The sequence below is a fragment of the Candidatus Accumulibacter sp. ACC005 genome (genome assembly GCF_907163215.1).
In the GTDB taxonomy this organism is placed as follows: domain Bacteria; phylum Pseudomonadota; class Gammaproteobacteria; order Burkholderiales; family Rhodocyclaceae; genus Accumulibacter; species Accumulibacter regalis.
The window spans coordinates 1-56961 of sequence record NZ_CAJQUB010000011.1; the positions used below are offsets into that span (position 1 = coordinate 1).

The window sequence follows — 56961 nt, forward strand, 5'->3', positions numbered from 1 at the left end:
TGCCGCGGCCGACGCAGTCGGCGAGAGGCGTGCCGGTGAAGCTGATGCGTGAGCAGCGCCGCGGCGGCGGTGTTGCCAATTCCCATTTCGCCGAAAGCGATCACCCCGGCAGCCCGGTCGGCAATGCTGGCGGGCGATCGCTGCGCCACGCGTCATCGCCGCCTGGCAGTCGTCGTCGCTCATTGCCGCCTGCTCGATGAGGTTGTTCGTGCCGAAGGCGATCTTGGCGTCGACCAGACCGGCGCGGACGCCGAAGTCGTGGGCGACACCGGCATCGATCACCTGCAGCTGCAAGCCGTTCTGGCGAGCGAAGACATTGATTCGCCTGCGCCGCCGGCGAGGAAGTTTTCGACCATTTGCCAGGTCACTTCCTGCGGGTACGCCGAAACGCCGGCACGGGCTGCGCCATGGTCGCCGGCGAAGACGAGCAGATGCGCCTGCCCGAGGGTCGGCGCCAGCGATCGCTGCACCTGGCCGATCTGCAGCGCCAGGCGCTCGAGTTGGCCGAGCGAGCCTGCTGGTTTGGTCTTGCCGTCGATGCGCGCTTGCAGTGCGGGGAAGGGGGCTGTCGGCGGGATGGAGAATTGCATGGTCGGGCGAGCCTCGGCAAAGGGCCGAGTATAGCCGCTACCTGGCCATGCTAATCTTGGCGGCATGCGAGAACTGATCATTGGCGGTGCCCGTTCGGGCAAGAGTGCCCTGGCCGAGCGTCGGGCAAGCGAGGGCGGCCGGCAGGTGGTCTACCTGGCGACAGCGCAAGCGCTCGACGGCGAAATGGCACGGCGCATCGCTCACCATCGCCAGCGCCGCAGTGCCGACTGGGGCCTGGTCGAGGAGCCCATCGACCTGGCGGGCGCCCTGCGCAGACACGCTGCGCCCGGCGTCTGCCTGCTCGTCGATTGCCTGACGCTGTGGCTGTCGAACCTGCTCTTTGCCGGCGCCGCCGCGCGCCAGGTCGAGGCCGGTGCGAGCGTTGACTGCCCGCTTCCTCGCTGGCGCGACGGCGGCCTTGATCGAGACGCTGCCGCAACTGCCGGGGCAGATCATTCTGGTCAGCAACGAGGTCGGCTGGGGGGGCGTGCCGATGGCGGCGCTGGCGCGACTGTTTGCCGACGAGCAGGGTCGGCTGAACCAGCGGGTGGCGGCGGTGTGTGATCGGGTGACGCTGGTGGTTGCCGGTTTGCCGCTGACCCTGCGCTGATCGGTGCTGCCCTGCGCGGCGCTTGGTGTCGCGCGCGGCGTACGTTCGCGCTGTTCTCGACCAGGGTGATGAGTGGTATTCTTGCAGTTGTCAGACAACTTGTCTGGCGCGTCTTCCAAGTGAGGAGCAGCGAGCAATGTACAAACGAATCATGGTCGCCCTGGACCAGAGTTTCATGACCGACAGGGTGCTGGAAACGGCGATCGAACTGGCCAAGAGCGTTGGCGCGCAGGTGGCGATCTGCCACGCGATTGACGAAACCGTGCTCGCCCAACGTGACGTGGCGATGATGCTGCCGAACAGTGTCGGCAAGACCGAAGCGCGCCTGCGCATGGGCGCGGAAGGCTTTCTCGGCAAGGCTGCCGAAAAGGTGCGCGCGGCCGGAGTCGACGTCGAGATCAAGGTCGTCGAATCGGAGAAGATGCACGTTTCCGACATGCTCATCGAAGCGGCCGCCGAATGGCACGCCGATTTGCTGATCGTCGGAACGCACGGCCGTCGCGGCATCGAGCGCTTCTTCGTCGGCAGCGTCGCCGAGCGCCTGGTACGCAAGGGGCGCCGGTCGCTGCTCCTGGTGCGCGGCGAAGACCCGGACGACTAGGATCGAGCGCCGCCAGGGACGGCGGGCTGGCCCGTGCGCGGCAGGGGAACGACCGCTTGCGCGGGCAGCCACTCCGCCAGCTGGCGCAGGTCGAGATGCGCTTCGACGGCGTCGGCGAGACGATCGATGTCGGCTTCCCGGCGCTGCCGGGAATCGAATTCGTGTCTGGGCCGGTGGCCTGCCCAGGTGAGCAGCGCGGTCAGTGCGGATGGCGAGTCGAACAGGCCATGGCAGTAGGTGGCCAGAATCTGGCCATCGGCCGACAGCGCGCCGTCCGGCTGGCCGGCGAGCCGCAGCGCCGGCGTCGCCAGCGCTGCGCCCTGCGTGACCCCCATGTGGATACGGTAACCGCTGACGCTCGCCGCCCCCGGGAGCAGCAGTTCGCCGCTGACGTTGAGCAGCGTTTTTTCGCTCGCCAGCCGCGTTTCGTAGTCCAGCCAGCCAAGTCCCGGCGTGCTCCCTGGACGGCCTTCGAGCCCGAGCGGATCGTGCAATTGGCGGCCGAGCATCTGCAGGCCGCCGCAGATGCCGACCACCTTGCCGCCGTAGCGCAGATGACGCCGGATCGCTTCCTCCCAACCCTGCGCGCGCAGCCAGGCGAGGTCGGACTGGACTGCCTTCGACCCGGGCAGGACGATCAGGTCGCAGGCTGGCGCCGTCTCGTTGGGGCCGACGAAGCGAAAATCGACTTCCGGGTGGAAGCGCAGCGGGTCGAGGTCGTTGTGGTTCGCAATGCGCGGGTACACCGGCGCGACGACGCGCAGCGCCGCATCCTCCTTGCGCAGGGCCTCGCGTGGCAGCGCGTCTTCGGCGTCGAGATAGAGGCCGTGCAGATACGGCAGGACGCCGAGGACCGGCTTGCCGGTGCGTTCCTCGAGCCAGCGCAGGCCGCTTTCGAGCAGGCCGATGTCGCCGCGAAAGCGGTTGATGACGAAGCCCTTGACGCGCGCCTGTTCGGATGGCGAGAGCAGGTCGAGGGTGCCACACAGATGCGCGAAGACGCCGCCGCGATCGATGTCGGCGATCAGGATCACCGGACAATCGACGGCTTCGGCGAAACCCATGTTGGCGATGTCGCGGTCACGCAGGTTGATCTCTGCCGGGCTGCCCGCGCCCTCGACGAGCAGGCACTCGTATTGCGCAGCGAGACGCTGCCACGAGGCGAGCACGGCCTGCATCGCGCGCGGCTTGTAGGCGTGGTAGTCGCGCGCATCGAGGTCGGTCAGGGCCTTGCCGTGGATGATCACCTGCGCCTTGGTGTCGGTCGCCGGCTTGAGCAGTACGGGGTTGAAGTCGGAGTGCGTCGGCACGCCTGCCGCCTGCGCTTGCAGCGCCTGCGCGCGTCCGATCTCGCCGCCATCGACGGTGACCGCCGAGTTGAGGGCCATGTTCTGCGGCTTGAAGGGCGCGACACGGACCCCGCGGCGGTGCAGGATGCGGCACAGGGCAGCGACCAGCGTCGTCTTGCCGGAGTCGGAAGTGCAGCCCTGCACCATCAGGCTGGGGGTGCGGCGGTCGTTCATCGTAGAATCCGGGGTTTCGTTGCCGCGATTCTCTCATGCCGACCGTGTCCTCCTCAGCATTCCTCGCCGATCAGGTGCCGGCCGCGCTCTTTCTGCCGCTCGCTGCGCTCGCCGCTGCCGGGCTCGATCGACTGCTCGGCGAGCCGCGGTGCTGGCATCCGCTGGTCGGCTTCGGCGCCGTGGCCAACGCGCTCGAGCGCGCCGCGAACCGGGGTGGCGGGCGCCGCCTGCGCGGTCTGCTGGCCTGGTCCCTGCTGGTCCTGCCGCTGTTCGTTCTGGCGCTGGGGCTGATTCCGGAGGACCTGTCGGGCTGGCTCCTGCACGTGCTGCTGCTCACCCTGGCGCTAGGCGGTCGCAGTCTCGGCGAGCACGCCAGCCGCGTTGCCGACGATCTGGCGAGCGGCCATCTGGCGCAGGCACGCGAGCACGTCGGCTGGCTGGTTTCGCGACAAACCGAAGACCTCGATGCTGCCGGTGTGGCCAGCGCTTGCGTCGAGTCGACGCTGGAAAACGGCAACGACGCCATTTTCGGGGCGCTGTTCTGGTTTGCCCTGCTCGGGGGCCCGGGCGCCTTGCTTTTTCGTCTGGCCAACACGCTGGACGCCATGTGGGGTTACCGCAGCCCGCGCTTTGCCGATTTCGGCTGGGCGGCGGCACGTCTCGACGACCTGCTCAACTACGTCCCCGCGCGCCTGACCGCGCTCTCGTACGCGCTCTGTGGCCGTACGCGCAGCGCGCTGCGCTGCTGGCACGCGCAGGCGGCGAGCTGGAAAAGTCCCAACGCCGGCCCGGTGATGGCCGCCGGCGCGGGCAGCCTGGGTCTCGCGCTCGGCGGGCCGGCCTGCTATTACGGCCGGATCGAGCAGCGCCCGCCGCTTGGCGAAGGCCGGCGGCCGGCCGCCGAGGATATTGCCCAGGCGCTGACACTGTTGCGTCGCAGCCTCGTGCTGTGGTTGACGCTGCTCGTTTGCTGGGGCCTGGTCCGTGCTTGAGCACGGTGGCCGGCTGCGCGCCGCGGCAGGGCGGTATGCGGAATTTGGTCACTGGACGCTGGCTGACTGGCTCGACCTGTCGACGGGAATCAACCCGCGTGCCTACCCGGTACCGGCGATCGAGGCGCGCTGCTGGCAACGCCTGCCCGAGGACGACGACGGCCTGGACGTCGTCGCCGCCGCGTACTATGGCAGCGCACGACTGCTCGCGCTGCCCGGCTCGCAGCTGGCCATCCAGCTTCTGCCGGCGCTGTTCGCCCCCCTGGCCGTGGCCTGCATGACGCCGATCTACGAAGAACATCCGCAGGCCTGGCAACGCGCCGGCCACAGGTTGCGCCGCCTGGAGAACGTTTCGCTGGCCCGCGCTCTCGCTGTCGCAACGCCGATGATCGTCCTCTGCAACCCCAACAATCCGAACGGCCGGCGTTTGCCGGCCGCCGATCTGCTCGCCGCGGCACGGCAACTGCAACGGCGCGGCGGCTGGCTGGTCGTCGACGAAGCCTTCGGCGATGCCGAACCGGAGAACTGCCTGGCCGCGGTGGCGGGTGGCGCCGAGGCGCCGAATCTGATCGTCCTGCGCTCGCTTGGCAAGTTCTTCGGCCTGGCCGGGGCGCGCGTCGGCTTTGTCTTCGCTGCCGACGACAAGCTGGCGCTGCTGCGTGAAGCGATCGGTCCCTGGCCGCTGTCCGGGCCGGCCCGCGCCGTGGCCAGCCAGGCTCTGGCCGATCGTCGCTGGCAGATGCACACCCGCGATGAGCTGACCGCTGCTGCGGCACGCTTGCAGGCGCTGCTGCAGCCGTTTGGCGAGGTCAGCGGCACGGCCCTGTTCGTCAGCCTGGCGACACCGCACGCGGCCTCGCTTTTCGAACACCTGGCGCGGCAGGCCATTCTGACCCGGGTTTTTCCGGCGCACGCGCTGCTGCGCTGCGGTTTGCCTGGGTGCGAGAGCGAATGGCTGCGTCTGGCCGCCGCCCTGTCCGCCTGGAGTCCTTGATATGTATGCTGCGCTGTTCCGCTTCTCCCTTGCCGCCTTTCTGCTCGGTGCGGTGGGTCTCGTGCACGCCGAGGGGCTGGCGGTGGAAGTGGTCGACGATGCCGGCAGCAGGCTGCGCCTGGCCCAGCCGGCCAGGCGAATCATCAGCCTGGCGCCGCATCTGACCGAAACGCTGTTTGCCGCCGGTGCCGGCGAGCGTGTCGTCGGCAGCGTCGAGTACAGCAACTATCCGCCGGCGGCGGCGACGATTGCCGGCGTTGGCAGTTACGCGCAGATCGACCTCGAACGCGTCATCGCGTTGCGCCCGGACCTGATCATCGGCTGGCAGAGCGGTAACGCTGCTGCCCATCTCGACCGCTTGCGGGCGCTCGGTTTCCCGGTCTATGTCTCGCAGCCGGATCGTATCGACGACGTGGCCAGCGAGATCGAGCGCCTTGGCGTTCTGGCCGGCAGCAGCGCGGTCGCCGACCGGGCCGCCGCCAGCTTTCGCCAGCGCCTGGCGGCGCTGCAGAAACGCTATGGCCAGCGGCCGCCGGTGCCCACCTTCTATCAGATCTGGAAGCAGCCCTTGATGACCGTCGGCCGCCGCCAGATCATCTCCGACGTCATCCGCCTTTGTGGCGGCGACAACGTTTTTGCCAGCCTCGAGACGATGGCCCCGACGGTGACCGTCGAAGCGATCATTGCCGCCAATCCGGAAGCGATCGTCGCCAGCGGCATGGGTGACTCGCGCCCCGAATGGCTCGACGACTGGCGGCGCTGGACATCGATCGAGGCGGTTGCGCGCGACAATCTGTTCTTCGTCCCGCCCGACCTCATCCAGCGTCACACGCCGCGTCTGCTGGATGGCGCCGAACTGCTCTGCCAGCATCTCGAAACGGCGCGTCGCCGGCGGCCGAAAAAGTGAGCGCCTGCCACCTTGCCCTGCACATTCGATGCCCTGCCGCGCTGGCCGGGTGTCCTCCCTTTAGCGAGTATAAATGAAGCGTTTTCTTTCCGCCGTTGCCGCCCGCCTCCTCGAAACGCGCAGCACGCTGCTCGTGCTTCTCGTCTGCGCCGCCTGGTTGGCGATGCTGGCCGGGGCCAGATCGCTGATGTTGCCCGACGAGGGGCGCTACATCGGCGTCGCCTGGGCGATGCTCAGGAGTGGTGACTGGCTGACGCCGACGCTCGACGGACTGCCGTATTTCCACAAACCGCCGCTGTTCTACTGGCTGACCGGACTGGCCCTGCAGCTTTTCGGGGTCAACGAATGGGCGGGCCGCCTGGCGTCCGTCTTCGGCGCCCTGCTGGCCGTCGGCGGGCTGTTTTTCTTCGTCAGGCGCTACGCCGGGGAGCGCCCGGCGACGCTGGCTGCGGCGGTGCTGGTGACCCAGCCGATGTTCTTCGCCGGCGCCCAGTACGCCAACCTCGACATGCTCGTCGCGGGGATGATTTCGGCGACCATCGTTTGCGCGGCGCACGCCATTCTGCGCCTGGACAGCGGCCGCTCGTATCGACCCGCACTGGCCGCGGCCTACGTTTTTGCGGCCCTGGGTGTCCTCGCCAAGGGCTTGATCGGTATTGTCCTTCCCGGCGCGATCGTGCTCGCCTGGCTGCTGTTGCGCGGGCGTTACCGACTGATCCCGGCGCTGCTGGCGCTACCGATGATCGGCCTGTTCGTCGCCGTCGCCGCACCCTGGTTCGTCTGGATGCAGATTTCGTACCACGGTTTCTGGGACTACTTCTTTGTCTACCATCATTTTCAGCGCTTTGCGCACACCGGCTTCAGCAACGCGCAACCGTTCTGGTTCTACCTTCCCGTTCTTTTTCTCGGCACGCTGCCGTGGGCGCCGTGGATCTGGCGCGCCTGCGCGTGGAAATACCTGGTGGACCCGGAGAAAGTCGAGATTCGCAGCCTGATGCTGGTGTGGATGCTGGGAATTCTCGTCTTCTTCTCGCTGCCGAATTCGAAACTCGTCGGCTACATCCTCCCGGCGCTGCCGCCGCTGGCCTTCCTGATCGCCGACGGGTTTCTCGACTGGCGGCAAAAGCGGCAGGCGGAGAGAGCGGCGAAGCCGGAGCTGCGCGAGCAAGGCGCCGACGCTTCGCTCTATCTCGGCGCCAGTCTGGTCGGCGGCGGCGTCCTGTGCGTCGTGTTCATTACTCTGGTGGCGGTCTTCGATTCGACCTCGACGCGCAGCCTGAGCAGGCAGGTGGCTCCCCTGTACAGCCCCGACGAGCAGATGGTGATGATCGACGAGTACGAGTACGACCTGCCGTTCTACCTGCGCCCGGAAAAAGACGTCTGGGTGGTCAGCGACTGGCAGGATACGGCGGCCATTGCGGCCCGCGACAACTGGCGCAAGGAGCTCTACGACGCCGGCCAGTTCGACAGCGCGAAAATGCGCGAAGTGCTGCTTCTGCCCGGCGAGTTCGTGGCGCGATTGTGCGCCTACACGGGAGCTTCATTGTGGCTGTGGGGGAAAACGGCGCAGGCGCAGCGCTACTCTTTCCTCCCCGCGGAGGCAATCGCCTTTGCCAATGCCAGACGGACCGTCTGGCGGCTCGACGCCGAACAGCGTCGGCGGCTCAAGGATTGCCAGCCGACGCCGCCCGCTGGCTGACGGCGAGAGCGCTGCGCAGCAATCGACGGGCAGGATCAGCCGGCGCAGAAGCCGCGCCACGGGCGGAACCGTTTGTGGCCTGCCGCCGCGCGGCTACGACTGCGCGTCGATCCAGTCGGCGATTTTCGCGGCTGCTGCCTGCCAATGGGCGTCGAGCATCAGGGTATGGCCGGCGCCGGGAATGACGCTCTCGTCGGCACGCCAGCGGCTGGCGGTGAAGTTCAGCAGGCTGGGTTGGAAAACGGCATCGGCTTCGCCGCCGACGACGAGAACGGGCAACTTCGGCCGCCGTCCGCCGATGCGCATCGCCAACAGCGTCAGATCGAGGATTGCGCGCCTGGACTCGGACTGGAACAGGCGGCCGAAGCGGATCAGATCCTCGCTCTTCGTTTCGCGTGAGTAGTAGACGTCGCGGATCGTGCGCAACGTCTTCTCGCTGTACTCGCCCTGCGTGGCACGCGCCTGTTCGCTGAAGAACGCCGGTTGGGCGAAGGCGATGTTCATCGTCGCGCCGAGAATGCCGCCGGGCGGCACAGGCGCCATCAGGACCGCAGCCTGTGCCGGCTGCCGTTCGAGGGCGCGTTCGACGACGACGCTGCCCATCGAATGGCCGATCAGGATGAGCGGCTGGTCGATGCCCTGAGCGACCTGTACGACGTCGTCGACGTAGTCGTCGAGTCCGAACGTGTCGAGCCGCTCGCGACCGTCGCTGGCGCCATGGCCAGCCAGGTCGAGTGCTCGGCAATCGAAACCGCGACGGCTGAAATAGGGCAGAAAGTACGCGTCCCAGCAGCCCGCCGTGGCGTAACCGCCATGGACGAAAAGGAGGCGCGGCGAACGCGCCGGGCCGACCGCCGGTCGGTGCAGGGTATGAATTCGTCTGGTTTTCATGGTTGCCAAGGCTTTGAGAGGGGGTTGCCGCCGCGCTGCCGGATCATCGGCCCGTAGCTGGTGCGCCGCGCGGGCTGTGCCAGTGGCGCCAGGCGAGCACGATCAAGGTGATCGCCGTGAGCGGCAGGGCGAAGCTGCTCATTACCAGCGAGAAGCCGCTTTGTGCGGCGTGGTCGGCGGCGTCGAGCACCAGGTAGGTCGTATAGGCCGCGTAGTAAGCGAGGAACAGCGCTCCCTCCCAGCGTGCGATCAGGTGGCCGGTAAAGAAAATGGGCAGGCAGGCGACCGCGACGGCAACCATGACGGGCAGGTCGAAGGCGAGCAGCGACGCCGGGACGAGGAGGTCGCCCGGCGCGACGCTCGCCGAGATGCCGAGTACGGCGAGGATATTGAAGGTGTTGCTGCCGACGACGTTGCCGACGGCAATGTCGCGCTCGCCGCGCACTGCCGCCATGATCGATGTCGCCACTTCCGGCAGTGAAGTGCCGGCGGCGACGATGGTCAGTCCGACGACCACCTCACTCATTCCCAGCCGGCGCGCCAGGGTCACCGCCGCCTCGACGAGCCAGTTGGAGCCCAGCACGAGCAGCCCCATGCCGACGGCAACGAGCAGTGCCTGCGCCAGCCAGTGAGCATCCCAGGCCCGGTCGTCGGCCGGCTTGGTCCCGGAATCGGGCTCGGGCTCGGGCTCGGGCTCGGCGAGCGCGACGTTCTCCCGGCGGCTCTGGCGGATGATCAGGAAGGTATAGGCGAGCAGCAGTCCGACCAGCAGCAGGCCATCGCCACGGCTGATGCCGCCGTCGGCGACGAGCATCCAGAGCAGCAGCGAGACGGCGACCATCATCGGTACTTCCTGCCGGATCAGCTGGCGATGCACGAGCAGTGGCGTGATCAGGGCCGAAAGGCCGAGGATGAACAGCACGTTGAAGATGTTGCTGCCGACCACGTTACCGAGCGCGATGTCGACCTGGCCAGACCACGCCGACTGTACCGAGACGGCGAGTTCGGGCGAACTGGTGCCGAAGGCGACGACCGTCAGGCCGACGACGAGCGGCGAGATGCCGAACGACAGGGCAAGCTTCGAAGCGCCACGTACCAGCAGTTCTGCGCCGAGAATAAGGGCGATGAGACCGGGGATGAACCAGAGCATGTGCTGTCGTCCGTACAGTTGATCGGTGCGGCCCCAGGCCTGCGCGTCGCCCGCCACCTCGGCCCGGCAGCTGGCGGGGCCCGGGCCGGCGGCGCGGCGATCATCGCACGGCCGCCATTTCGACTCAAGCTCGCGCCGTGACGCCGTATTTGCCGACAGAAAGGGCACAATGACAGCTTCCCTCGTCTACGGAAGTCCTCCATGCCGTTCCAGCCACGCATTCTCGTCTGCCTGGCTTCCGAGCAGATCATGCAGAACAGCCTGCCGGCGCTCCGCTTGCGGCCGGCCCGCGTGATCATCGCCGCCAGCGATGCCGAGCCTGCGTGTCGGGGCGCGTTGCAGGTGAGTCGTGTCCTGCACGAAGCGGGCTGGGCGGACGATGCGGTGCGTATCGTCCGTCACACGCCCGACCACGACCTTGGGCGAATCACCCGCTACGCCCGCGAACTGGCGGCGTCGCTGGGCAGCGAGTTTCCCGGCTGGCCGATCGATCTCAACGCCAGCGGCGGGACAAAGGTGATGTCCTTCGGCTTCCTCGGCGCCTTTGCCGGCCTGGGTGACGCCTGGTACTGCGATACCCACCACGATCTGCTCGAGCCTCTGGGCGGTGGCGCGCCGCTGGAGCTGCCGCCGGACATGTTGCGGCTGACCGACCTGCTGCAGATGCAGGGTTACCGTGTCGTCGCCGATCCGACCTGGAGCGCCGACCTTGCCCGAGCTACCGCCGCGCGCGCTTTTCTGACCGAGCACCTGGCGTGCTCGGCTCCGCAACTGGGTGGTTTCTTTGGCTACGTCAACCGGCTGACCCGCGAAGTCCTGCCAAAGAGGCGTCCGGACGGGGTGGTCGTGCGTCCGTTTCAGGGCGCAATCGTCGCCGAACGGCCGCTCTTCGCCAATCACCACCAACTCGCCTGGGCCTTCGAGCAGGCCGGCATCTGGCAATGGGACGGCGATTGCCGCTTTGCTTTCCCGAGCGAGACGGTGGCTCGCTACGCCGGTGGTGGCTGGCTCGAGGAATGGGTCTGGCTGACGCTCGCCGGCATGCAGGCGGACGGCCTGATCCCCGATGGCCACTGGGGAACCAATGTCCGTATCGACGCCGAGGGCGCCCAGGAAGGCGCCGGCAACGAACTCGACGCCGCGCTGGTGTGGCGCAACCAGCTCCTGGTGCTCGAATGCAAGACCGGCGTGCAGATCACCACCGAAGGCGGCAGCCAGGCCATTCTCAACCGTCTCGACAGCCTGCGCCGGCACGTCGGAGGGGCGATGGGCGAAACCTGGTTGCTTACCGCAAGGCGGCTGCATCCGGGAACCGGCTCGGCGGCACGCGAGCGCGCCCGCGCCTACCTTATCCGTCTGATCGAACCCGAGCAACTGGCGGACCTGCGCAGCGATATCGAGCACTGGATGCACCTCGACAGCGCTTCCCGTGGCCTGGCGTGACGGGGCGCTGCGCCGCCTCGCCTTTTCGCACCCGGCGCAGCATCGCCTTCGCTGTCGCGTGCGCGGCTTTTCGCAGCCGCTGGCCGCTGTGCTAGAATCCTGCCCTCGCGGATTCTGCCGCTGGCCCCGCCTGGCCGTTTCGCTTGGCCTGGCTGCCGAAGTGTCGACCGCTGGCGCCTGCGCTGTCGTGGTGAGGGCCGCGTTTGAGCTTGCCGCTGCCGAATGCTGAGGGTCTTGGAGCCAGAGCGGACCTCTGGCTTTTCCATTTTCTTGCTGGGGTTGCCTTATGCCGGTTGTCACACTGCCTGACGGTTCGCAAAGAGAGTTCGCACAGCCGGTGACGGTTGCCGAGGTCGCACAGAGCATTGGTGCTGGCCTGGCGCGCGCTGCACTTGCCGGCAAGGTCGATGGCCGTCTGGTCGACACTTCGTTCTCGATCACCAGCGACGTGCAGCTCGGCATCGTCACCGAGAAGGATCCCGAGGGTCTGGAGGTGATCCGGCATTCGGCCGCGCATCTGATGGCGCATGCCGTGAAGGAACTCTTTCCGGAGGCGCAGGTGACGATCGGGCCGGTTATCGAAAGCGGTTTCTACTACGATTTCGCCTATCAGCGTCCGTTTACCAACGAGGATCTGGCGGCTATCGAAGAGCGCATGGGCGAACTCGCCAAACGCGATCTCCCGGTGCAGCGAGAAGTCAGCGAGCGCGCCGCGGCCGTGGCTTTCTTCCAGTCGCTCGGCGAGCGCTACAAGGCCGAGCTGATCGAGGCCATTCCGGAAGGGCAGGAGGTGTCGCTTTATCGCCAGGGCGATTTCGTCGATCTTTGCCGCGGACCGCACGTGCCGTCTACCGGCAAGCTGAAGGTGTTCAAGCTGATGAAGCTGGCCGGTGCCTACTGGCGTGGCGATCATCGCAACGAACAGTTGCAGCGCATCTACGGGACGGCGTGGGCCAGGAAAGAGGATCAGCAGGCGTACCTGCACATGCTCGAGGAAGCCGAGAAGCGCGATCACCGCAAGCTCGGTCGGCAACTGGATCTTTTCCATCTGCAGGAAGAATCGCCGGGGATGGTTTTCTGGCACCCCAAGGGATGGACGATCTGGCAGGAGGTCGAGCAGTACATGCGCCGTCTGCTCGATCGTCACGGCTACCGTGAAGTGAAGACGCCGATGATCATGGATCGCTCGCTGTGGGAGCGCTCGGGGCATTGGGAGAACTACGCCGAGCACATGTTCACCACCGCCTCCGAGAACCGTGATTATGCGGTCAAGCCGATGAATTGCCCTGGGCATATCCAGATCTTCAATCAGGGTTTGCGCAGCTACCGCGACTTGCCTCTGCGTCTGGCCGAGTTCGGCTCGTGTCACCGCAACGAGCCGTCGGGGGCTTTGCACGGAATCATGCGCGTACGCGCCTTCGTCCAGGATGACGCGCACATCTTCTGCACGGAAGCGCAGGTGTTGCCGGAGACCGAGGCCTTCATCGACCTTTTGGAGAAGGTCTATGCCGATTTCGGGTTCACCGACATCATCGTCAAGCTGTCGACCCGCCCGGAAAAGCGTATCGGCACCGACGCGCAATGGGACAGGGCCGAAGCCGCTCTCGCCGAGGCGCTGAAGGCCAAGGGCCTGAGCTACGAGGTGCAGCCCGGAGAGGGCGCTTTCTACGGGCCGAAGATCGAGTTCTCGCTCAAGGATTGCCTCGGCCGCGTCTGGCAATGCGGCACGCTGCAGCTTGATTTTGCCTTGCCCGAGCGTCTTGACGCACACTACGTCGGCGAGGACAACGATCGGCATGTCCCGGTGATGCTGCACCGGGCGATCCTCGGTTCGCTGGAACGCTTCATCGGCATTCTCGTCGAGCATTATGCTGGCGCAATGCCGCTGTGGCTGTCGCCGACGCAGGCGGTGGTGATCAATATTTCAGAGAAGCAGGGCGAGTACGCCGAGCAGGTGGCGGCGACGCTGCGCACTGCCGGCCTGAGGGTCGAGGCGGATTTGCGCAACGAAAAAATTACCTATAAGATACGAGAACATAGCTTGAACAAGCTGCCCTACCAGATCGTCGTTGGCGACAAGGAAGTGGCAGCGAACCTGGTGGCCGTGCGCACACGCGGAGGTCGGGATCTCGGACAAATGTCGATCGAGGCTCTGACCAGGCAACTTCTCGATGAAGTTGCCGCGCGAAGTGGTACGGCTTAACTTTTGTCGACACAAGGAGCGGAACCATCGCACTGCAAAAGGCGCAACGCGTTAACCAAGAGATCAATGCACCAGAAATCCGGCTGATCGGGGAGGATGGCGAGGCATTGGGGGTCATGAGTTCCAGGGAGGCGCTTTCACTGGCCGAGGAAGCGGGGCTTGATCTGGTCGAGATCGCCCCGATGGCACGACCGCCGGTTTGCCGAATCGTCGATTTCGGCAAGTTCAAGTACCAGGAGCAGAAGCGCCAGCACGAGCAGCGACAGAAGCAGAAACAGGTGCAGGTCAAGGAGGTCAAGTTTCGCCCCGGTACCGACGAGAACGACTACCAGATCAAATTGCGCAACATGACGCGCTTCCTCGAGGAAGAGGACAAGGTCAAGGTCACTTTGCGCTTTCGTGGTCGGGAAATGGCGCATCAGGATATCGGCATGCGCCAGATCGAGCGTATCAGGGCCGATCTTCAGGAAATGGCGGTGGTCGAGCAGATGCCGAAGATGGAAGGGCGGCAGATGGTCATGGTACTGACGCCGAGCAAGAAGAAGTAAGAGTGGGAAAACAGTTGTCGATGTAGAAGCAGCCCCTGTTGCCGATCCTGGCAGCAAAAAACAAGTGTGGTCGGGTTGAAAGCGCTCCCGTCGGGAGACACCTGGCAGCATGTCTATAAATGGAGCATGAAATGCCCAAGATGAAGACCAAGAGTGGAGCGAAAAAGCGCTTCACGGTCAGTGCCAGCGGCCGCATCAAGCGCTCGCAGGCGTTCAAGCGACACATCCTGACCAAGAAGGACACCAAGACCAAGCGCCAGTTGCGCGGGATGACGGAAGTCCATGCATCTGACAAGGCCATGGTTCGTTCCATGCTGCCTTACGCTTGAGGAGATAAGAGATGCCCCGAGTAAAACGTGGTGTAACGGCGCACGCGCGTCACAAGAAAATCCTCGCCCTGGCCAAGGGTTATCGCGGCCGGCGCAAGAACGTCTACCGCGTTGCCAAGCAGGCGGTGATGAAGGCCGGTCAGTATGCCTATCGTGACCGCCGCCAGCGCAAGCGTCAGTTTCGCAGTCTCTGGATCGCGCGCATCAACGCCGCGGCGAGAGAGCTGGGCATGAAGTACAGTACCTTCATGAATGGCCTCAAGAAGGCGCAGATCGAAGTGGATCGCAAGGTGCTCGCCGATCTGGCTGTTTTCGACAAGCCGGCTTTCGCTGCTCTGGCCGTGCAGGCCAAGGCCCAGCTCGACGCCTGAGCTAGACCCGTGTCAAAAAAGGAGGCGTCAGCCTCCTTTTTTTCGGTGAACCATGCATAACTTCGATGAAATAGTCCACGCCGCGTCGGCCGCCTTTGCGGCGACCGACGATCCCGACGCGCTGGAGCAAATCAAAGCCACCTATCTCGGCAAGAGCGGCCAGATTACAGCCTTGCTGAAGGGCTTGGCCACGCTTCCGGCAGACCAGCGCAAGAGCGTGGGGGTGAGCATCAATCGCGCCAAGGACGCTGTCGAAGCGGCCCTCAACGCGCGCCGCGAAGCGCTGCGCCAGTTGGCGCTGGCAGCGCGACTGGCTGAAGAGGCGCTGGACGTCACGCTCCCCGGACGCGGCCAGTCGCGTGGCGGCCTGCACCCGGTGACGCGGACGCTGGAGCGCATCGAGGCGCTCTTTGCCTCGATCGGTTTCGAGGTCGCCGACGGCCCGGAGATCGAGGCCGATTTTCAGAACTTCACGGCGCTCAATACGCCGGAGGATCACCCCGCACGTTCGATGCACGATACCTTCTATCTGCAGGATTCGTCCGGGGGGGTCGCCGAAAACGTCCTCCTGCGTACGCATACCAGCCCGATCCAGGTCCGTTACATGCAGGCGCATGTCGCCAGGCATGCCGGCGCGGAAACGATGCCGGAGATCCGCGTGATCGCCCCGGGACGTGTGTATCGCGTCGATTCCGATGCCACCCATTCGCCGATGTTCCATCAGGTCGAGGGCCTGTGGGTCGGCGAGCGGGTCAGCTTTGCCGACCTGAAGGGCGTCATCGGCGACTTCCTGCGCCGCTTTTTCGAGAGCGACGACCTGCGGGTTCGCTTCCGTCCGTCGTTCTTCCCGTTTACCGAGCCGTCGGCAGAGATCGACATGGCTTTCATGAGCGGCGCGCTCAAGGGACGCTGGCTGGAGATCGCCGGTTGCGGCATGGTCCATCCCAATGTCTTGCGCCACGTCGGTATCGATCCCGAGAAGTACATCGGATTTGCTTTTGGCATGGGGCCTGATCGGCTGACGATGTTGCGTTATGGCGTCAATGACCTGCGCCTGTTCTACGATGGCGACCTGCGCTTCCTGCGCCAGTTCGCCTGAGCGCCCGTCTGACCCCCTCCTGATCGCCCGGATCGCCAATGCCTTCTCCTGAGTTCGCCCGTCCATGAAATTTTCAGAATCCTGGCTTCGCAGCTTCGTCGACCCCGCTTGTTCGGGCGGCGAATTTTCGCATCTGTTGACCATGGCCGGTCTCGAAGTGGAGGAGGAGGAAACCGTCGCTCCGGCCTTCGACAAGGTGCTCGTCGCCGAGGTGCTCGCAGTCGAAAAGCACCCGGACGCGGAGCGCCTCAATGTCTGCCGCGTCGACGTCGGATCGGGCGAGACGCTGCAGATCGTCTGCGGAGCGCCCAACGCGGCGGCCGGGATCAAGGTGCCCTGCGCCCTTCCCGGCGCCGAACTTCCGGGAGGCTTCGCGATCAAGGTCGCCAAGGTGCGTGGCGTGGCCTCGTCAGGGATGCTCTGCTCGGCCAAGGAACTCGGCATCGCCGAAGACGCTGCCGGCCTCCTGCTGCTGAGCGACGAGGCGCTGGTGGGTGAGGATATCCGCCGCCATCTCGATCTCGACGATCGCCTGTTGACCCTCAAGCTGACACCGAATCGGGCGGATTGCCTGTCGCTGGAAGGTGTCGCCCGCGAGGTCGCCGCGCTGACCGGAACGCCGGCCCGCCTGACGCAGGTCGACGCAGTCGAGGCCACCATCAGCCGCGCGCGCGACCTCGTTCTCGACGCGCCGGAAGCCTGCCCGCGCTACTGTGGGCGGGTGATCGCCGGCGTCGATGCCGCGGCGCCGACGCCGACCTGGATGAGCCGTCGCCTCGAACGCAGCGGGATACGGCCGATCTCCGCCTTGGTCGATATCACCAACTACGTCATGCTCGAAGTCGGCCAGCCGCTGCACGCCTTTGACGACAGCCGCCTGCACGGCGCCATTCATGCGCGCATGGCGCGTGCGGGCGAGAAAATCACTCTGCTCAACGAACAGACCGTGGAGCTGCAGGACGACGTGCTGCTGATCGCCGACGAGCAGCGGCCGTTGGCGATGGCCGGGGTGATGGGCGGCGAGGAGAGCGGCATCAGTCTGGACACCCGCGAGCTGTTCCTCGAAGCGGCCTTTTTTGCCCCGACGGCGATTGCCGGTCGCGCCCGTCGCTACGGCTTTGTGTCCGACGCCGCGCATCGTTTCGAGCGGGGTGTCGATTTCGGCGGCACGCGGCGCGCGCTCGAGCGTGCCACGCGCCTGGTTCTCGATATCTGCGGCGGCCAGGCGGGGCCGGTGAGCGAGGCTCTGGCGATCCTGCCCGAGCGCCCCGAGGTTCGCCTGCGTCCGGAGCGAGTGGCCAAGGTGCTCGGCATCGCACTGGGCGACGAGCGCATTGGTGAACTCTTTGCGCGTCTCGCCCTGCCTTTTCGCCGGGACGCTGACGACTTCGTCGTCACCCCGCCGAGCTACCGCTTCGACGTGGAGATCGAGGAAGACCTGATCGAGGAACTCGCCCGCCTGCACGGCTACGAGAACATCCCGGCAGTCGTGCCAACGGGCTTTCTGGCGATGTTGCCGCAGACCGAGCAGACGCGGCCGTTGGCGCGTGTGCGCCAGATCGTCGCTGACTGCGGCTATCAGGAAGTGGTCAACTTCGCCTTCGTCGACGAGGCCTGGGAGCGTGATTTTGCCGGCAACGGCGAACCGATTCGCCTCGCCAATCCGATTGCCAGTCAGCTGAGCGTCATGCGTTCGACGCTGATCGGCGGCCTGCTCGCCAACCTGGCCGGCAACCTCAAACGCCGGCAGGCGCGCGCGCGCCTGTTCGAGACCGGGCGATGTTTCTTCCGCGATGCAGCGGGCGAACCCGTCGCCGGCTTCCGTCAGCCGTGGAAACTCACTGCGCTGGCATATGGCACGGCGTTTCCCGAGCAGTGGGGCTGTGCGGCGCGCCCGGTCGATTTCTTCGACATCAAGGGCGATCTCGAGCGCTTGCTCGCCCCGCGGGTGGCGAGCTTCGAGAAAACCGCTCATCCGGCCCTGCACCCCGGACGTAGCGCCCTTGTGCTGGTCGCCGGCAAGGCCATCGGCGTCATCGGCGAGCTGCATCCGCAGTGGCAGCAGAAATACGAACTGCCGCAGGCACCGGTCATTTTCGAAGTCGATCTCGATGCTGTGGTCATGGCCGGAAGGGCGCAACACGTCGAGGTTTCGCGGCAACCAGTGGTCATACGCGACATGGCTATTGTCGTCGATCAAAGACTCGATCTGCAGCCTCTGATCGACGGCATGAGCGCCACGCGTCCAGAAATCGTCCGCGAAATCAATCTCTTCGACGTCTATGTCGGGCGCGGAGTCGAGGCTGGCAAGAAAAGCCTTGCCTTCCGTATAACGATGCAAGATACTCGAAAAACCTTGCAGGAAGTCGAAGTTGACGCCGCCATGCAGCACCTGATGGCCTATCTGCAAGAGACATTCGCGGCGCAGCTGCGCGTCTGAGAAAGGGAGGGTATGACGCTTACCAAGGCAGAACTCGCCGATTTTCTGTTCGAGAAGGTCGGCCTCAACAAACGCGAGGCCAAGGACATGGTCGAGGCTTTTTTCGAAGAGATTCGCAATGCGTTGGAGCGCGGAGACGGCGTGAAACTCTCCGGATTCGGCAATTTTCAGCTGCGCGACAAACCGCAGCGGCCGGGCCGCAATCCAAAAACTGGCGAAGAAATCCCGATCACCGCCCGACGCGTGGTCACTTTTCATGCCAGCCAGAAACTGAAGGCCGAGGTGGAGCACGCTTATGATGGAAGCCAGTCCTAGAGACAACGGCAATGAGCCATTGCCGCCCATACCGGCCAAGCGTTACTTCACGATTGGCGAGGTCAGCGAGCTGTGCGGCGTCAAGCCGCATGTGTTGCGCTATTGGGAGCAGGAATTTTCGCAGCTCAAACCCGTCAAGCGGCGGGGCAACCGCCGCTACTATCAGCATCATGAAGTTCTCCTGGTGCGCCGCATCCGGGAGCTTCTCTATAGCCAGGGGTTCACGATCAGTGGCGCCCGCAATCGTCTCGAAGATGCCGATCCCCAGGCTCCCGGCGGCGGCACGGCAATGAGCAATGAGGTGCTGCGCAGCGAGCTGCTGAGCATTGCAGAAATGCTGCGCGTTCAAGAGCGCTGACGACGATTTCGGTTATAATGCGCAGCTTGTCGGGGCGTGGCGCAGCCTGGTAGCGCACTTGCATGGGGTGCAAGGGGTCCCGAGTTCGAATCCCGGCGCCCCGACCAAAAGAATCAAGTAGTTGCAGAAAACGAAGAACCGGCCCTGGGCCGGTTTTTTATTGGCCGCCGAGCAGCGGAAGCTCGATACGGAAACGAGTGCCGCGCTCCAGCTGGCTGCTGACGTCGATTTTCCCGGCGTGCTTTTCGACGATGATCTCCCAGGAAATCGAGAGCCCAAGGCCGGTACCCTGGCCGACCGGTTTGGTGGTGTAGAAGGGCTCGAAGATCCGCCGTTGAACCTCCTCGCTCATGCCCCTGCCGGTATCGCTGATCTCGATCCACACGAAACCCTCGCCGCTACCCGTGGACAGCGTAATCGTGCCGTGGACGTCAATTGACTGCGCGGCGTTGACCAGCAGATTGAGAAAGACCTGGTTGAGCTGCGCCGGGAGGCAGTGCACCCGCGGCAAGTGGCCGTAGCTCCTGATCACCGTGGCCTTGTACTTGAGCTCGTTCCAGGCGACGTTGATGGTGGACTCGAGGCCGGCGTTGATGTCGGCAGATTGCCACTCGGCGGCGTCGACGTGCGAGAAGTCCTTCAGGTTCTCGACGATCTTCTTGACCCGGCTCAGGCCCTGCGCCGATTCGTCGATCAAGTCGCCGATGTCCTGCCGCAGATACTCGAGGTCGGCCTGCGCGCAAGCCGTGTCTATTCTCTGCCGACGCACATCGCTCTCGGGGGTCGCCTGGCGCAGCTCGTCGAAGGCCGCGATCAGCGCGAGCAGCTGGCGCACGTGCACCCGGAGCGAACCGAGGTTGGAATTGACGAAGCCGATCGGGTTGTTGATTTCGTGCGCGACGCCAGCGGCCAGTTGGCCCACCGCAGCCATCTTTTCGGACTGCAGCAGTTGTCCCTTCGTCCGCTCCATTTGCGCCACCGTCGCTGCCAGTTCGGCTGTCCGTTCGGCTACCCGCGTTTCGAGTTCCTGGTTGAGCTGCGCCAGCTGCCGGCTCGATGCCTTCAGTTTTTCGTTGGTCGCGTGCAGCGTCTTGTTTCGTTCGCCGACGACCGCATGAAGGTCCATCAAGGCCGCGATCAGGGCGGCTCGCGCTTTATCGTCGCGAGCAACCTTGGCCGACTCGGCGAAGGCGCTTTCGGGTCCGTGCCCGGCGTCGATCAGGCGGATCTGGCGCGCCATGCGCTGGTCTTCATCGAGGATATGGAAGGTCAGCCAGCTGCTCAGAAAGCGCAGCAGACTCGGTCCCACGGTGGCCAGCAACTCGTCGTCCATCTGCACACGAAACTCGCGCAACTGCTCGACGAAGGCCCGATGGTCGGCGTAATGCTTGCCGATATATTCAGGCAGCAGGCCGGACGAGCGCATCACGCCTTCTTCGCAGCTGAAGTGGCTGCTGGCGTAGTCGCCCAGACGTTCGAGCAGGGCTTGGAGGCGTTCCCGCCCCGGCAATCCACCACCCGTCAGAAAGGGTGCCGCCTCGTTGATCAGCGCGACCAGCCCGCGATGCTGCGAATCAACGATGGCAATTCCCGTCTCGAAGTGGCGATCCCAGGTGAAGGCCATCAGCGCTTCACCTTCGCTGTCCGCGCGGCGCTGCCGGTGGCGTTGTTCTGCCTGGCTGTCTTCAATCGACCGTCAGCGCCTGTTTCACCGGTACCCAGACCCGGAAACGCGTGCCCTCGCCGGGTACGGAGTCCACCTCGATGCGACCGTGATGCTTCTGGACAATATTGTACGAAACGGACATCCCGAGCCCTGTCCCCTTGCCCACCGGCTTGGTCGTGAAGAAGGGCTCGAAGAGTCTTTTTCGCGTTTCCTCGCTCATCCCAAGACCGTTGTCCTGGACTTCCACCCACACCCAGTCGTCCTGATGACCGGTCGATAGCGTGATCGTGCCCATGCCCTTGCTTTCGTCCAGCGCCTGCACGGCGTTGATGATCAGGTTCATGAACACCTGATTGAGCTGGGCGGCGAGGCACTCGACAGGCGGCAGGACGCCGTAATTCTTGGCGACGGTGGCCTTGTACTTGACTTCGTTCCATACCACGTTGAGTGTCGCGTCAAGTCCGGCATTGAGGTCGGCATACTGCCAGTCCGTTTGATCGACGTGCGAGAAGTCCTTCAGGTCTGCAACGATCTTCTTGATGCGCACCAGTCCGTCTTCGCTTTCCTTGATCAGCTCGGGCAGGTCTTCCTGGACGAAGTCGACATCCATGGCCTGCGTCAGCGCGCTGATTTCCCGGCGCAATTCGACATCGGCGATGTGCGTCTCGGCACCCTGGTAGACGGTGATCAGCTGCAACATCTGCTGGCAGTACTTCTTGAGCGTCTGCAGATTGGAATTGACGAAGCCTACCGGGTTGTTGATTTCATGCGCGACACCCGCAGCGAGCTGGCCGATCGAGGCCATCTTCTCGGATTGCAGGAGCTGGTTCTGCGCGGTTTCCAGCTTCGCGATGAGCTGGGCCTGGGCGTCCTTTTCCCGGTGCAAGGCGGCAATCGCATCGTGCAGTTTGTCCTGCGCGATCGCGGTATCGGTGTAATCAAAGAGCGTGCCGCAGACCAGCGACACCTCGCCGCCAGACAGTCGCAGGGGCAGAAAAGTGACGTTCTGGCGCATCTCGGCAAGGCCGCCGGTAATCGGTCGGTTGTTCGCGAAGCGAAACAGATACGGCCGCAGGTCCCACAGGGTAAAAGCGTTGTTGCCAAGGACGAAGACGCTTTCCAGCTTTTTCTCCAGCCACGGCCGCGGCAATTCGGGAAACATCGCAAACAGGTTCTGGCCGAGCATGTCGGTGCTCGACTTGCCACTGTGGAGAGCCATGAAGCTGTTCCACAGCGCCACCGTGCCGCTACGATCGACGGCGAATATACCCACGTCGAGGCGCTCGACCAGCGAGGCGAGCAGCGCGCAGGAATTGCCGGGGTCGGCAGCGGTGTCCAAATCAGAGTTCCTCGACAAAGCGGTCAAGCGCCCGCCGCAGGGCGGTAACCGCGTCGTCCGGCATGAGCATTACCAGGTGGCAGCGGAAGACGCGCTTCTCGATTCCAAAGCGCACTTCGACGAGCAGCGCGCAGCGCGCGGAAATCCCGTCCGCCCGCAGCAGTTGGCTGCTGGCCACCTGGTCGGCAAGCAGGGAGGGCGCCGAAAAACCGATCGTGGTGCGCAGCAGTTCGGCAATTCCGCCGAGGCAGGCGCCGACGAGAACGTTGCTGATGTCGAGCAGCAGCTCGCGGCTGGCCGGAGCATCCAGGGCGTCGCCGTAGGCGAGCAGCGCGGCGAGGTCGTCTGCCGAGTGCTCGGCAAAGATGACGATCGCCTCGCCACGCAGCTCGCCAATGAACGCCTGGCGTACGGCCGAAGCGATGCCGTCGCCGGCCAGGGCGGCCAGGGCAGCAGGTATCCCGGCTGCGCCCACGGCGCTGATCTGCGGCACCGACAGTTCGACGAACTCGCCGAGAACCTTGGCGATCGATGCGCCGGCCTGGCCCATGCCGATATTGGCGACTTCCTGCAAGGCCTCGCGCTGCTCCTCGCTGATGAACTCGATAGTCATACCAGCAGCCCGTATTCCTTGAGTACCGCCTTGATGCGTTCGGCATCGACCGGTTTCTTGATGAAGGCGATGGCGCCCATCGCCCGGACGCGCGCCTGGGCCGCTTCCTGGATGTCCGCCGAGACGACAATGACCAGACAATTCAGGTCTTCGCGGCGGAGAGTTTCGAGGACCTGGTAGCCGTCCATCTCCGGCATGGTCAAGTCCAGAAACATGACGTCGACCACTCCCTGCCGGTAACGCGCGAGGGCTTCGGCGCCATTCGAGGCTTGCGTAATGGTGATGTCCCAATCTGGCGGTAGCGCTCGAATGAGCATCTTGCGGGCCATCGCCGAATCATCGACGACGAGAACTGAAACCGACATCGTCCCTCCTTGTCATAGTCGCTTGCTTTGCTCGCCCGGTGACTTGATCGCCATCCGGGCCCTGACAGCGGCGCTTCGCCCGCGAATGCGGAAAGCTTTTTTTCTCGCCTTGTACGGCTGTGGCTGGGTCAATCCGGGAGGGTCATGGTGACCTTCGTCCCGGTGGCCGGAAGGCTGTCGAACTCGATCTCGCCACCGTGGGCGCGCACGATGTCGCGCGCCACCGTCAGCCCCAGCCCCGTTCCCTTGCCGACTGCGCGGGTGGTATAGAAAGGATCGAAGACGCGCGGCAGGGCGCTTTCTTCAATGCCGACGCCGTTGTCGCGCACCTCGATGATCACCTGCCGGCCGTCGAAGCGGCTGCAGACGTGCAGCTCACCTTCGCTTCCCTTGCCTTCGATGGCTTGCGCGGCGTTACTGAGTACTGCGAGAAAGGCTTGCGAAAGATGGCCGGGAAGGCACAGCAGAGGTTTCAGTTCCCCCAACTCGCAGATCAGAGTCGCGCCAGGCGGCAGCTTCTTTTCGGCCATTTTGCACGCGGTACTGAGCAGGGCGTTGATATCGACGACGTCCTCCTGCGGCTTGTCGACGTTCGAGAAGCCCTTGAGGTCGTTGACGATGCGCGCCACCCGATCGACGCCGACGATGCTGTCGCGCAGCAGCGCAGTGAAATCCTCGAGCGTGAACTCGGTGTCCGTGCTGGCCAGGATCGCTTCGCCACCCGGCAGGTTCTTGACCGCAGTGGCGAGATCGTCCAGCTTGACGAGGTAGGTCTCGGCAGTGCTCAGGTTGCTGCGCACGAAGGCGATCGGATTGTTGATTTCGTGCGCGACGCCGGCAGCGAGGGCACCCACCGACGCCAGGCGCTCAGCCTGATAGGACTGGCGCTGCCGCTCGTCGCTCAGTTTCACCTCGGCCGCGACACGGGCGTCGAACTGCTCGGAAAGCGCTTTGTATTGCGCCTGCAAGTCCTCCGGCGCGATGTCTTGCGGCGACTCTGCTTGAAGCCGCGCGTGCTTGTCGGCGGTGGGTCTGGCTGCTTCGGCCCGGCCACGCGCGAGCGCGCGCAAAAGCGTCTCGATCAGTCGCGCGGCGGCGTTGCACAGCGCCGGCTCGGCCAGTGGCGCTTGCAGATAGCCTATCGGCTGCTGTGCGAGACGCAGCGTCACGCGGCCCTGCGCAGGCAGGTCGAGGCTGCCGAAAATCACGCTTCCGGAGAGATCCTGCACAGCCACCGGAGAGCCTAGCAATGCGCTCAGCGCAAGGCCAAGATCCTCGCTTTCCCTCGCCGCCAGCAAGGCCAGAAATGACCGATTCTGGTCCGCAATGCTCACCAATCCGCCCACTGCAACCTCATTGCCCCCTTCGCCAGGCTTGCGGCGGCCGTACTGGGCTCATCGCCGCGCACTGAAATCCGTCAGCTCGCACCGTGCCGACCGTGAAACCCGCACCATACGCCCTAATCGCGCGCGCCTGTGCACTTTTGGAAGCAGCGGCGACGAGCGCCTGCGCCGCCATTCGTGGTGGCCAGCGGCAGGGAGCAATGGCTCGCGCCCGGCGGCACGGCAAAGACAGGCAGACTTCCATCCCCGGGCGCGTGGCCGCGGGCGTTCCGGCGAGCGAGCGGGAGCATCAATCCTTGTTCAACGCGTCGGGGTCGAGCATCACCGAACCGTCCGGCCCCCAGTGCACGCGGGTGATGCCCGGTTCGAGTGCTTCCAGGCGCTGACGCTCGAAGTCCTCCGGGCTGAGCCGGCCCTGGCGCAGTCGCGCTTCGTCGGCGATTTTCTGGGTTTCGTTCTGCAGCTCCTGCAAGGCCAGGGCCTGGGCGATCGTCGTCACCAGTTCGTAGTCGTTCCACGGCTTGGCGATGAAGCGCAGGATGCCTGCCTCGTTGATCGCCGCGATCAGCCCATTGAGGTCGGCGTAGCCGGACAGGATCAGGCGGGCGGCATTCGGTTGCAGCTCGCGGAACTCCTTGAGAAAGGCGACGCCGTCCATGCCCGGCATGCGGAAGTCGGAAAGCACCAGATCGTAAGGTGTGCCGAAAGCGTTTTCCAGGGCCTGGAGCGGGTCAGCGCAGGTATCCACAATCAGCGGGTATATCTTGCCGCCCGCCGTACATGGGGTCATGGCCAGCAGGCGCCGCAACGATTTGAGGATGTTGTCTTCGTCGTCGACGATCAGGATACGAGGCATTGCTAAGCTCCTCCCGGAAGCTAACGCTGCTTGCTATGGTTGCGGACGTGCAGTACCAGGGGCAGGCTTTCCCGTTTGGCGTAGGCCTGGATCTCGCGCACCAGGGTGGCGTCGAGAACGTAGTCGGTAGCCAGCAGCAAGGCGCCGTCACGGGCGAGTAGATCGCGGGCGAGGACCATGCCGATCTTGAGCTGGTCGACCGGAACCTCTTTCTCCTGTCCGGCTTCGTCCCGCGGTCGGCCAAGAAGTTCGACCAGGGCGTCGACGACCGTCGGGCAATAGCGTTTGCCTCGCGATTTGACCAACAGCATCCTGGCGTCGTCGGCAGTGAAGCGCTTTTCCGACAGCGTGCCGATCTGCAAGCCATCGTAGTCGTTGGCCACGGCCAGGATGCGCGCGCCAAGCGGAATGCCAAGGCCCTGCAGGGCATCGGGAAAACCCTGCCCGTCGAAACGCTCGTGATGCGCGCGGATCAGGTCCGCAGCGCTTTTCAGATCGGCGAGTGGCAGCAGCGCGCTGGCCCCCGCGATACTGTGCTTGCGGTAACGTGACAACTCTTCCGAAGTCAATTTGGGGACCGGCTTGGCGAACATGGCGTCGGAAAAGCCGATCTTGCCGATGTCGTGGAGGAGGCCGGCGATGAAGATATCCTGCTGCGCCTTGGCGTCCAGTTCCAACTGGATGGCCAGTTTGCGCGACAGGTCGGCGACGCGGCGGGCGTGTCCGCCGGCCGACCCCTCGCGCAGTTCGAGGAGTGTCGAGAAGACCTTGATCGAGACCAGGAAACTCTGCTTGAGCGTGTCGTTGGCAAGGTTGAGGAAGCCATTGACCTGCTCAAGTTCTGCGGTGCGTTCCTGGACCCGCGCCTCGAGGCTGCTGTTGAGCGCTTTGAGCTCTTCGTTCTGGTTCTGGGTCAAGGCCAGCAGACGCGCGTTTTCACTCCGCAGACGCTGGCTTTGCAGAGCATCACGCACCATCAGCACGATATCGTGGTCGTCCCAGGGCTTGGAAACGTAGCGGTAGATCTCGCCCTTGTTGATGGCGTTGACGGTCGAGGTGATGTCGGCGTAGCCGGTCAGGAGAATGCGGATGATGCGCGGCCAGCCGGTACGCACCTGCTCCAGGAACTGGGCGCCATCCATTTCCGGCATGCGCATGTCGGAAATCACCAGATCGACGTCTTCCTTGGCCAGCAGTTCGAGTCCTCCGGCGCCACTTTCGGAGGTCAGGATGCGATAGCCGCAGGGGCGGAAGAGTCGCCGCAAGGCACTGAGGATCGAAGGTTCGTCGTCGACCAGGAGCAGTGTCTGGGGGGGGGTGGGCGAGGTCTGTTCGGTCATCGTCGCGCTTGAGCACCTGGGCCTTGGCCCGCTGGTCGAGGAAGGGCGGAGCAAACTGTGCGCCGATGCGGCCCCGTTCCGGCAGAAGGCCGTCTGGTTGCGTTCTTCAACGCGGTACTCTACCTCATTCCGGACGCGGCTGAGCGCGTTGGCGAGGTCTTTTTTGTACCTCCCGCGTGACCCTCTCTCCGCACCATGCGACGACTCTGTCTTGCCAATGGCTGATTGTTTTCGCGCCGCGCGATCGACAATAGTTTTCTCAGCCAGGCTCCGAGGGAGTATCGTTCGTACCATCGGGGTGAGGGCCAATCTCATATGGACGAGCGCGTGTTCGTAGAACCTGAGCAGCTTGCTATCGGCATGTTCGTGATCCTCGACCTGTCGTGGCTCCAGCATCCCTTCAGCTTCAGCAGCTTCCTCATTCAAAGCGATGATCAGTTGGCGACCCTGCGCGGTCTGGGCCTCGACAGGATCAGGATCGATCCCGCGCGGGGCAAGGGTCCCGTCTTGCCAGTCGAGGCCGAGCCGCCGCAAGTGCCGCCGGTGCCCACCCCGGAAACAGCGCCCGAGGGGCTGACGCGAACCGACCAGGAGCTGCGCAGCGAGCGCGATCGCGTCCTGCGTTCGAGCATTGCCAACGCGGAAAAGGAGGCTGCAGCCGCCGCGCGCAGCGCTCGTCAAGCGACCCGGCAGTTCCGTTCCGAACCCGGCAAGGCGATCGAACAGATCGGCACGCTGATTGCTGGAATTGCCGAATCGCTGCTCGGCAACAGTGCGACGATGGTTCATCTGCTCGGTGACAAGGGCATAGGCGACGAGGTCTATTACCACTCGCTCAACGTCGCGGTCCTGGCGCTGATTCTCGGCAAGGCAATGGGGCTCGATGCAGGGGCCTTGCAGACGATCGGGGTGGCCGCCATTTTTCACGACGTGGGCATGGCCGACCTGGCGCCCCGGGTGCGCCTCAAGAACGAAGCCTTGACGGTGGCGGAAGAAGCGCTTCTGCGCCAGCATTGCGAGGCTGGCGCCAAGCTGGCGCTACGCAGCGGCTTGCCACAGGAGGTGGCCCTCGCCATCCTCCAGCATCACGAACATCTGGACGGCTCGGGTTACCCCAATCGCCTGGCGGGCGAGAAAATAGGCCCGGTGGCGCGCGTCATTGCCATTGTCAATCACTATGACCATCTCTGTAATCCGGCCCAGGCGGCGGCTGTCGTCACTCCCTACGAGGCGCTGTCCACGATGTTCGCCAGGAAGCGGAACTGGTTTGACGGCGCCATGCTCGCCAAGCTGGTGCACGTTCTCGGCGTGTACCCGCCCGGAAGCATCGTGCAGCTTTCCAGCGGCGAGACGGCGATGGTCATCTCGGTGAACGCGGCGCGGCCCTTGCGGCCCATGCTCCTGGTTTACGACCCGCAGATCCCGAAGGCAGAGGCGCTTATCCTCGACCTTGAGGAGCTGCCGCAGATCAGCATCAGCAAAGCCTTGCGGGCCGTCAACCTGCCACCGCCGGTGCACGAGTATCTCAGTCCGCGAAAGCGCGTGGCGTACTTTTTTGGCGATGAGGCGCGCGCTGATTAGCGTCGTCGGGAGGCTTCATTCTCCCTTCGCGGACCTACGGCGGAGCGACCGCGAAGCAGAAAATATGGCCAATCACTTCGTCATCGCGTAGTTGCGGGGACGCGTGCCAGTGGCAGCTTTCCCCGTTCTGTCGCTCGAAAATGCCACTGAGGCGAGCGGTCGGGGCCAGGAAATGCGCGAAAAGCTCGGCCGTCGTCTCGACCGGTGTCGTCGCCTGTGCCGCAATCCAGCGCAGGATGGCTTCGCCGCCGGTGGCTGAGAGCAGGTCTTCAGGCAGCGACCAGAGGGTTTTCAATCGGCGATTGATGCGCGCCAACCGGTGTCCGGCATCGAGGACCAGCAAACCCTCCGATGTTGCTTCGAGAACCGACGCCATCTCGGCGTTCAGTCTTTCCAGTGACGACTCGATGGTCCGTTCGTGGCGCAGGTCATGCGCCAGCACGAGCACGTAGGGGTGTTGGCCATCGGCGGCGTTCGAGGTCGACTTGCGCACCGGGAGCAGGCTCCCGTCGCGATGCTGATATTCGGTTTCAAGCCCGTGTAGCGGCCGGAAAGTGCCGTCAGCGATTTCGTCCCAGTAGCACAGGTCTACCGGCAGGAGCTCGATTTCGCCGATCGCCGTGCCGGCCAGCTCCGGTGACCCGGCCGATCCCGGCGCTGCGTAGCCGAGCAGCGTGCTGGCTGCGGAGTTGGCGGCAACGATGACGCGCCGGCGCACATCGACGAGCAGCAGGGCGTCGGGAATGGCGTCGATGATGGCTCGGTTCAGCGTCGAAACGCGGGCGTTCTCGTTCTTCAGTTCGTAGTGCTCGAAGGCGTCCGCAAGGTGCTCGCGCAGAAGCTCGTCATCCCAGGGCTTGGTCAGGAACTTGTAGATGGCGCCGCTGTTGATCGCGTCGGTGATCGAGTTCAGCTCGGTGTATCCGGAGAGGACGATGCGGATGGTGTCGGGATACTTCTCCTTGACCTTGCTCAGGAACTGCGAGCCGGTCATCCCCGGCATGCGCTGGTCGGTGACGATTACCCCGACCGGTTCCCTCTCCAGCACGGCCAGCCCCTCCTCACCGCCGAGGGCGACATGAATGACATAGCCGTCGCGACGCAGCATGCGCCGCAAGGAGCGCAGGATGCTTTCCTCGTCGTCGACCAGGAGCAGGTGGCGGACGGGCTTGGACAACTCATCGAAACTCAGGTCCATGGTGCGCTCGCTTTCGATTGTCGGCCGAGGCCGCTTCTATCCACGATCGGCCGTGCGACCGTGCGCGTCCTTGCCGCTCATCGTCTCACAGATTCTCGCCCGGCCGCACGCAGAGTGGCGGCGTCGGTACCGCGCGTGGCGGCGACGCGGCGTACAAGGCGCGCTAAGCGTGTTTCGCGGCGGCGACGCCTGCACGGCGACGACGGCGCCATCCGGCAAACGCCTTGAGCAGCGGCCAGCGGTAGAGCGTCAGATGGTAGATGGTGCGCTTGTTTGCCGTCCACTTGGTGTGCCAGTCCATCAGGCGACCATAGTACTCCAGCCGCTCGATCGCCTTCTCCGCATAGAGCTGTTCCATCTCGTCCTGACACAGCAGGAAGGCCGGTGAGTAGGACTGGATGCTCTCATCGTAGGTTGTCTTGAGGACGACCAGCGTCCCCTTGCGGCGCAGGCAGAGGTTGGAGGCGACGACCCGATCGTCGAAGAGATACTCATAGACCACCGCCTCGCCGCGCGCGGCGGCGGCATTCAGCAGCGCGCCATAGAAGCGCCCCTGGGCGTTGTCGCGGTGGATCGCCGTGCCTTGAGCGGCCTTCCAGCCGGCACTCTCCAATACACCGTAGCGCTCGATGGCGCCGTCGATATCGGCGGCCGAGGTCCACGCGCGCATGTGCCCGACGATGCCTTCGTTGGCCAGCTTGTTGCGTTGTTTGCGCATGTTCTGGCGCAGGTTCTTGCCGCGTAGGTTCCAGTAGTCGTCGAAGTTGCCGAGCAGGTCGATCCAGCCGGTTTCGATGTAGTCACTGTTCTCGCTGTCCGCACCGTCGTCGCCCCGTGGCGCAAACAGTGGATCGATCTGGGTGACGGACAGGGCGAGGCAAAAGCCAAGCGGCCCTCGGCTCAGGCTGCGGGCGAGGTCCGGCAGGGGCAGCCGGCTTTCAGCCACCCAGGCCCCGAGCGGGATCTGCGACGCCTGAAACGTACTCCACTTGTAGTTCCCGGTCGGCACGACGAGAAACAGGGCGACGATGGACGAAGCGTCCCGGCCGACGAGCAGTCTCTCCCGGCCCTCGGCGAAGTTGTCGAGCGCGGCGATCATCGCCTCCGCGGTCAGAAAAGGCAGGTCACCGCGGGCGGCGTTGAGGCGGTTCCAATCAGCCTGAAGATCGGGGCTCTGCAGCAGTGCGGCGGCGGGCAGATTCTGCCAGAGCAGAGAAGCAGATGTTGACATGGTCGGTCGTCTTTCCGTGGTTGTTCGACGCGACGAAAGCGTTTGTCTAGGCTTGCGGGTTGGCCAGCAAGCTCAGGGTCGCCAGCGCCGTGTTCGTGACATCGCTGTCGTCGAGGTTCTGATGGCACAGCAGCTGCAGGACGTGATGGCTCCATTCGGGGCCGACGTCATCGCCTAGCCGTGGTGTCCCGGGCCAGAGGTTGTCCCAGCGAAAGACCGGGAATTCCTGTGCGCGCAGCGCGTGGTAGATGCGATCGGGCTCCTCGACCCACAAGGGGAAAACGTAGGGTACGGCGTCGGCATCCGGCGGGGGAAGGAGCGCTCGCGCACCGCGTACCTGGGCAAAGTGTCGGGCATAGATGGCAAAGTTCTGCCGCCGTCGCGCAATGATCGGACCACGCGGCAAGGTCGCTTTCAGCGCCAGCGTTGCCCATAATGGCGCCTGCGAGATACGTTCCATGTCACAGCTCTGCATCATTCGGACCAGCGCCGAGGTCTCTTTGCCGCCGCCCGTCGCCTTGTGCTTCCCGAGCGTGTTCTTGAGCCGGAAGACGCTGGCCAGCAGGCGATTGACGCCGGCAAGGCGCCCGTGCCGGACGGCGATCTCAAGGACGTCGACGCAGCCCTTGAGTTGTGCCTTTAAGCCCGGGGCGGAAAGGGGCAGGGGGGTGAGGGCTTGCCCGGCGGAGGCCAGTACGCCGCCTTCGGGAACCGGAAAGAACTTGGACAGGCTGGCCGTGGAGAAGTCCCCCCAGGTGCCCACCGGCCTTTCGCCGGCGTCGCCGAAGTAGCAGTGCGCGCAGTCTTCGATGAGCGCGATGCGATGCTCGTCACACCACTGCCGGACTTCTGCCAGCGATCGCGCCAGACCGAAGTAGTGCGAAACGATCATCGCCTTGGCCCTGCCTGCGGTGGCCGCGTCCACGCTGTTCAGGTGGGGTAGTCCGTCGGCACGGATGGCAAAATAGCCGACTTCAAGGCCGGCCAGGATTGCCGGTGCGATCATCGTCGGGCAGTGGTAGCTGGGTGCCAGGACCAGGCTTCCGGGTGGCAGGCGCAGTTGCAGCAGGGCGTGATAGATGGCCGCGCGCCCGCTGGTGGTCGTCACCGAGTGTCTGAGGTCATCGATGCTGCTGACGCCCGCCGACCTCGGCTTCCCCGAAAAGCTGGACCAGTCGAGTACCGGGCTGCGTGGCAGCGGCGAACGTTCCGTGGCAGTTGGTTTCATGGCGCGTCGAATCGATTCTTATTGTTGGCTGGGCAAGGGGCTGGCGGCGAAGCTTGCCGGGCGTACCGCTGCGCACCTGCTGGCGCAATCAACGGCGCAGCGACCGAGGTCGTCGTCTGCAGCCAGGCAAGCCCTGCTGCTCTCAAACCAGGGTCTCGAGGCAGGCGGGATGGCCGAGAAAGGCCTGCGGACTGGCGCTGGCGCCGTAGGCGCCGGATTGAAAGATCACCACCAGATCCCCCGCTTCGGCGACGGCCAGTTCCATCCGGTCGGCGAGCAGGTCGAGCGGCGTGCACAGCGGGCCGACGACGGAAACCATTTCACGCTCGCTCGGCGCCATCCGGTTGCCAATGGCGACCGGGTAGTTCTTGCGGATGACCTGGCCGAAATTGCCCGACGCCGACAGATGGTGGTGCAGACCGCCGTCAGTGACCAGGAAACAGTGGCCGCGCGAGATCTTGCGGTCGACGATGCGACTGACGTAGATGCCCGCTTCGCCGACCAGGTAGCGCCCCAGTTCAATGACCAGTTCGGCTTGTGGGAGTTCCTTCGCCGCGCGTTCGCTGATCGTCGCCAGCCCGGCGCCAATCGGTGCCAGGTCAAGGTGCTTTTCCCCGGGGAAGTAGGGGATGCCGAAGCCGCCACCAAGGTTGAGGAAACGAACCGGCGAGGGCGCTTCCCGGGCCAGGCGCAGGGCGAGGTCGAAACTTTTGCTCTGCGCCTCGACGATCGCTTCCGGCTTGAGATTCTGTGAGCCGGCAAAGAGGTGGAAGCCCTCGAAGGACAGTCCGGCGCGGCCGATCTCGGTGAGCAGCGCCGGCACCTGCTCGGCGTCGACGCCGAATTGCTTGGCGCCGCCACCCATCTTCATTCCCGAGCTCTTCAGTTCGAAGTCGGGGTTCACACGCACTGCGATGCGTGCCTTGTTGCCCGTCTGTGCGCTGATGGCTGCCAGTTCGGCGACTTCACGGAACGATTCGACGTTGATCAGGATGCCGGCGGCGACGGCCTGGCGCAACTCCGCGCCTTGTTTTCCCGGCCCGGCGAAGCTGATATCGCGCGGATTTGCGCCGGCGTCGAGGGCGACCTTCAACTCGCCGGCAGAGGCGACGTCGATGCCGTCGACCAGTCCTGCCATGTGGCAGACCAGCGCCGGCATCGGGTTGGCTTTCATCGCATAGTGCAGTTTCAGTGCTGGCGGAAGGACGGCGCGCAGCTCGCCAACCCGCCGCGTCAGCAGGCTGCGGTCGTAGGCGTAGAAGGGGGTTTGTCCGACGCGCGCGGCGAGTCGGGTCAGCGCCATGCCGCCGACGACGAGTTCACCGTCGGCAACCGGGAACTGGTCCATGGTTGCGTGGCTGGGGAAGCTGCGTTGCACTTCGTTCACCGGTGCTCCTTTGCTTGCGCTGCTGCGGTCGCATCGCCCTGCCTGGCGAGGAACTCGTCAGCCAGCAATTTTCGATCGATCTTGCCGTTGGGGTTGCGCGGCAGAGCCCCGGGATGCACGGTGACCGCCGCCGGTACCATGTAGGCGGGCATCCGGCGGCGGCACTCGGCGAGCAGTTCGGCGCTGTCCAGAGCGCTGCCCGACGCGGGCGTGGCGATGACCTGGATGGCCTGGCCGAGCGTCGGGTGGTCGACGCCGAAAGCGACGCATTCACCGACCAGCCGGGTCGCGTAGAGGACTTCTTCGACTTCGGTCGGGCTGACCCGGTAGCCCGAGGTCTTCATCATTTCATCGCGACGACCGATGAAGTAAAGAAAACCTTCCTCGTCGCTGCGCACCGTATCGCCCGAGAAGACGGCAATTTCCGGGAGCACCAGGCCGGCATCGCGACCCGGCGTGTTGGCGGGCAGCGGTTTGTAGCGTTCGGCCGTCTTTTCGTGATCGTTCCAGTAGCCCATGCCGACCAGCGCGCCACGGTGCACGAGCTCGCCGGGTTCGTGCGCGGCGCACGGCGAGCCGTCTTCGCGCAGCACCAGTATCTCGGCGTTGGGGATCGCCTTGCCGATCGAATCGGGGCGCCGGTCGACTTCGTCCGGCGGCAGGTAGGTCGAGCGAAAGGCTTCGGTCAGGCCGTACATCAGATACGGTTTGCTGGCCGGGAGGTGGCGGCGCAGGCTGGCCAGCGTTTCGCGCGGCATGCGCCCGCCGGTATTGGCGAAGTAGCGCAGGTGCTCGCCGACCGCCGCCGGCCATTCAAGTTCCGCGAGCTGAATATAGAGCGGCGGTACGGCGGTCAGTCCGGTCACCTGCTCGCGCGCCAGCGCCTTGAGCACGTCGCGCGGTAGCAGGTAGTTGAGCAGGACGACGCGCGCACCGGCGTGGAAAGCGGTGGTCAGCTGGCTGAAGCCGGCATCGAAAGAGAGCGGCAGTGCGGCCAACAGAGTGTCGTTGGCCGTGTTTTCGAGGTAGCTGGCGACGCTCTTGGCGCCGGCGACCATATTGCGGTGCGAGAGCACGACGCCTTTCGGCTTGCCGGTACTGCCCGAGGTGTACAGGATCGCCGCCATGTCGGTGTCGATCACCCGGTGACCGCTCCGGCCGCCGGCCTGCAGCAGATCGTCCCAGCGCAGGTAGGCGAGCGGACCGTCAGTGGCGGGCGGCGGCTCGCTGCCGGTCAGCAGCACGTGGCGCAGGTCGTGGCACGACGGCAGCACGGGGGCGAGCAGCGACAGGCGTTCGCTGGAGGTGAGCAGCGCGCGGACATTGCAGTCGCGCATGATGTAGGCCACCTGATCAGCCTTGAGCAGCGGATTGAGCGGCACGAAGACGCAACCGGCGGCGGTTGCGCCGAAACTGGCGACGACCGTTTCGAAGCGCTTTTCGAGGTAGATCGCGATGCGCTCGCCGCGCTGCAGGCCGAGGCCGACGAGGCCGGCGACGAGGCCGTCGATCGACCGTTGCAGCTCGCCGTAGCTCATCGACTGCTTGCCGTAGCTGAGCGCGATGGCGTCCGGATTGCGCGCGGCGGAGTGGCTGATCAGTTCGGCGAGCAGGCTTGCATCAGTCATTTTTCTGGCGCGAAGTGACAATGGAGAAGGTCCCGATTCTAACGACAAGCGGCGTTTCGACTGTGAAATTATTTGCCGTTGACGAGAGAATACGGTGCTCGCCGTGGGCGTCGTTCGCTGACCGGTGGCGAGTGTTCATGGGCAGGCATGGGTGACGGTGCGCGCCGCTTCGGCGGCCAGCAACGCCTGTTTTCGGTCGCCTCCCCAACGATAGCTGCCGATCTCGCCATTCTCGCGAATGACGCGATGGCAAGGAATCAGCACCGCGATACGGTTGCGTGCGAGCGCCGAACCGACCGCGCGTTGCGCGCGCGGGTGATCGATACGCGCCGCCAGTTCGCCGTACGAGACCACTTCCCCCGGGGCGACGTTGATCAGCGCCTGCCACACCTTGAGCTGGAAATTCGTGCCCTTGAGCAGGACGTGGAGCGGTTGTCCCTGGCCGCTGCGAGCGAAGGCGCGGGCGATGCTCGTGGCCAGTGCCGCATCGTCGCGGACCAGCCGGGCGTGTTGCCAGTCGGCTTGCAGTTGCCGTGCGGCGTCGCTGGCGTCGTCGGCGTCGAGATGGTCACTGGCGTTCACGAACTGCAGATGGCACAGCCCGCGCGGGGTAGTGCCGGCAATGACCCAGCCGAACGGCGTCGGTCCGAAGCCATAGGTGATCAGCAGCCCTGCGCCCAGCGAGCGCACCTCGCCCGGTGTCGCCGCGTCGCAAGCGACCATCAGATCATGGAGCCGGCCGGGTCCGGAGAGCCCTGCCGCGTGCGCTGCGGCGAGGACGTCGTACTCGCCACGCAACAGCGAGCGGGCGTGTTCGGTGGTCACCCATTAGCCGGCCCCGGTCAACACGGCGAACGAATTTTTTCGCGCCGTAGGCGCGATGGTTTTTCGTACTCATCGCTTGTGGCTCCAACTCAACATTCGCGCCCTGGTTTTCAATCGTTCGGTGTCGGAAGCGGTCCGCACCAGTCACCCATCAGGATCAAGGCGGTGATCAACGTGTTGCCACGCCGACTGCGCCCCTGGCCGCCTTGGCGGCCCCAGAAAACCGTTGGTGCCCTGCACGTGTCCATGTCTTGCGGCTTGTCAGCCGCTGACAGTTTTGTGGTTGCCCGCGGGTGCTGCGGCGGGCGCCAACCCCAGGTGGCTCACGGCAGAGGCGAACCGGTCAAGCTTGTTGCCTTTCAAAATCACGTTTGTTCTGCGGTGCTCTTACCCTTTCAAGATCCTTGTTCTAGCGACGACGTTGTTGGTGTCAAGGGCGGGCTGCTGGCAGCCCGGCGTAGCGCACCCTTGACGCCCTGTGGCGATTTAGGCTGGTGTAAGGTGGCAAAGGCGCACACTGCGGCTTTGCCACCTTACAGACCCTGCCGGCCGTTAACCTGGCGGAGGGGCGAACGGTGGCCCAATCAGGTCTGGTGGTTGTCAGCCAACCCCGTGTCTGGCTCACCGCCGCCGCTCCATAGCTCAGGCAAACGCCCGTTGTACGTCAAATGGCACCCGGTCGCGCATCACGTGGTAGCAGGCCCGGGCCAGCTTGTGGGCGACGGCCTTGATGGCCACCACGGGCCGGGTCTTGGCGCTCTTGCGTTGGTAGAAGCGCTTGATCGTCGGCTCGTAGCGCACGGCGAAGTTGGCCGCTTCGACAAAGGCCCAGGCGAGGTGCCGGTTGCCACTCTTGACGTTGCCGCTGCCCTTCTTCTTGCCGTTCGACAGGTGTTCGCTGCCGACACAGCGGCAATACGAGGAGAAATCGCCGACGCTGGGAAAGCGGCTGACGTCGCCGGTTTCCAGGGCGATGGTCAGGGCGAGCACTTTGCCGATGCCGTTGACGGTGAGCAGGCCCTGGTAATCGGGACGCAGCTTGGCTGTTTCGAGGATCGCTGCTTCCAGGCGATCGATTTGTTCGTCGATACAGCGCATGACCGCCAGACGACTCTTGACGGCCAGGCGGCTGGTGTCGGCCAGCGGCAGTCGGTCGACGTCGGTGTCTTGCCAGCGTTTGATCTGGTTGGCTGCCGATCGCTCGCCCAACTCACGGCTGAGGCTGTTCTCGATGCTCAGGACCTGTTGAGATCTTTGCTGGACCAGTCGGCTGCGCTGGCGCATCAAGTCACGCACGCCGCGCTCGGCCCTGGGATAGATATAGCCTTGCGGCAAGATCCCCAGGCGCAGCAAGTGCGCCAGCCAGCGGGCATCGTCTGCGTCTTCGCGGTATTTCAGCCCTTCGTATTGCTTGACCGCGGCGGTGTTGACCAGGTGTACCCGATAACCAGCCTCCATCAGGCCATCAACCAGCCAATACCAGTTGTAGGTCGATTCGACGGCGATGCCTTCCATGGCTTCACGGTAGGCGACAAGCATTGCGAGTATCCTCTCCAGCCGGTTCGACAGGCGCTTCTGCAGCACGATCCGATCAGTTTCGTCCAGGATCACCAACACGCTGTTGTTGGAATGAAGGTCAATTGCAGCATACAGTTTCATCTCGGCTCCTCTTCTGCGGTTCTCAGTCTGTGCTTCGCAACTCAGACAGTAGCGCCGCGGCTGAGGGGCCGGCTAGATGATTATCAGGTATTGCAGGAAGCGCTTCGGCGAGATGCCGACCCAGACACTGAACAGTCGCTGCAGATGAAAATGGCTCAGGCCGACGTGCGCGGCGACCTCCTGCAGCGTGGGCTGACAGGGCCTGCGCTCCCTGACGAAGCGAATCGCCCGGGCGACCGTGTCGTAGGCACGACAGCGGGCAGCGAGCTCGTTCATGCCGTTTGGCCGCGCGGGCCGACTAGGCCGGCGGTCAGCGCGATGCCGGTGAGGATCAGTGCGCCGCCGATCAGGGTGTGCCAGCCGACCGCTTCGTCGAGGAACAGCGCACCCCAGAGGACGCCGAAGACGGGAATCAGAAAGGTCACCGAAAGCGCGCGCGTCGGGCCGACGTCTTCGATCAGGCGAAAGTAGAGCAGGTAGGCGGCACCGGTGCAGACGATGGCCAGTAGCGACACGGCTGCCCAGTCGCCGCCGTCCGGCGCATGCCGGACCGGGGCAAGAAGGAACAGCGGCAGCAGTACCAGCGTGGCCATCCACATGCTGCCGTGGGCGTTGGCGAAGGGTGTTGCCAGGCCGGGGTGGGCCTTGGTGTAGATGCTCGCCAGGCTGTAGGAGAGCGGCGCGAGCAGCCCGGCGGCGACCGCTGGCCACTCGGCACTACCGGCCAGCGCGAGGTTCTGGCCAACGAGGACGCTGACCCCGGCCAGGCCGCAGCCCAGACCGAGGGCGACGGCGCCGGTCAGCGGAACGCTCAGCCAGAGCGTCCCGATCGCCGCTCCGAAGAGCGGCGAGGTGGCGTTGAGAATGGCCAGCAGCGACGCCGGGAGCGATTGCGCCGCGTAGGCGAAAAGAAGGAAGGGGAGCGCCGAGTTGAGGACGCCAATGCTCAGGAAGTACTTCCACTTGCGACCCATTTCCAGGGATTGCTTGAGGACGCGGGCGACCAGCCAGAGAAATACCGCGGCAATGCCGACGCGAAAGGTGATCAGCGCGACGGGTCCGAAGGCGGGGACGCTGACGCGCATGAACAGAAAAGAGGCGCCCCAGATCGCAGCGAGCAGGAACAGTCGGGTGATGCTGGCAGCAGTCATGACAGCCTTTCGTATGGGGGGTGATAGGCTGCGATTGTCGTCTCGGCAGCGCTCCCCGACCACCCGATTCTTGCGCCTTCCGGCGACACTGCGTGGCCGTGACCGTGACCGTGGCTCAGGCGCCTGTCGTCGACGCTGGCTGAAAGGACCGGCGGCAGCGGGCTCGGGCGCGCGTACCGGGCAGGCGGGCGGCCTACCTGCCGCCCCTGCTCCCTCCCTTGTCCCAGGCATAGCGGACCGTTCGCTGCCAGCGTGTGTCCGCCTGGCGCAGTGCGTTCCCGGGCGGCGAGGGTGGCTGCCGCGCGGGCGTTTTCGGGGTGGACGTCGGCAGCGGTTTGCCGGGACGTGCAGGCTTGTCGGTCATCGGGCTGGCTTCGGATCAGCGTGCTGAGCGCTATGGTAGACTTTGCGCCCATTCTAACGCTCAAGAGAAAGCCATGTCCGGCAACACGATTGGCACGCTGTTCACCGTGACTTCGTTCGGTGAGTCACACGGTCCGGCGATCGGCTGCGTCGTTGATGGCTGCCCGCCCGGGCTGGCGATTTCGGAAGCCGACATTCAGTGCCAGCTCGACCGCCGTCGGCCGGGAACCTCCCGGCACGTGACGCAGCGGCGCGAGCCGGATCAGGTCGAGATCCTCTCCGGCGTCTTCGAGGGCCGCACGACGGGGACGCCGATTGGCCTGCTGATCCGCAATCAGGACCAGCGCAGCAAGGACTACGGCAATATTGCCGAGACCTTCCGCCCGGGGCACGCCGACTACGTCTACACGCAGAAGTACGGTTTTCGCGATCATCGCGGTGGCGGTCGCTCGTCGGCACGCGAGACGGCGGTGCGTGTCGCCGCCGGGGCGATTGCCCGCAAGTGGCTGGGCGAGCGCTACGGGGTCAGCATCAGCGGCTGGATGAGCCAGCTCGGGCCACTCGAGATTCCCTTCCTGGATGCCGCGGCGATCGCCGGCAATCCGTTCTTCGCGCCGAATGCGACGATCGTTGCCGAGCTCGAGGAGTACATGGATCGACTGCGCAAGGCGGGCGATTCGGTGGGCGCGAAGATCACCGTCGCTGCCCATGGCGTACCGCCCGGCTGGGGCGAACCGGTCTACGACCGGCTGGATGCCGAGATCGCCTACGCGATGATGAGCATCAACGCGGTCAAGGGCGTCGAGATCGGCGCCGGTTTTGCCAGCGTTGCCCAGCGCGGCAGCGAGCATGGCGACGAAATGACGCCGCAGGGCTTCCTCAGCAACCACGCCGGCGGGGTGCTCGGCGGCATTTCCACGGGCCAGGACATCGTCGTCAGTCTGGCGATCAAGCCGACGTCGAGCATTCGCCTGCCACGCCGTTCCGTAGACCGCGCGGGCAACGCGGCAAGCGTCGAAACGCATGGCCGGCACGACCCCTGCGTCGGCATTCGAGCGACTCCGATCGCCGAAGCGATGCTCGCGCTGGTGTTGATCGACCATGCCTTGCGCCATCGCGCCCAGTGTGGCGACGTGCGTTGCAGCACGCCTCGTATTCCCGGCGCGGCAAGCGATGGCGGGGCCGCGTGACGCTTGCCGGTGGCTCTGGTTATAATCGCTTGGTCTGGTCGCGCATCGGGCCGACCGGGATCAGCGAGAGGCTAGGATCATGCACATCGAGCATCACGACCTGTACCATGATTTCCCCGAGTATCTGGATTCGATTCACGCCCTGAAAGCCGCGAGCCAGCCGTTCGGCGAGATGTATGACGAATACCATCAACTGACGCGCGAGGTGGAGCGTCTCGAAGAGGAAGACCTGCCGGTCGACGACTTCACCATCGAAACGATGAAGAAACAGCGCCTGCTGCTCAAGGACCAGATGTACCGGATGCTGGTCGCTTACAAGAACAGCGATTGAACGGCTGAGCGGCTCGGCAAGCGCGCAACCGCTTGCCGAGCCGGCGGCCGCCGGCCGCCCTTGCGCCATCCGGTAGAATTGCCGGATGCAAGCTCTGCCCTACTGGCGTCTTTCCGGCTACTACTTCTTCTATTTCGCCTTCATCGGCGCTTTCTCTCCGTATTTCGGGCTTTACCTTCAGTCGCTGTCGTTTTCCGCTTGGGACATCGGTTTGCTGATGTCCCAGATGCAGCTGATGCGCCTGTTCGCGCCCTATCTGTGGGGCGCCCTGGCCGATCGTATGGGGCAACGGGTGGGCATCGTGCGCCTCGCCGGCGTCGTCAGCCTGATCGGTTTCGCGAGTTTTTTTGTCGTGCGCAGCTTCGAGGCGATGCTGCTGGCGATGGCCTTGCTGGCTTTTTTCTGGAGCGCCGCACTGCCGCTGGTCGAGACGCTGACCTTCGATCATCTGCGCGAGCAGCCGGCGCGTTACAGCCGTATCCGCCTGTGGGGTTCGATCGGTTTCATTGTCGCTGTGATGGGCACCGGTGCGCTGCTCGACCAGTTGCCGCTGTCGGCGCTGCTGTGGGTGATCGCGGCGACCCTGGCCGGGATTATGATCTACGCCCTGGCGGTTCCCGAGGCGCCGTCGCATGGGGCGACGGGTGCGCAAGTGCCGGTCGGGGAAATCCTTCGCCAGCGGCGGGTCAAAGCGCTCTTTGCCGCGTGTTTAGCCATGTCGGCGGCGCACGGCGCCTTCTACGTTTTCTACTCGATTCACCTCGCCGACCATCACTACAGCAAGTTCGCCGTCGGCTGCCTGTGGTCGCTCGGCGTTCTCGCCGAGATCGTGGTCTTCTTCTTCATGGTCGGCTTGCTGCGTCGTTTTGGACTGCGTACCATTCTTCTCGCCAGTTTTGCGGCCGCTATCGCGCGCTTCCTGGTGATCGGCTGGGGCGTAGAAAGCGTGCCGCTGATCGTCGTCGCGCAATTGCTGCATGGCCTGACTTTCGGTGCTTACCACGCGACGGCGATCGCCGCCGTCAATCGCTGGTTTCCCGGTCGCTGTCAGGCGCGTGGCCAGGCGCTGTACTCGAGCCTGTCGTTTGGCGCCGGAGGCCTGCTCGGCAGTTTGCTGAGCGGCTGGAGCTGGGACGCCTGGGGCGCCGGGCCCACCTACACCATGAGTTCGGCGTTTGCGCTGTTCGGTCTGCTCTTCGTCGCCGTCGGCGTGAAGAGCGGCGATCTCGACGATCCCGGCGGCAGCCACCCGGCGCCGATTGCCGGGTTTGCACACGGTTCTGGAGGTAAAGAATGACTGTCCTTTCCTGCGCTCGTGGCGCACTTGTGGTGCTCGCTGCCGTTGCCGTTACGGGCTGTACGACGACCCGAACGACCGGCGGCGGCAGGGTTGGCGTCGATCGCGAGCAGACCATGCTGGTTTCGTCGGCCGAGGTCGATCGCTCGGCCGCCAAGGCTTACCAGGAAGCGATGCACGCGGCGCAGAGCAAGAAACTGCTCAATCGCGATGCGCAGCAGACCGAGCGCGTGCGGGCAATCGCTCGCCGGCTGATCCCGGTGACCGCCGCTTTTCGCCCCGATGCGCCCGGCTGGAAGTGGGAGGTCAATGTGGTCAGCTCCAAGGAGCTCAACGCCTGGTGCATGCCCGGCGGCAAGATCGCGGTATATACCGGCTTGATCGAGCAGTTGCAGATCACCGACGACGAACTCGCCGGGGTGATGGGCCACGAAATCGCGCACGCGCTGCGCGAGCACGGGCGCGAGAAAGCTGGCCAGGCTGCAGGCCTGAACGTCGCGGCAGCCATCGGAGGGGCCTTGATCGGCGCCTATTTTGGCGTCGATTCCGGTCTCGGGCAGAGCGTCATCGGCGGCGTCGGCGACCTGGCTTTCATGCGCCCAAATTCGCGGGAAATGGAGCAGGAGGCCGATCGCATGGGCGTCGAGCTGGCGGCGCGAGCCGGCTACGATCCGAGTGCGGCGATCTCGCTGTGGGAGAAGATGGGGCGTGTCTCGGGAGGACAGCCGCCGCAGTGGCTGTCGACGCACCCGTCGCATGGGTCACGGATCGCCGATCTGCGCGTTTATGCGCAGCGCGTGGAGCCGCTCTACCTGGCGGCGCGCCAGGCGCGCTGATCGCTCGTGCGGCAAGCGGCTCTGATGGCCGCGCGTGCAAGCCGGCGCTGACAGCGGCCGGTGCGCTGTGACATAATCCTGCCCTCTATTGCCTCTCACCGGGGCCGAACTTCGTCGGATCGTCGACCTATGCCGCAGACCTTGTACGAAAAACTTTGGCAGGACCACGTCGTCCATCAGCAGGTCGACGGTACCGCGCTGATCTATATCGACCGCCACCTGGTGCACGAGGTGACCAGTCCGCAGGCCTTCGAGGGCTTGAAGCTGGCCGGCCGCAAGCCATGGCGGGTGTCTTCGATCGTCGCTACGGCGGACCACAACACGCCCACCGACCACTGGGATCGCGGCATCGAGGATCCGATCGCACGCCTGCAGGTCGAGACGCTGGACGCCAATATCCGCGAAGTCGGTGCGCTGGCCTTTTTCCCGTTCAAGGATCCGCGCCAGGGGATCGTGCACGTGGTTGGCCCCGAGAACGGTGCGACGCTACCCGGGATGACCGTCGTCTGCGGTGATTCGCACACCAGCACGCACGGTGCCTTCGCGTGCATGGCGCACGGCATCGGTACTTCCGAGGTCGAGCACGTCCTGGCGACGCAGTGCCTGCTGCAGAAGAAGTCGAAGACGATGCTGCTGCGCGTCGATGGCTTGCTCGCCAAGGGGGTGACGGCCAAGGACGTCGCGCTGGCGATCATTGCCCGTATCGGTACCGCCGGTGGCACCGGTTATGCGCTCGAGTTTGCCGGCAGCGCGATTCGCGGACTGTCGATGGAAGGGCGGATGACGCTCTGCAACATGGCCATCGAAGCGGGCGCGCGCCTGGGCATGGTGGCGGTTGACGAAGTAACGATCGACTACCTGCGCGGCCGTCCGTTCGCGCCGCAGGGCGAGCTGTGGGAGCGTGCCGTGGTCCACTGGCGGACGCTGCGCAGCGACGACGGCGCCGAGTTCGACAGCGTCATCGAGTTGTCCGCCGAGGCGATCAGGCCGCAGGTGACCTGGGGGACGTCTCCCGAAATGGTGGTGGCGATCGATGCCTGTGTGCCGGATCCGGCGCAGGAGCCCGATCCCGTCAAGCGCGAGGGGATGGAGCGGGCGCTGGTTTACATGGGGCTTGGCGCCAATGTGCCGATTCGGGAGATTCGCCTCGACAAGGTCTTCATTGGCTCGTGTACCAATTCGCGGATCGAGGATCTGCGTGCCGCCGCGGCTGTCGTGCGCGGCAAGAAGGTGGCCGGCAGCCTCCGTCTGGCGCTGGTCGTCCCCGGTTCGGGGCTGGTCAAGCGGCAGGCCGAGGAAGAAGGGCTCGACGAGATCTTTCGCGCTGCCGGTTTCGAGTGGCGCGAGCCTGGATGTTCGATGTGCCTGGCGATGAACGCCGACCGCCTGGAGCCCGGCGAGCGCTGCGCTTCGACTTCGAACCGCAACTTCGAGGGTCGCCAGGGGGCCGGTGGTCGCACCCATCTGGTCAGCCCGGAGATGGCTGCGGCGGCGGCGATTGCCGGGCATTTTTGCGATGTACGCGAGTTGCTCTGACGCAAAGGAGAAGGGATGAAACGCTTGAGATTGCTGTTTGGCGCGCTTGCCGTGGCGCTTTCGCTGACTGCCTGCAACACCGTGCAAGGCGTTGGCAAGGATATCTCCAAGGGCGGGCAGGCGATTGAAAAGGCGGCCAAATAGGGGCGCCAGACAAGGAAGAGAATGGACAAGTTCGTTCGTCTTGAAGGCTTGGTGGCGCCACTCGACCGCGCCAACGTCGACACCGACGCGATCATTCCCAAGCAGTTCCTGAAGTCGATCAAGCGTTCGGGCTTCGGTCCGAACCTGTTCGACGAATGGCGCTACCTGGACGTGGGTGAGCCTGGCAAGGACAATTCGCAGCGGCCGCTGAAGCCCGATTTCGTCCTCAATCAAGCACGTTATCAGGGCGCGCAGATTCTGCTGACGCGCAAGAACTTCGGCTGTGGAAGTTCGCGTGAGCACTGCGCCCTGGGCCCTGCTTGACTTTGGCTTCCGGGCGGTGATCGCCGAGAGTTTCGCCGACATCTTTTTCAACAACTGCTTCAAGAACGGCATTCTGCCAATCGTGCTGCCGGCAAGCGACGTCGACGCCCTGTTTGCGCTGGTTGACTCGGCGCCGGCTTGTCGATTGCTCGTCGACCTCGAACAGCAACAGGTGGTGTGCCCCGATGGCAAGGTCTTGCCGTTTGCCGTCGATGCCTTCCGCAAGGAGTGCCTGCTCAATGGCTGGGACGACATCGGATTGACCTTGCGCCACGCCGAGCTGATCAAGGCCTTTGAAGAGCGCCGTCGTAGCGAACAGCCCTGGCTGTTCGCCTGAGGAAGTGTAAATGAAGATTTGTCTTCTCCCGGGAGACGGGATTGGCCCGGAGATCATGGCTGAGGCGGTGCGCGTCCTGCGCGCGCTCGACCTCGACTGCACGATGGAAGAAGCGCTGCTCGGCGGTGGCGCCGTCGATGCCACCGGTGATCCGTACCCGGAAGCCACCCAGCGCCTGGCGCAGGCGGCCGACGCGGTGCTCCTCGGTGCCGTCGGTGGCCCGCAATGGGACGCGCTGCCGCGCGCGCTGCGCCCGGAGCGCGGTCTGCTCGCCATCCGCCAGCAACTCGGCCTGTTCGCCAACCTGCGCCCGGCGATCCTCTATCCGGAACTGGCCAACGCCTCGACGCTGAAAAGCGAAGTCGTCGCCGGTCTCGACATCCTGATCGTTCGCGAGCTGACCGGCGACATCTATTTCGGTCAACCGCGCGGTATCGAGACGCGCGACGTCGATGGCCGTCAGGAACGCTTTGGATTCAACACCATGCACTACAGCGAGAGCGAGATTCGCCGCATCCTGCGCGTCGCTTTCGAGGCGGCGCGCAAGCGCAGTGGCAGGCTGTGCTCGGTGGACAAGATGAACGTCCTGGAAACGACGCAACTGTGGCGCGACGTGGCCATCGAGACCGCGGCAGACTATCCCGATGTCGTGCTCAGCCACATGCTGGTCGACAACGCGGCGATGCAGCTGGTACGCAATCCGAAGCAGTTCGACGTCATCGTCACCGGCAACATGTTCGGTGACATTCTCTCCGACGAGGCGGCAATGCTCACCGGTTCGATCGGCATGTTGCCTTCGGCGTCACTGGACGCCAACAACAAGGGCATGTACGAACCCTGTCACGGATCGGCGCCGGATATTGCTGGTCAGGGGATCGCCAATCCGCTGGCTACGATCCTCTCGGCGGCGATGATGTTGCGTTACACTTTTGCGCGTCATGACGCTGCCCAGCGTATCGAGAACGCGGTCAAGAAGGTGCTGGGCCAGGGCTACCGGACGGCTGACATCCATGAGCCCGGAATGCGGCAGGTCGGTACCCGCGAGATGGGCGACGCGGTACTCGCCGCGCTGCAAGTCGAGTGCGTGAATTGAGTGAAGCGATTCAACGGGATTTCTGGCAGAGGTGAACAAATGAACAAGGTAGGTCTGGTCGGTTGGCGCGGCATGGTCGGTTCGGTGCTGATGCAAAGAATGGTGGAAGAGGGCGACTTCGAGCACATCGAGCCGCTCTACTTCTCGACTTCCGCCGTCGGCGGCAAGGCGCCGCTGCTCGCGGGCAGGGAAGCGGGCAGCCTGCACGATGCGATGTCGATCGACTCCCTCAAGCAGATGGACATTGTCGTCACCTGCCAGGGCGGTGACTACACGAAGGAGGTCTTCCCCCGCCTGCGCGCCGCTGGCTGGAATGGTCACTGGATCGACGCCGCGTCGACGCTGCGCATGAAGGACGATGCGGTGATCATCCTCGATCCGGTGAACCGCGAGGTTATCGACGCTGCCCTGGCCAACGGTGGCCGAAACTGGATCGGCGGCAACTGCACGGTTTCGCTGATGCTGATGGGGCTCGGCGGACTGTTCCGGCAGGACCTCGTCGAGTGGGTCAGCGCGATGACCTACCAGGCGGCATCGGGGGCCGGCGCACAGAACATGCGCGAGCTTCTGCTGCAGATGGGCGTGCTGCACGATGCGGTGAAGTCCGAGTTGGCCGATCCGGCTTCGGCGATTCTGGACATCGATCGCAAGGTTGCTGAAACCATGCGCTCGGCGGATTTTCCGACCAGCAACTTCCGGCACACGGCGCTCGCCGGTAGCGTGATCCCGTGGATCGATGCGTCGGTCGAACACGGGCAGTCGAAGGAAGAATGGAAGGGCGGCGCCGAGTGCAACAAGATCCTCGGCCGCCCGCCGTTTCGTTCGCCGGGCAGTATTCCGGTTGACGGGCTCTGCGTACGTGTCGGCGCCATGCGTTGCCATTCGCAGGGACTGACCATCAAGCTCAAGCGCGATGTCCCGCTCGACGAAGTCAACGCGATCATCGCGCAGGGGAATGAGTGGGTGAAAGTCGTTGCCAACGAACGCGAAATCAGCGAGCGCGAGTTGACCCCGGCGGCGGTGACCGGCAGCTTGTCGGTCCCGGTCGGGCGGCTGCACAAGCTGGCGATGGGCGGGGAGTACCTTGGTGCGTTTACGGTCGGCGACCAGTTGCTCTGGGGGGCGGCTGAACCGCTTCGTCGCATGCTTCGTGTTCTGATCGATAACTGATTGAAATTGAATAAACAAAGTACTTGTGACAGGCCGGGTTTGGGGCTTTGTCCGGGCCGTGATTCAGAAGCAAGTTTAGCTTGCATGGCTAACCCCATGATGTTATTTTAATAATTCCGATTTCGACGCTCAGGGTGGCGCCGTGGCCAGAAAAATACGTCAGACAGCAAAGGATTTCAGATTGCGGACCTCGGTATGGGCGGTGGCGTCATCACTGGTGCTGGCCTCCGTGCCTGTGGCCAGCGAGGCCGCGGGGCTGGGCCAGATCACCGTCTTCTCGGCGCTCGGCCAGCCTTTGCGCGCCGAGGTGGAGGTCTTCGCGACGCGCGAAGAGATTGCGGAAATGCAGGCCAAGCTGGCGGCTCCCGATGAGTTCAAGCGGGCCGGCGTCGACTACTCCTCGACGCTGCTGGGGATCAGTTTCGCGATCACCAAGAATCCCAGCGGCCGTTCGATCATCAAACTGACTTCCTCTCGGCCCATCAACGACCCGTTCGTCGACCTGCTCCTAGAGCTCAATTGGCCAACCGGGCGCTTGATTCGCGATTACACGTTTCTGCTCGATCCTCCCGAGTTTGCCGCCCGAGCAGGTGCCTCCACTGGCCCGGCTCTGGGTGCCCGGCCAGTGACGCCGGCCAGGCCGGCGAGTGAAGCGCGCGGGCCTGAGACCGGAGCCGCGCGCGCTGCTCCGGCGCGGCCCATGGTGCAGGCGCGTGCCCCATCACCTCCGGAGCAGCCGTCAGCAGCTGGCGGCGGAACGCGCCGGGTCGAACGCGGCGAAACGCTGAGCAAGATCGCTCGTGAAACCCGGCCGGAGGGAGTGTCTCTCGACCAGATGCTGGTTGGCCTGTTCCGTGCCAACGAGGACGCGTTCGACCGCGGCAACATGAATCGCCTGCGCGCCGGCAAGATTCTGTCGATACCGGATAAAGGCAGTCTGAGCACGATTTCGCAGGACGAAGCCAGACGGGTGGTGATTGCGCAGTCGTCGGACTGGAGTTCCTACCGTCGCAAACTCGCCTCGACGGCGGCTGATTCTCCGGCCGCCGAAGAGGAGGCGCGGCAGCAAGCGTCAGGCAAGATCACGACCAAAGTCCAGGATTCGGCGGCGCCTCTTGCAGAGCCCAAGGATCAACTGAAGGTCTCGAAGAGCGAGCTTCCCGGCGGCAAGCCGGTGGCGACCGGCAAGCGCAGCGACGAGGATCTGATCGCCAAGGAGCAGGCGCTCAAGGAAGCCAACGAGCGTTTGGCGGCTCTCGAGAGGAACGTGGCCGAGTTGCAACGGCTGGTCGAGTTGAAGAGTCAGAGCCTGGCTGAGCTGGAGAAGCAGGCGGCGGGCCAGCCCGCACCGATGCCACCGGCCGCCGCGATCGTTGCGCCAGCCGCCAGCCCGGCGGCGCCCGTTGCCAGTGCAGCGGCACCTGCGATGTCGATGGACAGGCCGCCGGCGCAGCCTGCCGAGAGCCGGCCGAGCGAAGTGCTCGCCCAGGCGGAGCAAAAGCCCGAGGAGCCCAAGGCCGAAGTCAAGGCGGAAGAGCCCAAGCCGGTCGAACCGCCAAAACCGGCGGCGGCGCCGAAACCAAAGATCGTATTGCCGCCGCCCGAAGAGCCGAGTTTCCTCGACGACTTGCTGACGAGTACGTCGTTCATGGCCGCAGGCGGTGGCATTCTCGCGCTGCTCGCCGCGTACTGGCTGGCCAGACGGCGTCGCCAGGGCGGGGGCGAGGGTCCTCTCGATTCGCAGCTCAGCACGCTTGCACCGCAGGGCGACAACAGCCTGGTGGCCAACTCGGTATTTCGCAGTACGGGCGGGCAGAGCGTCGATACCTCGCACTCGATGGCACAGACCGATTTCAGCCAGGCCGGTCCCGGCAGCATCGACACCGACGAGGTCGATCCGGTTGCCGAGGCCGACGTCTATATGGCGTATGGGCGGGACGCGCAGGCCGAAGAGATCCTCCTGGAGGCTCGCCAGAAGGATCCCGAGCGGCATGCGATTCACTTGAAGCTGCTCGAGATCTACTTTAGCCGCAAGGATATCAAGCCGTTCGATGCGCTGGCGACGGAGCTGTTCAACGCCACCGGCGGTTTTGGCAGCGATTGGGAAAAAGCGGCCGCCATGGGCCTCCAGCTTGATCCCAAGAACGCCCTGTTCGGCTCGGCTGGGCAAGCCGAGCAGCCACCGGCTGCGTCCGAGTCTGCAGCAGTGGATGACGGTGGCGTCGACCCCAGTGAGAAAACCATCGCCATTGAGCGACCCGGCCACGACACGATGGCCGTCGATCCGTCGTATGAAGACACGCTGATCGTTAAACACGACCGGCCAGCGGCAGCCGCTTCGGAGGCAGAGCACGAAGATACCTTGGTCAGGCCCGCCGAGCCCGAGCCGGCGAAATCGCCTGTTCAGTCTGCGGCTTCTGCTGCGCCGACGGCCTCCGGGGCGAGCGCAGCGAGCGATCTGGCGGACCTCGATTTCGATCTCGGGGCCGGCGACGCGACGCCAGATTCGCCAGTCGTCGCTGACGACGATTTTCTCGAGACGACGCTCTCGTTCCCGAGTCCCGCGCCGGGGGCTGCCCTTGATTTTGATTTTGCGACATCCTTGCCAAGAGCCTCGGCGTCGTCCGAGAGCGAATTTGACGATGCCGAACCCGATTCTCCGCCAATCCCGGTGGAGGAATTCGGAATGCCCGAGGAGACGATGCTGATCGGGGCCGATGCGCGCGAGACATCTTCGCAGCCCGGCGCGGGTCTCGACTTCGAGTTCGATCTGGGCGTCGAAGAACCGGTCGACCGAACCGCCGAGACGCAGGAGGTGCCGCCGCTTGAGCCCGCCGAGGTGCCCGACAATGCGGTGGCGGACGCTGACGCTGACGCGCTGGAGTTTGACGTCACGCTGACCGAGTCGACCGTCCTTGGCGAGGGAATGCAGCATCCGTCGTTCGACATGTCGTCGATCAACCTGGACCTGGAAGACAGCGATCGCGACGGCCGCTCTGGCGCCGCCGTGCCCGAAGCCGCCGAGTCTGCTGGCTCCGCGGGCTCTGTTTTCGAAGCCGACCAGGAAGACACGCTGGTCAACCCGGATTTCTCGACGACGCAGGCCGACAGCACGGCCGATTTCGCGTTTTCATCCGATATGGATTTGGCGAGCGACGCCGACATCAGCTCCAGCGAAGAGGTGGCTACCAAGATCGACCTCGCCAAGGCCTACCAGGAAATGGGTGATCTCGAAGGCGCACGCGAGCTCCTGCAAGAGGTCATCAAGGATGGCGACGCAGCGCAGCGTGAAGCGGCGCTGGCCATCCTCGGCGAGTTGCGCGAGTAGACGTCGACCGCCATCGGAACGAGAATTCCGGTCTTGGCGGTATGTCGATCCCTCCACACGAAAGCTGGTCCGCCGTGCATCCCACAACCCGCCTGGTCGTCTGGCTGTTGCTGCTGCTGGCGAGCCAGTGCCTGGATGGCGAACAACTGCTCGCCGCTCTTCTTGTCCTACCGTTTCTTGGCCCGGCAGCACTTCGCCGTGCGCTGCGCCTCGCCTGGCGGACGCGCTGGCTGTTCCTGTCGCTGTTCGTCATCGTCGCCTGGGGGGCGGCGGGCGAACCTGCCTGGGGCGGTGCTCTCGCCCCCACTCGCGAGGGCTTGCTCGCCGCCGCGACGCATGGCGGGCGCTTGCTGCTCGCCTTGAGTGCGGTGGCGGTACTTGTGGAATGGATGCCTGTGCCCGAACTGCTGGTCGCCACTCATCGCCTGCTGCAGCCGCTGCGGCGCTGTGGCGTCGACCCCGACCGCAGCGTCGTGCGCCTCCTCTTGGTGATGCGCCACATCGAGACCTTGCCGCGTCCGCGCGACTGGCGGATCCTGCTCAAGGCGCCGAACACGGGGGGAGAGGGTGAGGTCTTTGAACTCGCTGACCGGCCCTTTTCGTGGTCCGACCCGGCGCTGATTCTGCTTGTCGCCGGTGTCGTCGGCGCCTTTCTTCTCCGCCAGGCTTAGCGCGTGCGCATCGCCCTGGCCGTCGAATACGACGGGAGTGCTTATCGCGGCTGGCAGAAGCAGCCTGGTGGCGGTACGGTCCAGGACGCCTTCCAGGAAGCCTTGCAGCAGTTCGCTGGCACGGCGGTGCGGGTGATCTGTGCCGGGCGTACCGACGCCGGCGTGCATGCCTTGGGCCAGGTGGTGCATTTCGACACACCCCTTGAGCGGCCGATGTTCTCCTGGGTGCGAGGAATCAACACCTTCCTGCCGCCAGCGGTCGCCGTGCGCTGGGCGCAGCCGGTTGCCGACGATTTCCACGCGCGCGCCTCGGCCTATGCCCGACACTATCGCTATCTGCTCCTCAACCGGGCGCACCGCACCGGGCTATGGCCCGGCCGCGTTGGCTGGTACCACCATCCGCTTGATCTGGGCGCGCTGCAGGCTGGCGCTGCGCTGTTGCTCGGCGAGCACGATTTCTCGGCTTTTCGGGCGGCGCAATGCCAGGCACACTCACCCGTCAAGCTCATGCACAAGGCCGAGGTCACGCGTGTCGGCGAGCTCCTTGTGTTTGATTTCGAGGCCTCGGCCTTTCTTCACCACATGGTGCGCAACCTGGTCGGAAGTCTGGTTCACGTCGGTCAGGGCAAGCATCCACCGGGGTGGATTGGCGAACTGCTGGCGGCCGGCGATCGCCGCCTGGCGGCGCCAACCTTCGCTGCCGCCGGGCTCTATCTCGCCGCAGTCAAGTACCCGCCGCACTGGGGCCTGCCGTTCGGCGAAGAGGCCCAGCTGCTTCCCGTCGGGCCAGGGAGATGAGCAGGGAGATGAGCAGGGAGATGAGCAGGGCGACCGCCATGGCCAGGATTCCGCGCCTCAAGATTTGCGGGCTGACTCGCCGCGAGGATCTGCTGTGCGCCGTGCGCGAGGGTGCCGACGCGCTGGGCCTGGTTTTCTTTCCGCCAAGTCCGCGCTACGTCGACCTGCGGGCAGCGGCTGCGCTGGCCAACGCCGTGCCGCCATTCGTCACCATCGTCGGACTCTTCGTCAATGCCGATCCGGCGCTGGTACGCGCAACGCTGGCCGCGCTGCCGATCCACCTGTTGCAGTTTCACGGCGACGAGGACGAGGGGTATTGCCGGCAGTTCGATCGGCCGTACATCAAGGCGGCGCGCGTCAGGCCCGGACTGGATTTGGTACAATACGCGGCTCGCTTCCCTTCGGCGCAAGCCATCCTTCTCGACGCCTTTGTCGAAGGCTACGGTGGTGGTGGCAAGATTTTCGACTGGGCGTTGGTGCCCCAATCGCTGGGCAAGCCACTGATCCTCTCCGGTGGCCTGGATGCCGACAATGTCGGCGAAGCGGTGCGCCGTGTGCGCCCGGCAGCAGTTGATGTCTCGTCGGGCGTCGAGGCAGGCAAGGGAATCAAGGATGTCGAAAAGATCCGCGCCTTTGTCGCCGCGCTGCGGGCGGCAGGATCGGAAAGCAGCGACGGATAGCGCAAGCGCAGCTGCGCTGGACCTGCCGGATTGGCGCCGGGCGCGAGCGCAGCCACTGAACGCCATCCGGCCGGGAATGCCTGTGGCGGTGCAGCGGCGGGCCGGACGTTCGAGACGCTGCAGATGTTTTTGTCGCAAACCGCCGCAAGGAGATTGTTGATGGCCGTTGATGTTTATGATTTGCCCGACGCTGCGGGCCATTTTGGCCAGTACGGCGGTGTTTTTGTCGCAGAAACCCTGATCGGTGCGCTCGACGAGCTGAAGGAGGCCTACGCCAGCGCGCAACGCGATCCGCAGTTCGTCGCCGAATTCGACCACGAGCTGCGCCACTATGTCGGCCGTCCGAGTCCCATCTACCACGCCCGGCGCTGGTCAGAACTGCTTGGCGGTGCGCAAATCCATCTGAAGCGCGAAGACCTCAACCACACCGGGGCGCACAAGATCAACAACTGCATTGGCCAGGCGCTGCTCGCCCGGCGCATGCACAAGGGGCGCGTCATTGCCGAAACCGGCGCCGGCCAGCACGGCGTTGCGACGGCGACCGTGGCGGCTCGCTATGGCATGGAATGCGTGGTGTATATGGGGGCCGACGACATCCAGCGGCAGATGGCCAATGTCTACCGCATGAAGCTGCTCGGCGCGACGGTGGTACCAGTCAATAGTGGTTCACGAACGCTCAAGGACGCGCTCAACGAAGCGATGCGTGACTGGGTGGCACAGGTTTCCGACACTTTCTACATCATCGGCACGGTTGCCGGCCCGCATCCCTATCCGATGATGGTGCGCGACTTCCAGTCGGTCATCGGCCGCGAGTCGATTGCGCAGATGCTCGAGCAGTGCGGTCGCCAACCGGATGTGGTGATCGCCTGCGTCGGCGGTGGCTCGAACGCGATGGGTATCTTCCATCCCTATATCCCGGTTCCCGGGGTGCGTCTGATCGGCGTCGAAGCGGCCGGCGCGGGGATCGCGACCGGACATCATGCCGCTTCGCTGACCGCCGGTCGTCCGGGCGTCCTGCACGGCAACCGCACCTATCTCCTGCAGGACGAGAATGGTCAGATCACCGAAACCCATTCGATTTCGGCCGGCCTCGATTACCCTGGAGTCGGCCCCGAGCACGCCTGGCTCAAAGATAGCGGCCGCGCCGAATACGTCAGCATCGACGACGCCGATGCGCTAAAGGCCTTTCACGACCTGTGCCGTCTCGAAGGCATCATCCCGGCGCTCGAATCGAGCCATGCCCTGGCCTACGCCAGCAAGCTGGCGCCGACGCTGCCCAAAGACAAGATCCTGCTGGTCAACCTCTCCGGTCGCGGTGACAAGGATATGCACACCGTTGCCGATAAATCGGGCATCAAACTCTGACCATGTCGAAAATCGAGGCTGTATTCGAGCGCCTGCAGGCGCAGGGGCGCAAGGCGCTGATCCCGTTCATCACCGCCGGCGATCCGGATCCCGTGCTGACCGTTCCCTTGCTGCATTCTCTGGTCCTCGCCGGCGCTGACATCATCGAACTTGGCGTGCCGTTCTCCGATCCCATGGCCGATGGGCCAACCATCCAGCGGGCTTCCGAGCGAGCTCTGGCCAAGGGTGTCAGCTTACGAAAAGTGCTCGAGATGGTGGCCAATTTCCGTGCTGACGACAACGACACGCCGATCGTTCTGATGGGCTACGCCAATCCGATCGAGTCGATGGGCGTCGAGGCCTTCGCCGCGGCCTCTTTCGACGCGGGAGTAGACGGGGTTCTGGTGGTCGACTACCCGCCGGAGGAGGCGATTGACTTTGCGCAGACCCTGCACCGGCATGCGCTCGATCCGATCTTCCTGTTGGCGCCGACTTCCAGCGAGGCGCGCATGGCGCAGGTCGGTGCTCTGGCCAGTGGCTACATCTACTACGTGTCGTTGAAGGGAGTGACCGGCTCCGCCGCGCTCGACGTCGCCGCCGTTGCAGCCCGTATCCCGGAGATTCGGGCGCGTACCGGGGTGCCGGTGGGCGTCGGTTTCGGCATCCGCGACGCGGCGACGGCTGCCGCAGTGGCCGAGCACGCCGATGCCGTCGTGGTTGGTAGCCGAATCATCGAAGAACTCGAACACTCGTCACCCGACGAGGCCTGCAGCAAAGTCCGCGCCCTGGTCGCCGAAATGCGCCAGGCGATTGACGCGGCAACGAATCCGTCGCGAGGAATGCCATGAGCTGGTTGAGCAAGCTGCTACCCCCGAAGATCAAGAGAAGCGGCGCAGCTTCGGCGCGCAAGTCGGCGTTGCCCGAGGGTCTGTGGAGCAAATGCCCAAGCTGTGAGGCTGTGCTCTATGCCACCGATCTGGCCAGCAACTGTCACGTCTGCCCGAAGTGCGCTCACCATATGCGCGTCAACGCGCGGGCGCGGATCGATATCCTGCTCGATCGCGAGGGGCGCCTCGAGTTCGGTGACGACGTGCTGCCGGTCGATTCGCTGAACTTCAAGGACAGCCGCCGTTATCCGGAGCGTCTGCAGGAGGCGGCCAGCAGCACCGGCGAGACCGAGGCGCTGGTGGTCATGCAGGGAACCATGAAAGGGCTGCCGGTAGTGCTGGCCGTTTTCGAGTTCGACTTCATGGGCGGTTCGATGGGGTCGGTGCTCGGTGAGCGTTTCGTGCGTGGAGTGCAGGCGGCTGTCGAGCAGCGCGTGCCCTTCATCTGTGTCGCCGCGTCGGGTGGTGCACGGATGCAGGAAGGGCTTTTCTCGCTCATGCAGATGGCCAAGGTGACGGCGGTCCTGACTCTGCTGGCGCAAGCCAAGCTGCCGTTCATCTCGATTCTCAGCGACCCGACCATGGGTGGCGTCTCGGCGTCCTTCGCCTTTATCGGCGACGTGGTGATCGCCGAGCCGGGAGCGCTGATCGGTTTTGCCGGACCGCGGGTAATCGAGCAGACGGTTCGCGAAACCCTGCCGGAGGGTTTTCAGCGCTCCGAATTCCTCCTTGAAAAGGGAGCCATCGACATGATCGTAGACCGCCGCGAGATGAAGGACCGGGTAGCGGCCTTGCTGGCTCTGTTGCTGAGGCGGCCCACACTGCAGTGAGGACGGCGCCGTGAGCGGGCGCGCGGGCAGCGCGTCGCCTGCATCTCCCGGGGCTTTCGCGCCGGCGTCCGTGACCGACTGGCTGGCCTATCTCGAAGGGCTTCACCCCAAGGGGCAGGCAGGAATCGAGCTCGGGCTGGAACGTGTCCAACTGGTCAAGGAGGCGTTGCGCCAGCAGTTGCCATGTCCGCTGATTACGGTCGCCGGAACCAACGGCAAGGGCTCGACTTGCGCCTACCTCGAAGCGATCTATACCTTTGCCGGTTATCGCGTCGGCTGCTATTCGTCGCCGCATCTGCTCGACTACAACGAGCGCGTGCGAATCAATGGGCGAGCCGTGGACGATGCCCTGCTCTGTGCAGCATTTGCCAAGGTTGAGGAGGCGAGAAAGGCGTGCCATGGCATCGCGCTCACTTACTTCGAGTTCGGCACGCTGGCCGCCCTGGAGGTGTTCGCTGCGCAGGCGGTCGAGGTCCTGATTCTCGAAGTCGGCCTCGGCGGGCGGCTCGATGCGGTCAATGCCTACGATGCGGATTGCGCGCTGGTTACCAGCATTGCTCTGGATCACACCGAATGGCTGGGTCCGACACGCGAATCCATCGGCTTCGAGAAGGCGGGCATTTTTCGTGCTGGCAAGCCGGCGCTCTGTGCCGATCCGGATCCACCCGCTTCGCTGATTGCGCAGGCGCTCGCTGTTGGCGCCGATTTACAGCTGCTGGGCCGCGACTTCGGTCATTTCGGGGACGCGGCACAGTGGACCTTCTGGGGCCGGGGCGGTCTGCGCCGGGGCGGCCTGGCCAATCCCGGTTTGCGTGGCCGCTGCCAACTGCGCAATGCCTGCGCCGCGCTCGCCGCTGTCGAGGGGCTCAAAACGCGGCTGCCGGTTTCCATGAACGCCGTGCGGCGAGGCCTGATCGAGTTGGACTTGCCCGGGCGTTTTCAGGTCCTGCCCGGCCGCCCGACGATCGTCCTCGACGTCGCCCACAATCCGCAGGCGGTCGGAGAACTGGTCGACAACCTGGCCGGAATGGGCTTCTTCGCGCGCACCCTCGCCGTTGTCGGCATGCTTGCCGACAAGGATATCGCCGGGTCGCTGGCGCCGTTGGCCGGCAGGATCGATCGCTGGCTGCTCGCTGATCTCGGCGGGCCACGTGGTGCGTCGGCTGCCAGCCTGGCGGAGGTGGTGACTGCCGCCAGCTTGGGCGGTGAGGTCGAATGCCTGTCGTCACCCGAACAGGCCTTCGCGCGTTCTGCCAAGCTGGCCGGTGAAAATGATAGAATCGCCGTCTTTGGATCGTTCTACACGGTCGCGGCCGTCATGCGCAGCA

At 64.8% G+C, this 56961-nt stretch carries 51 protein-coding genes, 1 tRNA gene and 3 pseudogenes (1 of these 55 only partly in view); 34 read left to right on the forward strand and 21 right to left on the reverse strand.

The annotated features are described in order from the left end of the window. The coding region (locus tag QZ613_RS21175) for a hypothetical protein (protein ID WP_366144467.1) at positions 1–86 on the reverse strand (86 nt) is incomplete at its 3' end. An 82-nt stretch (positions 87–168) separates the two neighbouring features. Then, positions 169–671 (reverse strand): annotated as a pseudogene (locus QZ613_RS12325) (nicotinate-nucleotide--dimethylbenzimidazole phosphoribosyltransferase); the annotation flags it as partial. On the opposite strand from QZ613_RS12325, the pseudogene cobU reads away from it, so the two are divergent. After that, positions 655–1201: pseudogene (gene cobU, locus QZ613_RS12330) on the forward strand (bifunctional adenosylcobinamide kinase/adenosylcobinamide-phosphate guanylyltransferase). The pseudogenes QZ613_RS12325 and cobU sit on opposite strands and share 17 nt — an antisense overlap. Positions 1202–1337: 136 nt before the next feature. After that, the gene (locus QZ613_RS12335) at positions 1338–1802 is read left to right on the forward strand and encodes a universal stress protein (RefSeq protein ID WP_043570554.1); all 465 of its coding nucleotides are present in this window, start codon (positions 1338–1340) and stop codon (positions 1800–1802) included. Here QZ613_RS12335 and QZ613_RS12340 read toward each other — a convergent pair. Next, the gene (locus tag QZ613_RS12340; RefSeq protein WP_043570557.1) at positions 1799–3325 is read right to left on the reverse strand and encodes a cobyric acid synthase; all 1527 of its coding nucleotides are present in this window, start codon (positions 3323–3325) and stop codon (positions 1799–1801) included. The genes QZ613_RS12335 and QZ613_RS12340 overlap by 4 nt on opposite strands. A gap of 35 nt (positions 3326–3360) precedes the next feature. Here QZ613_RS12340 and cbiB point away from each other — a divergent pair, with 35 nt between their 5' ends. From cbiB to QZ613_RS12360, 4 genes are all read left to right on the forward strand, one after another. Next, positions 3361–4317, forward strand: a complete 957-nt coding sequence (cbiB, locus tag QZ613_RS12345) for an adenosylcobinamide-phosphate synthase CbiB (protein ID WP_291863093.1) — start codon at positions 3361–3363, stop codon at positions 4315–4317. Beyond that, positions 4310–5311, forward strand: a complete 1002-nt coding sequence (gene cobD, locus QZ613_RS12350; RefSeq protein WP_043567153.1) for a threonine-phosphate decarboxylase CobD — start codon at positions 4310–4312, stop codon at positions 5309–5311. Before cbiB ends, cobD begins: the two co-directional genes overlap by 8 nt. A 1-nt stretch (position 5312) precedes the next feature. Continuing rightward, positions 5313–6218 carry a cobalamin-binding protein gene (locus QZ613_RS12355; RefSeq protein ID WP_043567150.1) on the forward strand — a complete coding sequence of 302 codons (906 nt, stop codon included), beginning with the start codon at positions 5313–5315 and terminating at the stop codon, positions 6216–6218. Positions 6219–6291: 73 nt separating this feature from the next. Then, positions 6292–7917, forward strand: a complete 1626-nt coding sequence (locus QZ613_RS12360) for a glycosyltransferase family 39 protein (RefSeq protein WP_043567149.1) — start codon at positions 6292–6294, stop codon at positions 7915–7917. A gap of 93 nt (positions 7918–8010) precedes the next feature. On the opposite strand, the gene QZ613_RS12365 is transcribed toward QZ613_RS12360, so the two are convergent. After that, the gene (locus QZ613_RS12365; RefSeq protein ID WP_291863096.1) at positions 8011–8808 is read right to left on the reverse strand and encodes an alpha/beta fold hydrolase; all 798 of its coding nucleotides are present in this window, start codon (positions 8806–8808) and stop codon (positions 8011–8013) included. Positions 8809–8851: 43 nt separating this feature from the next. Further along, positions 8852–9958, reverse strand: a complete 1107-nt coding sequence (locus QZ613_RS12370) for a calcium/sodium antiporter (RefSeq protein WP_291982706.1) — start codon at positions 9956–9958, stop codon at positions 8852–8854. A gap of 201 nt (positions 9959–10159) precedes the next feature. Between QZ613_RS12370 and QZ613_RS12375 the strand changes: the two genes are divergently transcribed. The 10 genes from QZ613_RS12375 to QZ613_RS12420 all read left to right on the forward strand — a co-directional run bounded on the left by QZ613_RS12375 (position 10160) and on the right by QZ613_RS12420 (position 19171). Continuing rightward, on the forward strand, positions 10160–11401 hold the full coding sequence (locus QZ613_RS12375; RefSeq protein ID WP_043567148.1) for a DUF1887 family CARF protein: 1242 nt from the start codon (positions 10160–10162) through the stop codon (positions 11399–11401). Between the two features lie 286 nt (positions 11402–11687). Then, positions 11688–13604, forward strand: coding sequence for a threonine--tRNA ligase (gene thrS / locus QZ613_RS12380; protein ID WP_043567146.1), 1917 nt, complete (start codon positions 11688–11690; stop codon positions 13602–13604). A 26-nt stretch (positions 13605–13630) separates the two neighbouring features. After that, positions 13631–14152, forward strand: a complete 522-nt coding sequence (gene infC, locus QZ613_RS12385) for a translation initiation factor IF-3 (RefSeq protein ID WP_291863189.1) — start codon at positions 13631–13633, stop codon at positions 14150–14152. 131 nt (positions 14153–14283) lie between these two features. Continuing rightward, entirely contained in the window at positions 14284–14481 is a 198-nt protein-coding gene (rpmI, locus tag QZ613_RS12390) for a 50S ribosomal protein L35 (RefSeq protein ID WP_043567180.1), read from the forward strand. 11 nt (positions 14482–14492) lie between these two features. Then, complete coding sequence (gene rplT, locus QZ613_RS12395) at positions 14493–14852, forward strand: 50S ribosomal protein L20 (protein WP_042335591.1); 360 nt, start codon at positions 14493–14495, stop codon at positions 14850–14852. Positions 14853–14904: 52 nt separating this feature from the next. Further along, the gene (gene pheS / locus QZ613_RS12400) at positions 14905–15951 is read left to right on the forward strand and encodes a phenylalanine--tRNA ligase subunit alpha (protein ID WP_291863105.1); all 1047 of its coding nucleotides are present in this window, start codon (positions 14905–14907) and stop codon (positions 15949–15951) included. Between the two features lie 64 nt (positions 15952–16015). Continuing rightward, on the forward strand, positions 16016–18391 hold the full coding sequence (gene pheT, locus QZ613_RS12405; RefSeq protein WP_291863107.1) for a phenylalanine--tRNA ligase subunit beta: 2376 nt from the start codon (positions 16016–16018) through the stop codon (positions 18389–18391). A 12-nt stretch (positions 18392–18403) separates the two neighbouring features. Continuing rightward, positions 18404–18706 (forward strand): integration host factor subunit alpha, encoded by a 303-nt coding sequence (locus tag QZ613_RS12410; protein ID WP_042335585.1) that lies wholly within the window; start codon positions 18404–18406, stop codon positions 18704–18706. After that, positions 18690–19064, forward strand: coding sequence for a MerR family transcriptional regulator (locus QZ613_RS12415; RefSeq protein ID WP_043567137.1), 375 nt, complete (start codon positions 18690–18692; stop codon positions 19062–19064). The genes QZ613_RS12410 and QZ613_RS12415 overlap by 17 nt, the downstream gene beginning before the upstream one ends. A gap of 30 nt (positions 19065–19094) precedes the next feature. After that, positions 19095–19171 (forward strand) — tRNA-Pro (locus QZ613_RS12420). 50 nt (positions 19172–19221) lie between these two features. Here the strand turns inward: QZ613_RS12420 and QZ613_RS12425 are convergent. From QZ613_RS12425 to QZ613_RS12455, 7 genes are all read right to left on the reverse strand, one after another. Continuing rightward, entirely contained in the window at positions 19222–20688 is a 1467-nt protein-coding gene (locus QZ613_RS12425) for a hemerythrin domain-containing protein (protein WP_291982708.1), read from the reverse strand. 61 nt (positions 20689–20749) lie between these two features. After that, positions 20750–22069, reverse strand: coding sequence for an ATP-binding protein (locus QZ613_RS12430; RefSeq protein WP_291863112.1), 1320 nt, complete (start codon positions 22067–22069; stop codon positions 20750–20752). 1 nt (position 22070) lies between these two features. After that, entirely contained in the window at positions 22071–22682 is a 612-nt protein-coding gene (locus QZ613_RS12435) for a chemotaxis protein CheC (protein ID WP_291863114.1), read from the reverse strand. Then, positions 22679–23047, reverse strand: a complete 369-nt coding sequence (locus tag QZ613_RS12440) for a response regulator (RefSeq protein ID WP_291863116.1) — start codon at positions 23045–23047, stop codon at positions 22679–22681. The genes QZ613_RS12435 and QZ613_RS12440 overlap by 4 nt, the downstream gene beginning before the upstream one ends. Before the next feature lie 128 nt (positions 23048–23175). Beyond that, a complete protein-coding gene (locus QZ613_RS12445) occupies positions 23176–24381 on the reverse strand; it encodes an ATP-binding protein (RefSeq protein WP_291863118.1) in 1206 nt (401 codons plus the stop codon). Between the two features lie 298 nt (positions 24382–24679). Continuing rightward, on the reverse strand, positions 24680–25246 hold the full coding sequence (locus QZ613_RS12450; protein ID WP_043567132.1) for a response regulator: 567 nt from the start codon (positions 25244–25246) through the stop codon (positions 24680–24682). A 20-nt stretch (positions 25247–25266) separates the two neighbouring features. Then, positions 25267–26586: an HD domain-containing phosphohydrolase gene (locus tag QZ613_RS12455; RefSeq protein WP_043567130.1), complete on the reverse strand. Its 1320-nt coding sequence runs from the start codon at positions 26584–26586 to the stop codon at positions 25267–25269. Between the two features lie 327 nt (positions 26587–26913). Between QZ613_RS12455 and QZ613_RS12460 the strand changes: the two genes are divergently transcribed. Continuing rightward, on the forward strand, positions 26914–28167 hold the full coding sequence (locus QZ613_RS12460; protein ID WP_291982710.1) for an HD-GYP domain-containing protein: 1254 nt from the start codon (positions 26914–26916) through the stop codon (positions 28165–28167). A 34-nt stretch (positions 28168–28201) separates the two neighbouring features. On the opposite strand, the gene QZ613_RS12465 is transcribed toward QZ613_RS12460, so the two are convergent. The 9 genes from QZ613_RS12465 to QZ613_RS12505 form a co-directional block, all read right to left on the reverse strand. After that, positions 28202–29365, reverse strand: coding sequence for a response regulator (locus tag QZ613_RS12465; protein ID WP_291863123.1), 1164 nt, complete (start codon positions 29363–29365; stop codon positions 28202–28204). Positions 29366–29528: 163 nt separating this feature from the next. Further along, the gene (locus QZ613_RS12470; protein WP_291982712.1) at positions 29529–30596 is read right to left on the reverse strand and encodes a GNAT family N-acetyltransferase; all 1068 of its coding nucleotides are present in this window, start codon (positions 30594–30596) and stop codon (positions 29529–29531) included. Positions 30597–30642: 46 nt separating this feature from the next. Then, entirely contained in the window at positions 30643–31824 is a 1182-nt protein-coding gene (locus QZ613_RS12475) for a DegT/DnrJ/EryC1/StrS family aminotransferase (protein ID WP_043567128.1), read from the reverse strand. Between the two features lie 142 nt (positions 31825–31966). After that, on the reverse strand, positions 31967–33211 hold the full coding sequence (locus QZ613_RS12480) for a pyridoxal-dependent decarboxylase, exosortase A system-associated (RefSeq protein ID WP_291982714.1): 1245 nt from the start codon (positions 33209–33211) through the stop codon (positions 31967–31969). Continuing rightward, positions 33208–34839, reverse strand: a complete 1632-nt coding sequence (locus QZ613_RS12485) for an acyl-CoA ligase (AMP-forming), exosortase A system-associated (protein ID WP_291982716.1) — start codon at positions 34837–34839, stop codon at positions 33208–33210. Before QZ613_RS12485 ends, QZ613_RS12480 begins: the two co-directional genes overlap by 4 nt. Positions 34840–34974: 135 nt before the next feature. Next, positions 34975–35664, reverse strand: coding sequence for a methylated-DNA--[protein]-cysteine S-methyltransferase (locus tag QZ613_RS12490; RefSeq protein WP_291863130.1), 690 nt, complete (start codon positions 35662–35664; stop codon positions 34975–34977). A 642-nt stretch (positions 35665–36306) separates the two neighbouring features. Further along, positions 36307–37323, reverse strand: a complete 1017-nt coding sequence (locus QZ613_RS12495) for an IS110 family transposase (protein ID WP_291863133.1) — start codon at positions 37321–37323, stop codon at positions 36307–36309. A 72-nt stretch (positions 37324–37395) separates the two neighbouring features. Continuing rightward, positions 37396–37599, reverse strand: coding sequence for an AraC family transcriptional regulator (locus tag QZ613_RS12500; RefSeq protein WP_291863135.1), 204 nt, complete (start codon positions 37597–37599; stop codon positions 37396–37398). Further along, positions 37596–38474, reverse strand: a complete 879-nt coding sequence (locus QZ613_RS12505; protein ID WP_043567124.1) for a DMT family transporter — start codon at positions 38472–38474, stop codon at positions 37596–37598. Before QZ613_RS12505 ends, QZ613_RS12500 begins: the two co-directional genes overlap by 4 nt. 437 nt (positions 38475–38911) lie before the next feature. Between QZ613_RS12505 and aroC the strand changes: the two genes are divergently transcribed. From aroC to folC, 17 genes and pseudogenes are all read left to right on the forward strand, one after another. Next, positions 38912–40027: a chorismate synthase gene (gene aroC / locus QZ613_RS12510; protein ID WP_043567123.1), complete on the forward strand. Its 1116-nt coding sequence runs from the start codon at positions 38912–38914 to the stop codon at positions 40025–40027. 79 nt (positions 40028–40106) lie between these two features. Beyond that, the gene (locus tag QZ613_RS12515; RefSeq protein ID WP_043567122.1) at positions 40107–40358 is read left to right on the forward strand and encodes a DUF465 domain-containing protein; all 252 of its coding nucleotides are present in this window, start codon (positions 40107–40109) and stop codon (positions 40356–40358) included. Positions 40359–40443: 85 nt separating this feature from the next. Further along, positions 40444–41655, forward strand: coding sequence for an MFS transporter (locus tag QZ613_RS12520; RefSeq protein WP_291863141.1), 1212 nt, complete (start codon positions 40444–40446; stop codon positions 41653–41655). Continuing rightward, a complete protein-coding gene (locus QZ613_RS12525; RefSeq protein WP_291863143.1) occupies positions 41652–42491 on the forward strand; it encodes a M48 family metallopeptidase in 840 nt (279 codons plus the stop codon). The genes QZ613_RS12520 and QZ613_RS12525 overlap by 4 nt, the downstream gene beginning before the upstream one ends. 129 nt (positions 42492–42620) lie before the next feature. Next, positions 42621–44027, forward strand: a complete 1407-nt coding sequence (leuC, locus tag QZ613_RS12530) for a 3-isopropylmalate dehydratase large subunit (protein WP_043567117.1) — start codon at positions 42621–42623, stop codon at positions 44025–44027. 15 nt (positions 44028–44042) lie between these two features. Continuing rightward, the gene (locus tag QZ613_RS12535) at positions 44043–44171 is read left to right on the forward strand and encodes an entericidin A/B family lipoprotein (RefSeq protein ID WP_291863146.1); all 129 of its coding nucleotides are present in this window, start codon (positions 44043–44045) and stop codon (positions 44169–44171) included. A 21-nt stretch (positions 44172–44192) separates the two neighbouring features. Next, positions 44193–44832, forward strand: a pseudogene (gene leuD / locus QZ613_RS12540) (3-isopropylmalate dehydratase small subunit). 10 nt (positions 44833–44842) lie between these two features. Next, positions 44843–45925, forward strand: coding sequence for a 3-isopropylmalate dehydrogenase (gene leuB / locus QZ613_RS12545; RefSeq protein WP_043567115.1), 1083 nt, complete (start codon positions 44843–44845; stop codon positions 45923–45925). Positions 45926–45964: 39 nt separating this feature from the next. Next, positions 45965–47095, forward strand: coding sequence for an aspartate-semialdehyde dehydrogenase (gene asd, locus QZ613_RS12550; protein WP_291863150.1), 1131 nt, complete (start codon positions 45965–45967; stop codon positions 47093–47095). A gap of 181 nt (positions 47096–47276) precedes the next feature. Next, on the forward strand, positions 47277–50423 hold the full coding sequence (locus QZ613_RS12555; protein WP_043567113.1) for a FimV/HubP family polar landmark protein: 3147 nt from the start codon (positions 47277–47279) through the stop codon (positions 50421–50423). Between the two features lie 74 nt (positions 50424–50497). Further along, positions 50498–51094, forward strand: a complete 597-nt coding sequence (locus QZ613_RS12560; protein WP_291863153.1) for a CbiQ family ECF transporter T component — start codon at positions 50498–50500, stop codon at positions 51092–51094. A 3-nt stretch (positions 51095–51097) separates the two neighbouring features. Further along, positions 51098–51892 (forward strand): tRNA pseudouridine(38-40) synthase TruA, encoded by a 795-nt coding sequence (gene truA, locus QZ613_RS12565; protein WP_043567112.1) that lies wholly within the window; start codon positions 51098–51100, stop codon positions 51890–51892. Between the two features lie 20 nt (positions 51893–51912). Further along, entirely contained in the window at positions 51913–52572 is a 660-nt protein-coding gene (locus tag QZ613_RS12570) for a phosphoribosylanthranilate isomerase (protein ID WP_291863155.1), read from the forward strand. A gap of 159 nt (positions 52573–52731) precedes the next feature. Then, the gene (gene trpB, locus QZ613_RS12575) at positions 52732–53937 is read left to right on the forward strand and encodes a tryptophan synthase subunit beta (RefSeq protein ID WP_291863157.1); all 1206 of its coding nucleotides are present in this window, start codon (positions 52732–52734) and stop codon (positions 53935–53937) included. 2 nt (positions 53938–53939) lie between these two features. Beyond that, a complete protein-coding gene (gene trpA, locus QZ613_RS12580; protein WP_043567110.1) occupies positions 53940–54764 on the forward strand; it encodes a tryptophan synthase subunit alpha in 825 nt (274 codons plus the stop codon). Beyond that, positions 54761–55633 carry an acetyl-CoA carboxylase, carboxyltransferase subunit beta gene (gene accD / locus QZ613_RS12585; protein ID WP_043567108.1) on the forward strand — a complete coding sequence of 291 codons (873 nt, stop codon included), beginning with the start codon at positions 54761–54763 and terminating at the stop codon, positions 55631–55633. The genes trpA and accD overlap by 4 nt, the downstream gene beginning before the upstream one ends. 10 nt (positions 55634–55643) lie before the next feature. Then, positions 55644–56961: the 5' portion of a bifunctional tetrahydrofolate synthase/dihydrofolate synthase gene (folC, locus tag QZ613_RS12590; RefSeq protein ID WP_291982718.1), read on the forward strand. Its footprint extends 17 nt past the window's final position; 1318 of the gene's 1335 nt are visible here — the first part of the coding sequence; its start codon is at positions 55644–55646; the stop codon falls past the right edge of the window.

Excerpts from the sequence above, each read along its gene's own strand:
- pheS (WP_291863105.1), top strand. The coding sequence starts at position 14,905 with ATGCATAACTTCGATGAAATAGTCCACGCCGCGTCGGCCGCCTTTGCG.
- trpA (WP_043567110.1), top strand. The coding sequence starts at position 53,940 with ATGTCGAAAATCGAGGCTGTATTCGAGCGCCTGCAGGCGCAGGGGCGC.
- QZ613_RS12465 (WP_291863123.1), bottom strand. The coding sequence starts at position 29,365 with ATGGACCTGAGTTTCGATGAGTTGTCCAAGCCCGTCCGCCACCTGCTC.
- leuB (WP_043567115.1), top strand. The coding sequence starts at position 44,843 with ATGAAGATTTGTCTTCTCCCGGGAGACGGGATTGGCCCGGAGATCATG.
- QZ613_RS12360 (WP_043567149.1), top strand. The coding sequence starts at position 6,292 with ATGAAGCGTTTTCTTTCCGCCGTTGCCGCCCGCCTCCTCGAAACGCGC.
- QZ613_RS12355 (WP_043567150.1), top strand. The coding sequence starts at position 5,313 with ATGTATGCTGCGCTGTTCCGCTTCTCCCTTGCCGCCTTTCTGCTCGGT.
- QZ613_RS12570 (WP_291863155.1), top strand. The coding sequence starts at position 51,913 with ATGAGCAGGGCGACCGCCATGGCCAGGATTCCGCGCCTCAAGATTTGC.
- QZ613_RS12525 (WP_291863143.1), top strand. The coding sequence starts at position 41,652 with ATGACTGTCCTTTCCTGCGCTCGTGGCGCACTTGTGGTGCTCGCTGCC.
- QZ613_RS12415 (WP_043567137.1), top strand. The coding sequence starts at position 18,690 with ATGGAAGCCAGTCCTAGAGACAACGGCAATGAGCCATTGCCGCCCATA.
- cbiB (WP_291863093.1), top strand. The coding sequence starts at position 3,361 with ATGCCGACCGTGTCCTCCTCAGCATTCCTCGCCGATCAGGTGCCGGCC.
- QZ613_RS12535 (WP_291863146.1), top strand. The coding sequence starts at position 44,043 with ATGAAACGCTTGAGATTGCTGTTTGGCGCGCTTGCCGTGGCGCTTTCG.
- thrS (WP_043567146.1), top strand. The coding sequence starts at position 11,688 with ATGCCGGTTGTCACACTGCCTGACGGTTCGCAAAGAGAGTTCGCACAG.
- QZ613_RS12485 (WP_291982716.1), bottom strand. The coding sequence starts at position 34,839 with ATGACTGATGCAAGCCTGCTCGCCGAACTGATCAGCCACTCCGCCGCG.
- QZ613_RS12365 (WP_291863096.1), bottom strand. The coding sequence starts at position 8,808 with ATGAAAACCAGACGAATTCATACCCTGCACCGACCGGCGGTCGGCCCG.
- accD (WP_043567108.1), top strand. The coding sequence starts at position 54,761 with ATGAGCTGGTTGAGCAAGCTGCTACCCCCGAAGATCAAGAGAAGCGGC.
- pheT (WP_291863107.1), top strand. The coding sequence starts at position 16,016 with ATGAAATTTTCAGAATCCTGGCTTCGCAGCTTCGTCGACCCCGCTTGT.
- QZ613_RS12410 (WP_042335585.1), top strand. The coding sequence starts at position 18,404 with ATGACGCTTACCAAGGCAGAACTCGCCGATTTTCTGTTCGAGAAGGTC.
- QZ613_RS12450 (WP_043567132.1), bottom strand. The coding sequence starts at position 25,246 with ATGCCTCGTATCCTGATCGTCGACGACGAAGACAACATCCTCAAATCG.
- QZ613_RS12455 (WP_043567130.1), bottom strand. The coding sequence starts at position 26,586 with ATGACCGAACAGACCTCGCCCACCCCCCCCCAGACACTGCTCCTGGTC.
- QZ613_RS12370 (WP_291982706.1), bottom strand. The coding sequence starts at position 9,958 with ATGCTCTGGTTCATCCCCGGTCTCATCGCCCTTATTCTCGGCGCAGAA.
- QZ613_RS12500 (WP_291863135.1), bottom strand. The coding sequence starts at position 37,599 with ATGAACGAGCTCGCTGCCCGCTGTCGTGCCTACGACACGGTCGCCCGG.
- rplT (WP_042335591.1), top strand. The coding sequence starts at position 14,493 with ATGCCCCGAGTAAAACGTGGTGTAACGGCGCACGCGCGTCACAAGAAA.
- QZ613_RS12435 (WP_291863114.1), bottom strand. The coding sequence starts at position 22,682 with ATGACTATCGAGTTCATCAGCGAGGAGCAGCGCGAGGCCTTGCAGGAA.
- trpB (WP_291863157.1), top strand. The coding sequence starts at position 52,732 with ATGGCCGTTGATGTTTATGATTTGCCCGACGCTGCGGGCCATTTTGGC.
- QZ613_RS12520 (WP_291863141.1), top strand. The coding sequence starts at position 40,444 with ATGCAAGCTCTGCCCTACTGGCGTCTTTCCGGCTACTACTTCTTCTAT.
- QZ613_RS12475 (WP_043567128.1), bottom strand. The coding sequence starts at position 31,824 with ATGAAACCAACTGCCACGGAACGTTCGCCGCTGCCACGCAGCCCGGTA.
- asd (WP_291863150.1), top strand. The coding sequence starts at position 45,965 with ATGAACAAGGTAGGTCTGGTCGGTTGGCGCGGCATGGTCGGTTCGGTG.
- leuC (WP_043567117.1), top strand. The coding sequence starts at position 42,621 with ATGCCGCAGACCTTGTACGAAAAACTTTGGCAGGACCACGTCGTCCAT.
- QZ613_RS12425 (WP_291982708.1), bottom strand. The coding sequence starts at position 20,688 with ATGGCCTTCACCTGGGATCGCCACTTCGAGACGGGAATTGCCATCGTT.
- QZ613_RS12340 (WP_043570557.1), bottom strand. The coding sequence starts at position 3,325 with ATGAACGACCGCCGCACCCCCAGCCTGATGGTGCAGGGCTGCACTTCC.
- QZ613_RS12335 (WP_043570554.1), top strand. The coding sequence starts at position 1,338 with ATGTACAAACGAATCATGGTCGCCCTGGACCAGAGTTTCATGACCGAC.
- QZ613_RS12495 (WP_291863133.1), bottom strand. The coding sequence starts at position 37,323 with ATGAAACTGTATGCTGCAATTGACCTTCATTCCAACAACAGCGTGTTG.
- rpmI (WP_043567180.1), top strand. The coding sequence starts at position 14,284 with ATGCCCAAGATGAAGACCAAGAGTGGAGCGAAAAAGCGCTTCACGGTC.
- QZ613_RS12505 (WP_043567124.1), bottom strand. The coding sequence starts at position 38,474 with ATGACTGCTGCCAGCATCACCCGACTGTTCCTGCTCGCTGCGATCTGG.
- QZ613_RS12440 (WP_291863116.1), bottom strand. The coding sequence starts at position 23,047 with ATGTCGGTTTCAGTTCTCGTCGTCGATGATTCGGCGATGGCCCGCAAG.
- QZ613_RS12470 (WP_291982712.1), bottom strand. The coding sequence starts at position 30,596 with ATGTCAACATCTGCTTCTCTGCTCTGGCAGAATCTGCCCGCCGCCGCA.
- aroC (WP_043567123.1), top strand. The coding sequence starts at position 38,912 with ATGTCCGGCAACACGATTGGCACGCTGTTCACCGTGACTTCGTTCGGT.
- QZ613_RS12515 (WP_043567122.1), top strand. The coding sequence starts at position 40,107 with ATGCACATCGAGCATCACGACCTGTACCATGATTTCCCCGAGTATCTG.
- QZ613_RS12375 (WP_043567148.1), top strand. The coding sequence starts at position 10,160 with ATGCCGTTCCAGCCACGCATTCTCGTCTGCCTGGCTTCCGAGCAGATC.